General features: G+C 67.8%; 58 protein-coding genes and 1 tRNA gene (1 of these 59 cut by a window edge). 27 read left to right on the forward strand and 32 right to left on the reverse strand.

The annotated features are described in order from the left end of the window. Positions 1-2 precede the first annotated feature (2 nt). From OXQ33_RS10210 to OXQ33_RS10240, 7 genes are read left to right on the forward strand one after another with little or no spacing between them, the layout of a single operon-like run. A complete protein-coding gene (locus OXQ33_RS10210; RefSeq protein WP_267434580.1) occupies positions 3-305 on the forward strand; it encodes a hypothetical protein in 303 nt (100 codons plus the stop codon). 14 nt (positions 306-319) lie between these two features. Further along, positions 320-1,261, forward strand: coding sequence for a bifunctional diaminohydroxyphosphoribosylaminopyrimidine deaminase/5-amino-6-(5-phosphoribosylamino)uracil reductase RibD (ribD, locus tag OXQ33_RS10215; protein ID WP_267434648.1), 942 nt, complete (start codon positions 320-322; stop codon positions 1,259-1,261). A gap of 1 nt (position 1,262) precedes the next feature. Further along, complete coding sequence (locus tag OXQ33_RS10220) at positions 1,263-1,865, forward strand: riboflavin synthase (RefSeq protein ID WP_267434581.1); 603 nt, start codon at positions 1,263-1,265, stop codon at positions 1,863-1,865. Next, complete coding sequence (ribB, locus tag OXQ33_RS10225) at positions 1,855-3,006, forward strand: 3,4-dihydroxy-2-butanone-4-phosphate synthase (RefSeq protein ID WP_267434582.1); 1,152 nt, start codon at positions 1,855-1,857, stop codon at positions 3,004-3,006. The genes OXQ33_RS10220 and ribB overlap by 11 nt, the downstream gene beginning before the upstream one ends. Continuing rightward, on the forward strand, positions 3,006-3,425 hold the full coding sequence (ribH, locus tag OXQ33_RS10230; protein WP_267434583.1) for a 6,7-dimethyl-8-ribityllumazine synthase: 420 nt from the start codon (positions 3,006-3,008) through the stop codon (positions 3,423-3,425). Before ribB ends, ribH begins: the two co-directional genes overlap by 1 nt. Further along, the gene (locus OXQ33_RS10235; protein WP_267434584.1) at positions 3,422-3,970 is read left to right on the forward strand and encodes a GNAT family N-acetyltransferase; all 549 of its coding nucleotides are present in this window, start codon (positions 3,422-3,424) and stop codon (positions 3,968-3,970) included. The genes ribH and OXQ33_RS10235 overlap by 4 nt, the downstream gene beginning before the upstream one ends. Beyond that, positions 3,967-4,392, forward strand: a complete 426-nt coding sequence (locus OXQ33_RS10240; protein ID WP_267434585.1) for a hypothetical protein — start codon at positions 3,967-3,969, stop codon at positions 4,390-4,392. Before OXQ33_RS10235 ends, OXQ33_RS10240 begins: the two co-directional genes overlap by 4 nt. A 236-nt stretch (positions 4,393-4,628) precedes the next feature. Here the strand turns inward: OXQ33_RS10240 and OXQ33_RS10245 are convergent, their stop codons facing one another. Further along, the gene (locus OXQ33_RS10245; protein ID WP_267434586.1) at positions 4,629-5,723 is read right to left on the reverse strand and encodes an alkene reductase; all 1,095 of its coding nucleotides are present in this window, start codon (positions 5,721-5,723) and stop codon (positions 4,629-4,631) included. Between the two features lie 65 nt (positions 5,724-5,788). Here OXQ33_RS10245 and OXQ33_RS10250 point away from each other — a divergent pair, with 65 nt between their 5' ends. The 6 genes from OXQ33_RS10250 (at position 5,789) to OXQ33_RS10275 (ending at position 11,997) form a co-directional block, all read left to right on the forward strand. Beyond that, the gene (locus tag OXQ33_RS10250) at positions 5,789-6,760 is read left to right on the forward strand and encodes a DMT family transporter (protein WP_267434587.1); all 972 of its coding nucleotides are present in this window, start codon (positions 5,789-5,791) and stop codon (positions 6,758-6,760) included. A gap of 5 nt (positions 6,761-6,765) precedes the next feature. Further along, positions 6,766-7,440, forward strand: coding sequence for a COQ9 family protein (locus OXQ33_RS10255; RefSeq protein ID WP_267434588.1), 675 nt, complete (start codon positions 6,766-6,768; stop codon positions 7,438-7,440). Between the two features lie 204 nt (positions 7,441-7,644). Beyond that, entirely contained in the window at positions 7,645-7,890 is a 246-nt protein-coding gene (locus OXQ33_RS10260) for a FeoA family protein (protein WP_267434649.1), read from the forward strand. A 23-nt stretch (positions 7,891-7,913) separates the two neighbouring features. Further along, entirely contained in the window at positions 7,914-9,773 is a 1,860-nt protein-coding gene (locus OXQ33_RS10265) for a ferrous iron transporter B (RefSeq protein WP_267434589.1), read from the forward strand. Positions 9,774-9,792: 19 nt separating this feature from the next. Further along, complete coding sequence (gene ssb / locus OXQ33_RS10270) at positions 9,793-10,365, forward strand: single-stranded DNA-binding protein (RefSeq protein WP_267434590.1); 573 nt, start codon at positions 9,793-9,795, stop codon at positions 10,363-10,365. A gap of 81 nt (positions 10,366-10,446) precedes the next feature. Further along, positions 10,447-11,997, forward strand: coding sequence for a PAS domain-containing protein (locus OXQ33_RS10275; RefSeq protein ID WP_267434591.1), 1,551 nt, complete (start codon positions 10,447-10,449; stop codon positions 11,995-11,997). A gap of 83 nt (positions 11,998-12,080) precedes the next feature. Here OXQ33_RS10275 and OXQ33_RS10280 read toward each other — a convergent pair whose 3' ends face one another. The 3 genes from OXQ33_RS10280 to OXQ33_RS10290 all read right to left on the reverse strand — a co-directional run bounded on the left by OXQ33_RS10280 (position 12,081) and on the right by OXQ33_RS10290 (position 14,300). Further along, positions 12,081-12,482, reverse strand: coding sequence for a response regulator (locus OXQ33_RS10280; protein ID WP_267434592.1), 402 nt, complete (start codon positions 12,480-12,482; stop codon positions 12,081-12,083). 67 nt (positions 12,483-12,549) lie between these two features. Next, positions 12,550-13,143 (reverse strand): methionine biosynthesis protein MetW, encoded by a 594-nt coding sequence (metW, locus tag OXQ33_RS10285; RefSeq protein WP_267434593.1) that lies wholly within the window; start codon positions 13,141-13,143, stop codon positions 12,550-12,552. Beyond that, on the reverse strand, positions 13,140-14,300 hold the full coding sequence (locus OXQ33_RS10290; RefSeq protein WP_267434594.1) for a homoserine O-acetyltransferase: 1,161 nt from the start codon (positions 14,298-14,300) through the stop codon (positions 13,140-13,142). Before OXQ33_RS10290 ends, metW begins: the two co-directional genes overlap by 4 nt. A gap of 64 nt (positions 14,301-14,364) precedes the next feature. Between OXQ33_RS10290 and hisC the strand changes: the two genes are divergently transcribed. Further along, positions 14,365-15,471, forward strand: a complete 1,107-nt coding sequence (gene hisC / locus OXQ33_RS10295; protein WP_267434595.1) for a histidinol-phosphate transaminase — start codon at positions 14,365-14,367, stop codon at positions 15,469-15,471. After that, positions 15,471-16,382, forward strand: a complete 912-nt coding sequence (locus OXQ33_RS10300; RefSeq protein WP_267434596.1) for a prephenate/arogenate dehydrogenase family protein — start codon at positions 15,471-15,473, stop codon at positions 16,380-16,382. The genes hisC and OXQ33_RS10300 overlap by 1 nt, the downstream gene beginning before the upstream one ends. Before the next feature lie 104 nt (positions 16,383-16,486). On the opposite strand, the gene OXQ33_RS10305 is transcribed toward OXQ33_RS10300, so the two are convergent. The 4 genes from OXQ33_RS10305 to ftsE are packed head-to-tail and all read right to left on the reverse strand — an operon-like array spanning position 16,487 to position 19,339. Then, positions 16,487-17,182 carry a lysophospholipid acyltransferase family protein gene (locus tag OXQ33_RS10305; RefSeq protein WP_267434597.1) on the reverse strand — a complete coding sequence of 232 codons (696 nt, stop codon included), beginning with the start codon at positions 17,180-17,182 and terminating at the stop codon, positions 16,487-16,489. After that, positions 17,179-17,715, reverse strand: a complete 537-nt coding sequence (locus tag OXQ33_RS10310) for a YdcF family protein (protein ID WP_267434650.1) — start codon at positions 17,713-17,715, stop codon at positions 17,179-17,181. The genes OXQ33_RS10305 and OXQ33_RS10310 overlap by 4 nt, the downstream gene beginning before the upstream one ends. Beyond that, positions 17,712-18,611, reverse strand: coding sequence for a permease (locus OXQ33_RS10315; protein ID WP_267434598.1), 900 nt, complete (start codon positions 18,609-18,611; stop codon positions 17,712-17,714). Before OXQ33_RS10315 ends, OXQ33_RS10310 begins: the two co-directional genes overlap by 4 nt. After that, positions 18,608-19,339, reverse strand: coding sequence for a cell division ATP-binding protein FtsE (gene ftsE / locus OXQ33_RS10320; protein WP_267434599.1), 732 nt, complete (start codon positions 19,337-19,339; stop codon positions 18,608-18,610). The genes OXQ33_RS10315 and ftsE overlap by 4 nt, the downstream gene beginning before the upstream one ends. Positions 19,340-19,482: 143 nt before the next feature. On the opposite strand from ftsE, the gene OXQ33_RS10325 reads away from it, so the two are divergent. Continuing rightward, positions 19,483-20,214, forward strand: a complete 732-nt coding sequence (locus tag OXQ33_RS10325; protein ID WP_267434600.1) for a zinc-ribbon domain-containing protein — start codon at positions 19,483-19,485, stop codon at positions 20,212-20,214. Positions 20,215-20,300: 86 nt separating this feature from the next. Here OXQ33_RS10325 and OXQ33_RS10330 read toward each other — a convergent pair whose 3' ends face one another. Continuing rightward, positions 20,301-21,656, reverse strand: a complete 1,356-nt coding sequence (locus tag OXQ33_RS10330; protein WP_267434601.1) for an MATE family efflux transporter — start codon at positions 21,654-21,656, stop codon at positions 20,301-20,303. Between the two features lie 151 nt (positions 21,657-21,807). Here OXQ33_RS10330 and OXQ33_RS10335 point away from each other — a divergent pair. Next, a tRNA-Leu gene (locus tag OXQ33_RS10335) sits at positions 21,808-21,894 on the forward strand. A gap of 522 nt (positions 21,895-22,416) precedes the next feature. Here the strand turns inward: OXQ33_RS10335 and OXQ33_RS10340 are convergent. Continuing rightward, positions 22,417-23,007 (reverse strand): PilZ domain-containing protein, encoded by a 591-nt coding sequence (locus OXQ33_RS10340; protein WP_267434602.1) that lies wholly within the window; start codon positions 23,005-23,007, stop codon positions 22,417-22,419. A 186-nt stretch (positions 23,008-23,193) separates the two neighbouring features. On the opposite strand from OXQ33_RS10340, the gene OXQ33_RS10345 reads away from it, so the two are divergent. Then, positions 23,194-25,410, forward strand: a complete 2,217-nt coding sequence (locus tag OXQ33_RS10345; protein ID WP_267434603.1) for a PBP1A family penicillin-binding protein — start codon at positions 23,194-23,196, stop codon at positions 25,408-25,410. Here the strand turns inward: OXQ33_RS10345 and OXQ33_RS10350 are convergent. The 3 genes from OXQ33_RS10350 to OXQ33_RS10360 are packed head-to-tail and all read right to left on the reverse strand — an operon-like array spanning position 25,386 to position 27,069. Beyond that, positions 25,386-26,054 carry a SprT family zinc-dependent metalloprotease gene (locus OXQ33_RS10350; RefSeq protein WP_267434604.1) on the reverse strand — a complete coding sequence of 223 codons (669 nt, stop codon included), beginning with the start codon at positions 26,052-26,054 and terminating at the stop codon, positions 25,386-25,388. The genes OXQ33_RS10345 and OXQ33_RS10350 overlap by 25 nt on opposite strands. After that, entirely contained in the window at positions 26,051-26,479 is a 429-nt protein-coding gene (locus OXQ33_RS10355) for a YcgN family cysteine cluster protein (protein ID WP_267434605.1), read from the reverse strand. The genes OXQ33_RS10350 and OXQ33_RS10355 overlap by 4 nt, the downstream gene beginning before the upstream one ends. Next, on the reverse strand, positions 26,479-27,069 hold the full coding sequence (locus OXQ33_RS10360) for an SCO family protein (protein ID WP_267434606.1): 591 nt from the start codon (positions 27,067-27,069) through the stop codon (positions 26,479-26,481). The genes OXQ33_RS10355 and OXQ33_RS10360 overlap by 1 nt, the downstream gene beginning before the upstream one ends. Positions 27,070-27,138: 69 nt before the next feature. On the opposite strand from OXQ33_RS10360, the gene OXQ33_RS10365 reads away from it, so the two are divergent. Further along, on the forward strand, positions 27,139-27,738 hold the full coding sequence (locus OXQ33_RS10365; protein ID WP_267434607.1) for an ankyrin repeat domain-containing protein: 600 nt from the start codon (positions 27,139-27,141) through the stop codon (positions 27,736-27,738). 175 nt (positions 27,739-27,913) lie between these two features. On the opposite strand, the gene OXQ33_RS10370 is transcribed toward OXQ33_RS10365, so the two are convergent. The 3 genes from OXQ33_RS10370 to rpmI all read right to left on the reverse strand — a co-directional run bounded on the left by OXQ33_RS10370 (position 27,914) and on the right by rpmI (position 29,047). Further along, positions 27,914-28,318 carry a DUF1489 domain-containing protein gene (locus OXQ33_RS10370; protein WP_267434651.1) on the reverse strand — a complete coding sequence of 135 codons (405 nt, stop codon included), beginning with the start codon at positions 28,316-28,318 and terminating at the stop codon, positions 27,914-27,916. A 138-nt stretch (positions 28,319-28,456) separates the two neighbouring features. Then, positions 28,457-28,822: a 50S ribosomal protein L20 gene (rplT, locus tag OXQ33_RS10375; RefSeq protein WP_175311849.1), complete on the reverse strand. Its 366-nt coding sequence runs from the start codon at positions 28,820-28,822 to the stop codon at positions 28,457-28,459. A 21-nt stretch (positions 28,823-28,843) separates the two neighbouring features. Continuing rightward, on the reverse strand, positions 28,844-29,047 hold the full coding sequence (gene rpmI / locus OXQ33_RS10380) for a 50S ribosomal protein L35 (RefSeq protein WP_007406658.1): 204 nt from the start codon (positions 29,045-29,047) through the stop codon (positions 28,844-28,846). A 176-nt stretch (positions 29,048-29,223) separates the two neighbouring features. Here rpmI and OXQ33_RS10385 point away from each other — a divergent pair, with 176 nt between their 5' ends. Then, positions 29,224-31,341 carry an AsmA family protein gene (locus OXQ33_RS10385; protein WP_267434608.1) on the forward strand — a complete coding sequence of 706 codons (2,118 nt, stop codon included), beginning with the start codon at positions 29,224-29,226 and terminating at the stop codon, positions 31,339-31,341. 282 nt (positions 31,342-31,623) lie between these two features. On the opposite strand, the gene OXQ33_RS10390 is transcribed toward OXQ33_RS10385, so the two are convergent. After that, on the reverse strand, positions 31,624-32,031 hold the full coding sequence (locus OXQ33_RS10390) for a hypothetical protein (protein WP_267434609.1): 408 nt from the start codon (positions 32,029-32,031) through the stop codon (positions 31,624-31,626). A gap of 80 nt (positions 32,032-32,111) precedes the next feature. Further along, positions 32,112-32,933, reverse strand: coding sequence for an inositol monophosphatase family protein (locus OXQ33_RS10395; RefSeq protein ID WP_267434610.1), 822 nt, complete (start codon positions 32,931-32,933; stop codon positions 32,112-32,114). A gap of 95 nt (positions 32,934-33,028) precedes the next feature. Between OXQ33_RS10395 and OXQ33_RS10400 the strand changes: the two genes are divergently transcribed. Both OXQ33_RS10400 and OXQ33_RS10405 read left to right on the forward strand, forming a co-directional pair. Beyond that, on the forward strand, positions 33,029-33,562 hold the full coding sequence (locus OXQ33_RS10400; protein WP_267434652.1) for a peroxiredoxin: 534 nt from the start codon (positions 33,029-33,031) through the stop codon (positions 33,560-33,562). A gap of 61 nt (positions 33,563-33,623) precedes the next feature. Then, positions 33,624-34,661 (forward strand): GGDEF domain-containing protein, encoded by a 1,038-nt coding sequence (locus OXQ33_RS10405; protein WP_267434611.1) that lies wholly within the window; start codon positions 33,624-33,626, stop codon positions 34,659-34,661. Positions 34,662-35,019: 358 nt separating this feature from the next. On the opposite strand, the gene OXQ33_RS10410 is transcribed toward OXQ33_RS10405, so the two are convergent. Together OXQ33_RS10410 and OXQ33_RS10415 are read right to left on the reverse strand one after the other, a co-directional pair. Beyond that, entirely contained in the window at positions 35,020-35,640 is a 621-nt protein-coding gene (locus tag OXQ33_RS10410; RefSeq protein WP_267434612.1) for a YbhB/YbcL family Raf kinase inhibitor-like protein, read from the reverse strand. 17 nt (positions 35,641-35,657) lie between these two features. Continuing rightward, the gene (locus OXQ33_RS10415) at positions 35,658-36,686 is read right to left on the reverse strand and encodes a DUF1176 domain-containing protein (RefSeq protein WP_267434613.1); all 1,029 of its coding nucleotides are present in this window, start codon (positions 36,684-36,686) and stop codon (positions 35,658-35,660) included. Between the two features lie 77 nt (positions 36,687-36,763). Here OXQ33_RS10415 and OXQ33_RS10420 point away from each other — a divergent pair, with 77 nt between their 5' ends. Continuing rightward, positions 36,764-37,633, forward strand: coding sequence for a 3-hydroxyacyl-CoA dehydrogenase NAD-binding domain-containing protein (locus tag OXQ33_RS10420; protein WP_267434653.1), 870 nt, complete (start codon positions 36,764-36,766; stop codon positions 37,631-37,633). Between the two features lie 75 nt (positions 37,634-37,708). Here OXQ33_RS10420 and OXQ33_RS10425 read toward each other — a convergent pair whose 3' ends face one another. Together OXQ33_RS10425 and mgtE are read right to left on the reverse strand one after the other, a co-directional pair. Continuing rightward, positions 37,709-38,968: a NupC/NupG family nucleoside CNT transporter gene (locus OXQ33_RS10425; protein WP_267434614.1), complete on the reverse strand. Its 1,260-nt coding sequence runs from the start codon at positions 38,966-38,968 to the stop codon at positions 37,709-37,711. A 251-nt stretch (positions 38,969-39,219) separates the two neighbouring features. Next, positions 39,220-40,632, reverse strand: a complete 1,413-nt coding sequence (mgtE, locus tag OXQ33_RS10430) for a magnesium transporter (RefSeq protein ID WP_267434654.1) — start codon at positions 40,630-40,632, stop codon at positions 39,220-39,222. A gap of 116 nt (positions 40,633-40,748) precedes the next feature. Between mgtE and OXQ33_RS10435 the strand changes: the two genes are divergently transcribed. Continuing rightward, entirely contained in the window at positions 40,749-41,204 is a 456-nt protein-coding gene (locus OXQ33_RS10435) for a peptidylprolyl isomerase (RefSeq protein WP_267434615.1), read from the forward strand. 211 nt (positions 41,205-41,415) lie between these two features. Here the strand turns inward: OXQ33_RS10435 and OXQ33_RS10440 are convergent, their stop codons facing one another. Beyond that, complete coding sequence (locus OXQ33_RS10440) at positions 41,416-42,198, reverse strand: crotonase/enoyl-CoA hydratase family protein (protein WP_267434616.1); 783 nt, start codon at positions 42,196-42,198, stop codon at positions 41,416-41,418. A gap of 48 nt (positions 42,199-42,246) precedes the next feature. Between OXQ33_RS10440 and OXQ33_RS10445 the strand changes: the two genes are divergently transcribed. After that, positions 42,247-42,669, forward strand: coding sequence for a PaaI family thioesterase (locus OXQ33_RS10445; protein ID WP_267434617.1), 423 nt, complete (start codon positions 42,247-42,249; stop codon positions 42,667-42,669). Then, positions 42,666-43,079, forward strand: a complete 414-nt coding sequence (locus OXQ33_RS10450; RefSeq protein WP_267434618.1) for a PaaI family thioesterase — start codon at positions 42,666-42,668, stop codon at positions 43,077-43,079. Before OXQ33_RS10445 ends, OXQ33_RS10450 begins: the two co-directional genes overlap by 4 nt. Here the strand turns inward: OXQ33_RS10450 and OXQ33_RS10455 are convergent. The 7 genes from OXQ33_RS10455 to OXQ33_RS10485 form a co-directional block, all read right to left on the reverse strand. Further along, complete coding sequence (locus OXQ33_RS10455; RefSeq protein ID WP_267434619.1) at positions 43,058-43,807, reverse strand: GDSL-type esterase/lipase family protein; 750 nt, start codon at positions 43,805-43,807, stop codon at positions 43,058-43,060. The genes OXQ33_RS10450 and OXQ33_RS10455 overlap by 22 nt on opposite strands. Next, the gene (locus tag OXQ33_RS10460; protein WP_267434620.1) at positions 43,804-47,250 is read right to left on the reverse strand and encodes a LamG-like jellyroll fold domain-containing protein; all 3,447 of its coding nucleotides are present in this window, start codon (positions 47,248-47,250) and stop codon (positions 43,804-43,806) included. Before OXQ33_RS10460 ends, OXQ33_RS10455 begins: the two co-directional genes overlap by 4 nt. Positions 47,251-47,453: 203 nt before the next feature. Continuing rightward, entirely contained in the window at positions 47,454-48,701 is a 1,248-nt protein-coding gene (locus OXQ33_RS10465; protein WP_267434621.1) for an adenosylmethionine--8-amino-7-oxononanoate transaminase, read from the reverse strand. Next, positions 48,698-49,318 carry a dethiobiotin synthase gene (bioD, locus tag OXQ33_RS10470; protein ID WP_267434622.1) on the reverse strand — a complete coding sequence of 207 codons (621 nt, stop codon included), beginning with the start codon at positions 49,316-49,318 and terminating at the stop codon, positions 48,698-48,700. The genes OXQ33_RS10465 and bioD overlap by 4 nt, the downstream gene beginning before the upstream one ends. Then, a complete protein-coding gene (locus OXQ33_RS10475; RefSeq protein WP_267434623.1) occupies positions 49,315-50,424 on the reverse strand; it encodes an 8-amino-7-oxononanoate synthase in 1,110 nt (369 codons plus the stop codon). Before OXQ33_RS10475 ends, bioD begins: the two co-directional genes overlap by 4 nt. A 188-nt stretch (positions 50,425-50,612) precedes the next feature. Beyond that, positions 50,613-51,341 carry a class I SAM-dependent methyltransferase gene (locus OXQ33_RS10480; RefSeq protein WP_267434624.1) on the reverse strand — a complete coding sequence of 243 codons (729 nt, stop codon included), beginning with the start codon at positions 51,339-51,341 and terminating at the stop codon, positions 50,613-50,615. A 4-nt stretch (positions 51,342-51,345) separates the two neighbouring features. After that, on the reverse strand, positions 51,346-51,729 hold the full coding sequence (locus OXQ33_RS10485; RefSeq protein WP_267434655.1) for a GtrA family protein: 384 nt from the start codon (positions 51,727-51,729) through the stop codon (positions 51,346-51,348). Positions 51,730-51,896: 167 nt separating this feature from the next. Between OXQ33_RS10485 and OXQ33_RS10490 the strand changes: the two genes are divergently transcribed. Beyond that, positions 51,897-53,630 carry an AcrB/AcrD/AcrF family protein gene (locus OXQ33_RS10490; protein ID WP_267434656.1) on the forward strand — a complete coding sequence of 578 codons (1,734 nt, stop codon included), beginning with the start codon at positions 51,897-51,899 and terminating at the stop codon, positions 53,628-53,630. A gap of 138 nt (positions 53,631-53,768) precedes the next feature. Here the strand turns inward: OXQ33_RS10490 and OXQ33_RS10495 are convergent, their stop codons facing one another. Together OXQ33_RS10495 and folD are read right to left on the reverse strand one after the other, a co-directional pair. Further along, positions 53,769-54,392 (reverse strand): MarC family protein, encoded by a 624-nt coding sequence (locus OXQ33_RS10495; RefSeq protein ID WP_267434625.1) that lies wholly within the window; start codon positions 54,390-54,392, stop codon positions 53,769-53,771. 4 nt (positions 54,393-54,396) lie between these two features. Beyond that, positions 54,397-55,036, reverse strand: the 3' portion of a protein-coding gene (folD, locus tag OXQ33_RS10500; protein WP_267434626.1) for a bifunctional methylenetetrahydrofolate dehydrogenase/methenyltetrahydrofolate cyclohydrolase FolD. Its footprint extends 239 nt past the window's final position; only the last 640 of its 879 coding nucleotides appear in the window; its start codon lies off the right edge, out of view; its stop codon occupies positions 54,397-54,399.

A 55,036-nucleotide genomic window follows, 5' to 3' on the forward strand; every position in this document is an offset into this window, starting at 1 on the left:
ACCTGCGTTTCTTCCTGGCGCAGCGCCAGCCCTATGAACTCGTCTTCCTGATGATCGCGATGGGGATCACGGGCTTCTTCATCTACGCCTTCGCGCGCAACGATTATGTGCCGGTGCCGTACAAGCCCGACATCGTCTATGTCGAACAATGGCGCGCCGACCGCACCGATGCGGAGATCAAGGCGCAGCAGAAGATCGACTATGTGAAGAAGAAGGAACGGCTGGCCGAGGAGAAGGCCGCCAGGGACCAGCGGCAGGCCGAGTTCAAGAAGGTCGACGACGCGCTGGACAAGTGGGGCCTCTGACCGATCATCGCTGGATGGGCGTGGCGCTGGCGCTGGCGGATCGCGGCGTCGGGCGGACCGCGCCCAATCCCAATGTCGGCTGCGTACTGGTGCGGGACGGCCGGGTGGTCGGGCGCGGCTGGACGCAAGCAGGCGGCCGCCCCCATGCCGAGGCGATGGCGCTGGCCCAGGCGGGCGAGGCGGCGCGCGGGGCCACCGCCTATGTCACGCTGGAGCCCTGCGCCCATGTCTCGCCGCGCGGGCCCGCCTGTAGCGACCTGCTGATCGCCGCCGGAGTCGCGCGCATCGTCGCCGCGATGGGCGATCCCGATCCGCGCACCAATGGCCGGGGTTTCGCCCGTGCCCGCACCGCCGGGATTGCGGTGACGACGGGCGTGCGCGAGGCGGAGGCGCGGGCGATGATCGCTGGCTTCCTGACCCGTCGGGCCAAGGGGCGTCCCTTCGTGACGCTGAAGCTCGCCACCTCGCTCGATGGAAAGATCGCCCGGCCCGATGGCGAGAGTCGCTGGATCACCGGCCCCGAGGCCCGCGCCCATACCCATCTGGAGCGCAGCCGCCATGAGGCGATCCTGGTCGGGCGCGGTACGCTGGAAGCGGATTCGCCCAGACTCGATGTCCGCCTGCCCGGCCTGGAGGACCGCTCCCCCCGCCGCATCCTGCTCGCGCGCACGGCCGAGCCGGGCTGGGAAACCATTGCCTCGCCCCAGGCCATCGCCGACCTGTCCGGCGTCGACCGGTTGATGGTCGAGGGCGGCGCTCGAACCGCCTCCGCTTTCCTCGCCGCCGATCTGGTCGACCGGTTGCTCCTCTACCGCGCGCCGATCCTGATCGGCGAGGGGCGGGCGGCGATCGGCGACATCGGCTTGACCCGACTGGCCGATGCGCATGGCCGCTGGAGGCTCACCGACGCGCGGATGCTTGGCAGCGACCGGTTGGAGGTCTACGAGCGCGACTGATATGTTTACCGGGATCGTCACCGACATCGGCTCCGTCACCACCGTGGAAAACCGCGGCGACGCGCGAGTCGTCATCGCCACCGCCTATGATACAGGCACCATCGACCTGGGCGCGTCGATCGCCTGTTCGGGCGTCTGCCTGACCGTGGTCGAGAAGGGCCCCGACTGGTTCGCGGTCGATGTCTCCGCCGAGACGATCGGCCGCACCGCCGACCAATGGACGACCGGCCAGCGGCTGAACCTGGAACGCGCGATGAAGCTGGGCGACGAACTGGGCGGGCATATCGTCACCGGCCATGTCGACGGCGTCGGCACCGTCGTCTCAGTCGCGGAGGAGGGCGGATCGCACCGGGTGTTCGTGACCGTTCCGTCCGACCTCGCCCCCTTCATGGCGACCAAGGGATCGGTGACGGTCGACGGCGTCTCGCTGACCGTCAACAGCGTCGAGGATCGCGCCGACGGCACCGTCATCGGCCTGAACATCATCCCCCACACCGCCGCCGTCACCACGCTCGGCGGCATCACCCAGGGCCAGCGCGTCAATATCGAGATCGACGTGCTCGCCCGTTACCTGCAGCGCATGGAGCATTATCGTGGCCGCTGATCCGAATGCGCTTTCCGGTCTGCGGCGCGGTTTCCTCTCCAGCCCCGAAGAGATCATCGACGAGGCGCGCAACGGCCGCATGTTCATCCTGGTCGATGACGAGGATCGCGAGAATGAAGGCGATCTGGTCATCCCGGCGCAAATGGCGACGCCCGAGAAGGTCAACTTCATGGCGCGGCACGGGCGCGGCCTGATCTGCCTGGCCATGACGCGCGAGCGGGTCGATACGCTCGGCCTGCCGTTGATGAGCCCCAAGAACGGGACGCGGCACGAAACCGCCTTCACCATCTCGATCGAGGCGAAAGAAGGCGTGACCACCGGCATTTCCGCCGCCGACCGCGCGCGGACCATCGCGGTGGCGATCGACTCGAGCCACGGCGCGGACGCGCTGGTGACGCCGGGCCATGTCTTCCCGCTGGTGGCGCGCGACGGCGGTGTGCTGGTACGCGCCGGCCATACCGAGGCGGCGGTCGATGTCGCGCGGCTCGCGGGCCTGAACCCCTCGGGCGTGATCTGCGAGATCATGAACGAGGACGGGACGATGGCGCGGATGGACGACCTCGTCTCCTTCGCGCAGCTTCACAATCTGAAGATCGGCACGATCCGCGACCTGATCGCCTATCGCCGCCGCTACGACCATCTGGTCGAGTTGCAGTCCGAGGCGACCTTCGAGAGCGAATGGGGCGGCACCTGGACCGCGCGCGCCTATCGCAACAAGGCGACGGGCACCGAGCAGGTGGCGCTGGTCAAGGGCAGGCTCGACACCGACCGGCCCGTGCTGGTGCGGATGCACGCGCTGTCGCCTTTTGCCGATGTGTTCGGCGAGGCGGGCGCACGCGGCGCGTTGCTCGCAAAGTCGATGAAGATGATCGCCGAGGAAGGCTCGGGCGTCATCGTCGTCATCAACCGCCCGCGCTCCGACGCCTTCACCACCGCCGTCCGCCTGAAGGCCGGTGAGGAGGTGCAGATCGATATGGAGGAACTGCGCGATTACGGCGTCGGCGCGATGATCCTGGCCGAGCTGGGCGTGCAGGACATGGTGCTGCTGACCAACACCCATCACACGCTGATCGGGCTCGACGGCTATGGCCTGTCGATCGTCGGCGAACGTCGCATCGAGAATTTTGAGGGAGACGCCTGATGGCGCATGTGTTGATCGTCGAGGCGCGCTTCTACGAGCATCTGAACAACCTGCTGCTGGCGGGCGCGCGCGCCGCGATCGAGGAAGGGGGCCACAGCCATGAGACGATCACCGTCCCCGGCGCGCTGGAAATCCCCGGCGCGGTCGCGATGGCGGCCGACACCGGACGCTATGACGCCTTCGTCGCGATCGGCGTGGTGATCCGCGGCGAGACCTATCATTTCGAGATCGTCTCGAACGAGAGCGCGCGTGGCCTCATGGCGCTGACCATGGACGGGCTCCCCATCGGCAACGGCATCATCACCACCGAGAACGAGGCGCAGGCGCTGACCCGCGCCAAGCCGGACGAGAAGAACAAGGGCGGCGAGGCGGCCAAGGCGGCGCTCGCCATGCTGGCACTGAAGGGCCGGTTCGGGTGACATCCCCCGTCCTCCAGACCGAGTGGCTGATCCTCCGGGTGCCATCGGCGGAGGATTTCGAGGCCTGGGCGGCCTTTCATGCCGAGGAGGACACGATGCGTTTCCTCGGCGGCGTACAGGCGCGCGGGGCCGCGTGGCGCTATCTCTGCACCATGGTCGGTGCGTGGAGCGTGCGCGGCTTCGCCATGTTCTCGGTGATCGAGCGCGACACCAGCCGCTGGGTCGGGCGGATCGGCCCCTGGCAGCCGGAAGGCTGGCCGGGACGCGAAGTGGCCTGGGGCGTGGCGCGCGAATTCGCCGGACGCGGCTATGCCTATGAAGCGGCGCGCGCGACGATGGACTATGCGGTCGATGTGCTCGGCTGGGACCATGTGATCCACACCATCGACCCGGAGAATCACGGCTCGATCAAGCTGGCGCAGCGGCTGGGCGCGGTGAACGAGGGGCCGACCAGCCTGCCCGCCCCGCTTGAGGGTTTCCGCGTCGACGCCTGGGGCCAGAGCGCCGACCAGTGGCGCGCGCGGCGGGGACGCGCTGCGGAATGACCGACATGCCGCCCACCCGCTTTCGCGTCGTCGAGCGGGGTCGGCGACTGGAGGTGATCGATACCCAGGCGGGCAAGGCCGTCCCCAGCCGTCGCGCGGAGACACCGCGGCCGGTGTTGGATCTGGGCAAGCCCCGATTCCGGCTGCCGGAAAAGCTGCGCTTCGATGGCGGCGGGGCGTGGACGACCAGCGGCTTCTACGATGCGAAAGGCCCGCGTACCCTGACGCTCGATGCGGGAGCGATGCGGACGCTGCGCTATGCGGCGGCCGGGCTGATGGCGGTGGTGATCGTCTGGGTGTTGCTGGCGATGGCCATCCCCATCCTGTGGGGCGTACCGATGCTTCTCTTCAACCCCAAGGCGCGCGAGACGATCCGGAACCGGGTGACGGCGGGACTCGATGGATTGGATAGCCCGAGATGATCGCAATCTCCGTTCGCGAAAAGCGGAGATAGGCGGGCCCATCCCACCGCCCCGTTCGCACGGAGCGAAGTCGAAGCGCACGCCCCACGCTCGCGGACAGGGAGTGCCGTGGCCTTCGACTTCGCTCAGGCTGAACGAACGTGGGGGAAGGGCAAGCCCTCCCCGGACAACACACCACCCCGGCTTTCGCCAGAGTGGTAAGATAGGGGCGGGAGCCGCAGCCCCCGCCCCTCGCCTCACGCCGCGCGGGCCTGCTCGTCGAGCGTCGGGTAATCGATATACCCCTCCGGTCCCTGGCTGTACCAGGTCTTCATGTCGCTCTGGTTGAGCGGCGCATCGGTGCGCAGCCGCTCGGGCAGGTCGGGATTGGCCAGGAAGGTCCGGCCGAACGCGATCCCATCCGCTACACCCGAATCGAGCGCGGCCTGCGCCTTGGCCCGGCTGTCGAAGTCGCTGTTGAGGATCAGCGGGCCCTGGAAGACCTTGCGAATCTGCGGCGACAGCTTGGGCACGTCGGTCGCGCCATAAGTACCGTCCGGCCCGATCTCGCGCAGTTCCAGGAAGGCGATGCCCAGGTCCGACAGCATCTTCGCGGCGGGCACGAAGACCGAGGCCGGATCGCTGTCGTCCACCCCCTGGCTGTCGCCATTGGGCGAGAGGCGCACCGCGACCCGCTCCTTGCCCGCGACCGCGATCACCCGCTCGGTGATCTCGCGGAGCAGGCGGATGCGATTCTCCGGCGAGCCGCCATATTCGTCCTCGCGATGATTGGCCCCGTCACGCAGGAATTCGTCGATCAGATAGCCATTGGCGGCATGGATCTGCACCCCGTCGAACCCGGCAGCGAGCGCGTTGCGCGTCGCCAGTTCATAATCGTCGAGCAGACGCGGGATTTCGGACAGTTCGAGCGGCCGGGCCGTCTCGAAATCCTGCTTGCCCTCGAAAGTGTGCGCCTGACCCTCGGTCCGCGTCGCCGACGAGGACACCGGCTGCATCCCCGTCACCGAGCTGTGCACCTGGCGGCCCATATGCCAGAGCTGGGCGACGATCCGGCCGCCCGCCTTGTGCACCGCGGCGGTCACCGGCTTCCACGCCGCCACCTGCTCGTCAGTCCACAGACCCGGTGCATAGGGCCAGCCCAGCCCCTCGCGGCTGATGCCCGTGGCTTCGGAGATGATCAGGCCCGCACTCGCGCGCTGGGCATAATATTGCGCCATGATCGGCGTCGGCACCGCATCGCGCGTGGCCCGGGCGCGGGTCAGCGGTGCCATCAGGATACGGTTGGGGGCGTGAATCGCGCCCAGGTCGATGGGATCGAACAGCGTTGGCATCAAAATGAAATCCTTCTGCGGCCTTTCTGGCCTGACGCAACGCAGATAGGGCGTTAAGGGGGCCCATGCCCGTGTCCGCCCCCCCAAGAAAAACTGAGCCGACGCAAAGCGATCGTCTGTCGGACCGGGTCGGGCCCAATGCGACGCCCCCGCTGGCCTTCGCCGCGGTCATCCTGGCCAATGTTGCGCTCGCCTTCGGGCCGCTGTTCGTGCGGATGGCGGATGTCGGGCCGGTCGCCTCGGCCTTTTGGCGGATCATGCTGGCCGTGCCGGTCCTGATCCTGGTCGCACTGCTCGGCCCCGCCCGGCCCCGCGCGCCGGGCAAGGGGCAGATGAGCCTGTGGATGCTGTTGCTGGTCGGCGGCATCGCCTTTGCCGGGGATCTGGGCGCCTGGCATATCGGCATCCGCCAGACGACGATGGCCAATGCCACGCTGTTCGGCAATTCGGCGACCTTCATCTTCCCGCTCTACGGCTTTCTGGCGGCGCGCGCCTGGCCGTCGCGCAGCCAAGGCGTGGCACTGCTGCTCGCCGCGCTGGGTGCGGGGCTGTTGATGGGGCGCAGCTATCAGGCCGATCCCCGCCATCTGGTCGGCGACCTGATGTGCGTGCTGGCGGGCGTGCTTTACGCGGCCTATTTCGTGCTGATGGTCCGGGTGCGCCGGGTCATGCCGCCGGTCCCGGCGCTCGCCTGGTCGACCATCGCCAGCGCCTTGCCGCTGCTCGTCTTCGCCCTGATGCTGGGCGAGCGGGTGTGGCCCGGCACATGGGGGCCGCTGATCCTGCTGGCGGTGGGGAGCCAGATCATCGGCCAGGGGTTGATGATCTATGCGCTGGGGCTGCTCAGCCCGCTGGTGATCGGGCTGGCCCTGCTGGTCCAGCCGATCGTGGCGACGGCGGTCGGCTGGATCGTCTATGGCGAGACGCTGGCGCTGCCCGATCTGGTGGGCGTCGCGATGGTCACGGTCGCGCTGGTACTGGTGCGGCGCGGATCGACGAGGACGGTTGCCAAGACCGGCGACAGGGACAACGAGTGATGCATATGACCGAGGCTGCCATGACCGATGTTCAGGACCTGACGCTCGACGAAGTGCGCGCGTTGCTGGCAGAGGGGATCGCGTCCAACGCGGCCTTTGACGGCTGGGGCGATGCGGCGCGCGACATGGCGGCGGATGCGGCGGGCGTCGACCGCGACATCGCGCGACTCGCCTTCAAGGACGGCCCCGTCGCGATGATCGACGCCTGGTTCGCCCGGATCGACCGGGCGATGGTTGAGGCGGTGCCCGCCGAACAGGCCGCCGCGATGAAGATCCGCCAGCGGATCACCGCGCTGGTCGAGGCGCGGCTGGCCGCCGTCGCGCCCAATCGCGAGGCGCTGCGCCGCGCGCTCACCATCCTGGCGATGCCGCAGAACGCCGCGAGCGGAGCGCGACTCGGTTGGCGGACGGTCGATACGATCTGGGCGCAGGCGGGCGATACCGCGACCGATTATAATCATTACACCAAGCGGGCGACGCTGTTCGCGGTCTATGCCGCCACCATCGCCACCTTCCTGAACGACGACAGCGAGGATCACGCCGACACCCGCGCCTTCCTGGCGCGGCGGATCGAGGGGATCATGCGGTTCGAGAAGTGGAAGGCGGGCATGGTCAAGCGCGGCGAGAACAGGCCGAGCCTGTCGCGGTTTATCGGGCGGTTGCGCTATCCGGCGGTGTGAGGGGATTCCCTTGGCCTTCGACTTCGCTCAGGCTGAACGGAGCGGGGAATGGCTGAACGGGGCGAGATGCCCGGTCTATATACCAACCTCCGTTCAGGCTGAGCGAAGTCGAAGCCCACGCCCCCGCCGCCCCGAACCCAACACCCATTTCACCAACAGGTAATTGATAATCACTCGCACCGGCGTTATGTACGCCCCATGGCGATGTTGAGCAGTCTCGAAACCCTTCCCCGCCGGCAACCGGCGACCGTGGCCGCGATCGACTGGGCGCAACTGGCCGTGCCGGAGGCGCGTCGTCTGCGCGAACTGGGTTTCGACGAAGGCGTGGGGGTCGAGGTGCTGCACCGCGCGACGCTGGGCGGTGGCCCGATCGCCTGCCGGATCGGTCGCATGACGGTGGCGCTGCGTCGCCGGGTCGCGGCCTCGATCCGCGTCGCGACGGCCGTCTGAGGCCTTGAGGTCCATCTGATCTGATGAACGCCGCACCGCTGGTCGCGCTCGTCGGCAATCCCAATGCCGGCAAAAGCGCCCTGTTCAACGCGCTGACCGGCGCGCGGCAGAAGGTCGGCAATTATCCCGGCGTCACCGTCGAGCGTCATTCGGGCCGCCTGGTCTTGGAGGATGGCCGCCCGGTCGAACTGGTCGACCTGCCCGGTGCCTATAGCCTGGACCCCGGCAGCCTGGACGAGCAGGTCACGCGCAATGTCGTGATGGGCTCGCAGGCTGGCGAGCGTCGCCCCGACGCGCTGGTCGTGGTGGTCGATGCCGCCAATCTCGACAATCACCTGCGCTTCGCCCTGCAACTCATCGCGCTGGGCCTGCCGGTTGTGGTCGCGCTCAACATGGTCGATCTGGCCGAGCGCGACGGGCTGACGCTCGACGCCGATATCCTGGCGCGCGAGCTGGGGGTGAAGGTCATTCCCACCGTGGCGGTGCGCCGTCGCGGGCTGGACACGCTGAAGGCCGAGATCGACCGGCTGGTGTCCGAAGAGCGCGCTCATCCGGTCGCCGCCGCCGACAAGATCGACGATATCGTCACCCTGCAACGCCGCGCGCGCAGCCTCGCCGCGACCGCGACCGTGGCGGAGACGCCGACCCGGCGCTGGACGCACATGCTCGATTCGGTCGCGCTGCATCCCATCGCCGGGCCGATCCTGCTGATCGCCTTGCTGTTCGTGATGTTCCAGGCGGTCTTCGCCTGGTCCGAAGCGCCGATCGGCTGGATCGAACAGGGGTTTCTCTGGCTGGAGGCGCAAGTCGGCGCCTTCCTGCCGGACGGTTGGTTCCGCAGCTTGATCACCGACGGCCTGATCGCCGGTGTCGGCGCGGTCATCGTCTTCCTGCCGCAAATCTTGATCCTGTTCCTGTTCATCCTGGTGCTGGAGGCGACCGGATACATGGTCCGCGCCGCGTTCCTGATGGACCGGCTGATGGCACAGGTCGGGCTGTCGGGGCGGGCGTTCATCCCGCTCCTGTCATCCTTCGCCTGCGCGGTGCCCGGCATCATGGCGACGCGCACCATCGATGACGAGAAGGACCGGCTGACCACCATATTGATCGCGCCGCTGATGACCTGTTCGGCGCGGTTGCCCGTCTACACCATCATCATCGGGGCGTTCATTCCGGAGAAGCAGGTGCTGCCGTTCGTCGGTTTGCAGGGGCTGGTGCTGCTCGGCCTGTACCTGATGGGCATTGTCGGTGCGTTCGTCGCCGCGCTGCTGCTCCGGCGGACCGTCACCAAGGGTGCGTCCTCGGGCTTCATGATGGAGATGCCCAAATATCAGTGGCCGCATATCCGCGACGTGCTGCTGGGCCTGTGGAGCCGCGCGCTGATCTTCCTGAAGCGGGCGGGCACCACCATCGCGCTGACCACCGTCATCCTGTGGGCGCTGCTGTCCTTCCCCAAGCCGCCCGAGGGGTCGGGGATCTCGCCGGTCGACTATTCGATCGCCGGGCGGATCGCGAGCGGGATCGAGGTCGTGGTCAGGCCGATCGGCTTCAACCGCGACATTGCCCTCGCTCTCGTCCCCGCCATGGCGGCGCGCGAGGTGGCGGTGGCGGCGATCGGCACCGTCTATGCCATCGACGATACCGAGCATGAGGGCGGGCAGAAGGCGATGACCGACAAGCTGAAGCGCAACTGGTCGCTGCCCACCGCGCTCGCCTTCCTGATGTGGTTCGTCTTCGCGCCGCAGTGCATCTCCACCATCGCGGTCACCCGGCGCGAAACCAACGGGTGGAAATGGCCCGCCTTCATGGTGGCGTACTTGTTCATCACCGCCTATGTGATGGCAGGCATCACATATTGGCTGGCCGTTTTCGCCGGCCTCTAGAACATTACGGGACTGATACATGGCGGGCAGCGTCAACAAGGTGATTCTCGTCGGCAATCTGGGACGCGATCCCGAGAGCCGCTCCTTCCAGAATGGCGGCAAGGTGGTCGAACTGCGCATCGCCACGTCGGAATCGTGGAAGGACCGCAACAGCGGCGAGCGCAAGGAAAAGACCGAGTGGCACACGGTCAAGATCTTCAACGAAGGTCTGGCCAATGTCGCCGAGCGTTTTCTGCGCAAGGGCTCGAAGGTCTATATCGAAGGCGCGCTGACCACTCGCAAATGGCAGGACCAGCAGGGTAACGACCGTTACTCGACTGAGGTGACGCTTCAGGGCTTCAACTCGGTGCTGACCATGCTCGACGGCCCCGGCGGCGGTCAGGGCGGCGGCGGGAGCCGTGGCGGTGGCGATTTCGGTGGCGGCGACGATTTCGGCGGCGGCGACTTCGGTGGCGGGTCGAGCGGCTATGGCGGCGGCAATCGTGGCGGCGGCTCTACCAATCAGAGCGGCGGCGGGAACGGCGGCAACCGTGGCGGGTTCGGACAGGGCGGCGGCTTCGCCGACGATCTGGACGACGACGTGCCCTTCTGATCGGGCACATCCCATCAGGTTACGGGCATGCAGGATACGGGGTTTCGACAGGATGGGGTCTCGGATGATGGCGATGGGGGGATGGACGTGCTCGACCCCCTGACCATTTCCGAGGAGCAGCGCGCGGCGGTGATCCGCGCCTATGACCTGTCGGGCTATCGCGACAGCGGTTGTCTGGACGATCTGGCGGCCTTCGCGGCCGAGCTGTGCGGCACCTCGGTCGCGCTGATCAGCCTGGTCGAGGAAGAGACCCAGCAATTCCTGGCGGCGATCGGCTTCGAGGAGCGCCAGACGCCGCGCCAAACTTCCTTCTGTGCACGCGCCATGGTCGCGGGCGATCCGGTGATGGTCGTCCCCGACGCCAGCGCCGACCCGCGCTTCGCCGACTTCCCGTTTGTCGCAGGGCCGCCCCATATCCGCTTCTATGCGGGCGCGCGCCTCCTGTCGCACGAGGGCGTTCCGCTCGGCGCGATCTGCGTCATTTCGCCCGAGCCGCGTCCGCAGGGGCTGACCGATTTCCAGTATCGGGGCATGGAAATCCTGGCGACCGCCGTGATGGGCCGGTTGCAGGACCGCCGCGCCCAGTTGGAGCATATGCGGACGGTCGAGGCGTCCGAGGCGCGCGTCGCGGACAGCGAGCAGCGCTTCCGCACGCTGGCCGACACCATGCCGCAAATGGTCTGGTCGACCCAGCCCGACGGCTTCCACGATTACTACAATGCCCGCTGGTACGAATTCACGGGCATGCCCGACGGATCGACCGATGGCGAGGGGTGGAACGGCATGTTCCATCCCGACGATCAGGACCGGGCCTGGGCGCGCTGGCGCCACAGCCTGGCGACCGGTGATCCCTATCAGATCGAATATCGACTGCGGCACCATGACGGCACCTATCGCTGGGTACTGGGCCGCGCCTTGCCGATCCGCGATGCCGAGGGGCGGATCACCCGCTGGTTCGGCACCTGCACCGACATCCATGAGCAGAAGCTGGCGCTGGAAGAGCGCGAGATCGTCAGCCAGGAACTGAGCCACCGGATCAAGAACATCTTCGCGGTGATCTCCGGCCTGATCGCTTTCGCCGCGCGCAGCCATCCGGGTTTCTCGGGGATCGCCAGCGATTTGCGCGACCGGATCACCGCGCTGGGCCGCGCGCACGACTTCGTCCGCCCGCACAGCCCGCAATCGCAGCCCAAGGCGCGGCAGGATTCGCTGCACGGGCTGCTCGGCGATCTGTTTGAGCCCTATCGCGGCGATACCGATGCCCGCATCCGGCTGGACGGCGAAGATGTGCTGGTGGACGATCGATCGGCCACGCCGCTGGCGCTGCTGTTCCACGAACTGGCCACCAACGCCTCCAAATATGGCGCGCTGTCGGTGATGACCGGGCATGTCGATCTGACCGTGGCCCGGCAGCAGGACGTGGTGACCCTATGCTGGCAGGAGCATGGCGGCCCCGCGCTGGAGGCTCCGCCGCAACGCAGCGGGTTCGGATCGCAACTGGTCGAACTGTCGGCGGTGCGGCAATTGGGCGGTAGCGTCCGGCGCGACTGGCATGCCCAAGGGCTGATCGTGACGATCGAGGTTCCGCTCGCCGCGTTCAGCCGTCCGGCGGGTGTCGGTCCCTGCCGGTGATCCGCTGATGCAGAGCGGTCGCTCCTTCATCATTCCTGCCATGGCGAGGAGCCCCGGCCTGACGCCGGGGCGATAGCGATCGATCAGTTTCCGACCGTCAGCTTCAACGGCATCAATTCCTCGGGAACGTTATCGGTGCCCGCTCCCGTCGCCATCGCCGCCGCCGCCAGGATGGCGCGTTCGCTGAACGGCTTGCGGATATAGCCGAGCGCCTCGATGTCGGTCGCGATCTGGGCCGGGTTGGCGGTGACGAAGACGATCTTCACGCCATAGTCATGAACCAGCCGCCGCGCGATATCGGGGCCCGTCGCGCCATCGCGCAGGTTCACATCGACAAAGGCGAAGGAGCAACCCGGCGCGGTTTCGTAAGCGGTGCGGCTATCTGCCGCTATGCCAGCTACTTGATAGCCCGCATCGGTCAGAATGCGCTCAAGATCGAGGGCCACGAATATTTCGTCTTCCACGATCAGGGCGGTTTGGCTCATGTCAAATTCCCGTCACTTTTCCGGTCAACCGTCTTGATCCAGATAAAGTTCCATATCTGTTGTCGTTTCACCGACGTAATAGAAAAACCGCATGCTCGGCACGAAAATTCGCCGCCGCCGCGCTGGTCGGGCGGCCGCGCGACAGGAACCAGCTTCCCTCGACCGTGATTCGCCGTTGCCGGACGAAGGCGCGGAAGTCGTCGATCGTCACATGATGGATGTTGGGCGTGTCATACCATTGTTCGGGCAGCAGCTTGGTCACCGGCATCCGCCCGCCCCACAGCAGCGACATCCGCACCCGCCAATGCGCGAAATTGGGAAAGGAGACGAAGGCGCGCTGGCCGATGCGCAGCAGATGGTCGAGCACCTGGTCGGGCGCGCGCGCGGTCTGCAAGGTCTGGCTGAGGATCGCATAGTCGAACCCCTTGTCGGGATAGCCCGCCAGGTCGACATCGGCATCGCCCTGCACCACCGCCAGCCCGCGCGCGACGGCGGAGGCCACATTGGCCGGATCGATCTCCAGCCCCCGTGCATCGACGCCCGCCCGGTCGCGAAGCGCCGCCATCAACTGGCCGTCGCCGCATCCGATATCGAGCACGCGCGCGCCCGGCGCGACATGGTCGGCGATGATTGCCAGATCGGGGCGCAGCGCGTCGCTCATGGCTCGGCCCGCAGGAAACCGTCGATCACCCGGTTCATCTCGGGCGCCTCCAGCAGAAAGGCGTCATGGCCGTAAGGGCTGGACAGCTCGACGAAGCTCGCCGCCGCCCCCGCCGCGTTGAGCGCCTGCACCACGGCGCGCGACTCGGACGTGGGATAGAGCCAGTCGGTGTCGAAGCTGACCAGGCAGAAGCGCGTACGCGTCCCCCGGAAGGCATTGGCGAGCAGCCCGCCATGCTCCTCGGCCAGGTCGAAATAATCGAGCGCGCGGGTGATGTAGAGATAGGAGTTCGCATCGAACCGGTCGACGAAGCTTAATCCCTGATGGCGCAGATAGCTCTCCACCTGGAAATCGGCGTCGAAGCCGAAGCTCTTGGCCCCGTCGGGCCGGTCGGGTCGTGCCTGAAGCCGCCGCCCGAATTTCTCGGTCAGGCCCGCTTCCGACAGATAGGTGATATGCGCCGCCATCCGCGCGACCGCCAGGCCCGCCGCCGGAGGATCGTTCGCCTCATAATAGGCCCCGCCGCGCCATTTCGGATCGGCCATGATCGCCTGTCGTCCGACCTCATGGAACGCGATATTCTGCGCCGAATGCCGCGCGGTCGAGGCGACCATGACGCAGGCGCGTACCCGCTCGGGGAAGGTCGCGGCCCAATTGATCCCCTGCATCCCGCCCATCGACCCGCCGACCACCGCCTTCAACTGGCCGACGCCCAGATGGTCGAGCAACATGGCCTGCGCGCGCACCATGTCGCGGATGGTGATGACCGGGAAGCGCATCCCCCAGGGCTCATTGGTCGAAGGGTCGATGGTGGCGGGGCCGGACGATCCCATGCAACTGCCGATAACGTTGGAGCAGATGATGAAATGCCGCGCCGGGTCGATTGGCTTGCCCTCGCCCACCAGGCGCGTCCACCAGCCGGGCTTGCCGGTGCGCGGATGGGGCGAGGCGACATGCTGGTCGCCGGTCAGCGCGTGGCAGATCAGGATGGCGTTGGAGCCGTCGGCGTTCAGCGCGCCATAGGTCTCGTACCCGATCTCGACCGGAGACAGCAGGCCGCCGCCGTCGAGCCGGAGCGGCCCGGGCAGCACGACATGCCGGGACAGACCGAAACGCTGGTCGTCGCTGGGGTGAGAAGCGGAAACGGAAGCGGCCATGGAGCGATATCCGCTAGGCCGCGATGCTTGGCAACGCAAGGGCATGGCCGCTATGGCGGGTCGCATGACCGAGCTTACCGCCCCCGAACCGATCTCCTGGGTCAAGGCCATCGCGCCCTATGTCCCCGGCCGCGCGACGACCGATGACGGGCGCAAGGTCGCCAAGCTGTCGTCCAACGAGAACCCGCTGGGGACGAGCGAAAAGGCACGCGCCGCCTTCGCCGCCGCCGCCGCCAGGCTGGAACGCTACCCCGATGCGGGCGCGACCGAACTGCGCCAGGCCATCGGCGAGGTGCATGGGCTCGACCCGGCGCGGATCATCTATGGCACCGGCTCGGACGAAATCCTCCATCTGGCGGCGGGCGCGTTTGCGGGGCCGGGGGACGAGATCATCCATGTCCGCTATGGCTTTGCGGTCTATGAGATAGCCACCCGCCGCGTCGGTGCGGAACCGGTGGTGGTCGCCGATCACGACTATGCCACCGATGTCGACGCGATCCTGGCGGCAGTGACGGACAAGACCAAGGTCGTCTTCGTCGCCAACCCCAACAATCCCACCGGCACCTATGCGGGCGCGGGCGAGATCGCGCGGCTCCATGCCGGGTTGCCGCCCCATGTCCTGCTGGTCCTGGACCAGGCCTATGCCGAATATCTGGACGCGGGCGAAGATGATGGCGGCTTGGCGCTCGCCGAGCGGGCGTCGAACGTGCTGGTGTCGCGCACCTTCTCCAAGATCCATGGCCTCGCCGCCGAGCGCATCGGCTGGGGCTATGCCGCAGCACCCATCATCGACGCGCTGCACCGCATCCGCGCGCCGTTCAACGTGACCATCGCCGGGCAGAACGCCGCGATTCAAGCGATCCGCGACCGCGCCTTTGTCGAGGCGTCGCGGGCGCACAATGCGAAGTGGCTCGGCTGGTTCGAGGAGCAGATCGCATCGCTGGGCAATGCCGGGCTGCGCTGCGTTCCGTCCAAGGCCAATTTCTCGCTGGTACTGTTCGAGGGCGAACTGACCGCCGAGCGCGCCTATCATGGGCTGATGGACGCCGGGTACATCGTCCGCTGGTTGCCCAGCCAGGGGCTGGGCCACGGCCTGCGCATCACCATCGGCACCGAGGACGAGGTGAAGGGCGTGGTCGCCGCGCTCCGTGCGATGGTGGCGGCCGACTGATGCTGCCCTTCGCGCGGATCACCATCATCGGGCTCGGCCTGATCGGCTCCTCGGTGGCGCGGGCGACGCGCAAGGCGATGCCGACCGCGCGGATCACCGCTTACGACGCCGACCCGGCGGTGCGCGAGACGGTGCGCGCGCTCGACCTGGCCGACGATGTCGCGGACACGGCGGGTGCGAGCGTGATCGACGCCGACTTCGTGGTCCTGTGCGTGCCGGTCGGCGCGATGGGCGCGGTCGCCGCCGAGTTCGCCGACGACCTGCCCGAGGAGGCGATCGTCTCCGACGTGGGGAGCTGCAAGGCCGCCGTCCTCGCCGCGCTGACCGAGGCCCTGCCCGGCGCGACGATCATCCCGGCCCACCCGGTCGCGGGCACCGAACGCAGCGGGCCGGAGGCGGGCTTCGCCACATTGTTCCAGAAGCGCTGGTGCATCGTCACCCCGCCGGAGGGCGCGGACGCACTGGCCGTCGAGCGGGTCGCGGAGTTCTGGCGACGACTGGGCGCGGATGTCGAATTAATGGCCCCCGACCATCACGACCGGGTGCTCGCCGTCACCAGCCATTTGCCGCATCTGATCGCCTATACCATCGTCGGCACCGCCAGCGATCTGGAGGAAGTGACCCAGTCCGAGGTCATCAAATATTCCGCCGGGGGTTTCCGCGACTTCACCCGCATCGCCGCGTCCGACCCGACCATGTGGCGCGACGTGTTCCTGACCAATCGCGAGGCGGTGCTGGAGATGCTCCAGCGCTTTTCCGAGGATTTGAGCCAACTGCAACGCGCGATCCGCTGGGGCAAGGGCGACGAGCTGTTCGACCTGTTCAGCCGCACCCGCGCCATCCGCCGCTCGATCATCGACCAAGGCCAGGACGACGCGCGCGAGGATTTCGGGCGGAACCACGCGGAGTGAAATATTCCTCCCCTGCAAGGGGAGGTGGCAGTCCGTAGGACTGACGGAGGGGTGTCACGGCCAGCGGGGACACCCCTCCACCAGCTTCGCTGGTCCCCCTCCCCTTACAGGGGAGGATTTTGCTCCAGCGCATTCATCGCCGCATGGACCTTCGCCTCCGCCTCCGCACGCGGCAGGCCCGGCGGGATCACCTCGCCGAAGCGCAGCGTCACCACCCCCGGTCGCTTCAGGCCCTTGCGCGGCCAGACCAGCCCCGAATCGGTCGCGACCGGCACCACCGGCAGGTTCAGCATCCGGTAGAGCCCCGCGAAACCGGGTTTCAGCGGCGGCATCTCGCCCGGCTTCACCCGCGTACCTTCGGGGAAGATCATGATCGCCCTGCCCTGGTCGACCGCCACCTTGGCATCGCGCATCATGCCGCGCATCGCCTTGGCCGAGGCGTTGCGGTCGACGACGATCGCGCCGTATTTGCGCACCGCCCAGCCCCAGAGCGGGATATTGGCCAGCTCGCGCTTCAGTACCATGGCGGGCGCGCCCAGGATGCGTTGCAGCTCCATCGTCTCGAACATCGCCTGGTGCTTGGCGGGATAGAGCGCGGGCGTGGTCGGGCGCGTCCCCTCCACCTTCACCCTTATGCCCAGCAGCCAGCGGGTGCACAGGCGATGGAAGCGCGTCCATGTCGTCGCCCAGTGGATCACCGCGTGCCGACCGCCGACCGCGATCAGTGGCGACAGCAGCGCCATCACCGCCGACACCGGATAGAAGATCGCCACGAAGACGATGTTGCGAAACAGGATCACGCCCCCACTCCCGTCCAAAGCGCGATCCGGCGCAGGATCAGCTTGTTATATTCGTTGATCACCGTGCCCAGCCGCGGCTCGGACGGCACCCCGTCGCCCAGCACCAGCACGTCGCGCCCCAGCGCCGCCGTCAATTCCATCCTGGCGCGCGGCAAATGCCAGTCGGAAGTGACGAGCCGGACCGTGCGATAGCGATGCTGGCGCACCCAGTTCGCCGTCTCCTCGGCATTGGAACGGGTGTCGACCGCCTCGCCGCCCAGGTCGATGCAGCAGGAAAACAGCGCGGGCGAAGTGCGATAGGTCCGCGCCAGATCGATCGGCCGCACGCCGGGCGCGACGCCGGTGACCAGCATCCGCTTGGCCTGATGCGCCTTGAGCAGCGCGATGCCGCGATCGATCCGCCCCGGCCCGCCGGTCGGCACCACGATCGCGTCGGTGGTGTTGTGCTCCAGCGGGTGCGGCAGGGTCAGCATGAAGGCCGCGAACCCCAGGCACCAGGCGAGCGCCGCCAATCCGATCAGCCGCAGCATCAGAGCATCCGCCGCATCTGGGCCAGCACCGCCAGCCGCGCCGCGACCACCGCCAGCGCCACGAAGACCAGGGGCAAGGCGACCAGTATCGCCACATCCCCAACGCCGAGCCGCATTCCGCCCAGCAATTCGGACTCCAGCGCCCCGATCTGGCGTGCGACGAGCAGGATGGCGCCGCCCGCGATCGTGCCGCCCACCACCGCGCCGATCCCGGCATCCAGCGCGATCCGCCGCTGGAACAGTCGGGCGACCTGCCGGTCGGTCGCGCCCAGCATGTGAATGACCTCGATCGTCGCGTGATGCGCCTCCAGTCCGGCACGCGCCGCCAGCATGACCACGGCCGTCGTCGCGCCGAGCATCAGCAGGATGATCGCCCCTGCCAGCCAGGCCGCGGTGTCGAGCAATCGCCCGACCGGGCCCAGCCAGGTCGCATGGGCATCGACCCGCGCCGCCGGGCTGGCCCGCGTCACCGCCGCGTCGACGCGCGCGATGGCGGTCCCCGCATCGCTGGTCAGGTCGACATCGATCAGCGCGGGAACCGGCAGTCCGGCGGCCTCCGCATCCTTGCCCAGCCAGGGTTGCAGCATCCGCGCCAGATCGGCCTGCGGCACCGGCGTCGCCCGCGCGACATCGGGCAGGGTGCGCAGCACCGCCAGCACCCGCGCCGCCGCCGCATCGCGCCGCTGCGTCTCGCCCTCGACGATCTGGACGGTCAGCCGTCCCGCCATCTGCCGGTCGAGCGCGCCCGCCGCCCGCGCCGTCCCCAGCCCGGCCGCCCCGGCCAGCAGGGTGAGGAACAGCATGATCGCGATGACCCAGCTCATCACATGCGCGCCGCCGACATCGTCCAGCGCCCGCGCCTCCGCGCCCGTCGCCCGTGGCTTGCCGCCGCGCGTCACAGGCCGCTCCGCACGATCGTCGAGGGGGGCGGCGGTGCCGGGGAGTCGGCTTCGGGCGGTTCGGGATCGACCAGCCGCCCGCCCTCCAGATGCAGATGATGCGCCCCCGGCACCCGGTCGATCAGATGCCAGTCATGCGTCGCCATCACCACCGTCGTCCCCAGCCGGTGAAGCGAGTTGAAGAGGTGGATCAGCCGCTCCGCCATGACCGGGTCGACATTGCCCGTCGGCTCGTCGGCGACCAGCAGTTCGGGCCGCGCGATCACGGCGCGGGCGATCGCCACCCGCTGCTGCTCCCCGCCCGACAGGGTCGCGGGGCGCGCGCCCGCGCGTTCCGACAGGCCGATCCAGGCCAGCATCTCGCGCACCGCGCGCGCGATCTCCGATTCGGCCATGCCCGCCACGCGCAGGGGCAGCGCAATATTGTCCGCCGCCGACAGATGCGGGATCAGGCGGAAATCCTGGAACACCACCCCGATCCGCCGCCGAAAGCCCGGCAGCCGGTCGCGCGGCAGGATCACCGCATCCTCGCCGAACAACCGGATGATTCCCCGACTGGGACGCTGCGACAGATATAAGAGCCGCAACAGCGAGGTCTTGCCCGCGCCGCTGGCCCCGGTGAGGAAGTAGAACTGCCCCAACCGCAACGTGAAACTGACGTCGCACAGGGTTTCCTCGCCCGCGCCATAGCGAAGGCCGACATTCTCGAACTGGACGATGTTCGCCATGCTGGCATGGCCTTGGCATGGCCCGCCCCGCGCTTCAAGCTTGCCACGCATATGGGCGGCGTGCTTACTGGCCTTTCGGGGGGCCTGATCAGGATGGCCTGTCCGTCTGTCGATCCGTCCTGTCCGTTGAAGTGCCCGCCCGCATGATCCTCGAATGTCCCGAGTGCCGCACCCGCTATCTGGTGCCCGACAGCGCGATCGGGCTGGAGGGGCGGACCGTGCGCTGCGCCAATTGCCGGCACAGCTGGTTCCAGTCGCCGCCCGAGCCCGAACTGCCCCCTCCCCCTGTCGCGACGCCCGCACAGGAAGACCTGTTTCCGGAGAGCGTCCCCGAAACGCCGCCGCCGCCCCCTCCATCGGTCGTCGTACCGCCCCCGGCCCCGCCGATCCTGTCGCAGGACGAGGCTGGGTTCGACGCCTTCGCGCATCGCCCGCCCTTCCGCGCGCGGCGCAACCCGGTGCGGCGCTGGACGATTGGCGCGATCGCGGCGGGCCTGTTGATGCTGATCGCGACGGCGGCGATCCTGTGGACCGGCATGCCGGGCATCGGCGGCTGGCTGGGCCTGGGCAGCACGGAGTCGGCGCTGGAACTCCGCTCCAACCCGATCGAACGGCGCGAATTGGAAAACGGCTCGGAACTGTTCGCCATCTCGGGTCAGATCATCAACCCCTCGTCCACGCAGCAGCGGGTGCCGGATCTGCGCGCCGAGTTGAAGGATGCGCAGGGCCGCGTCGTCTTTTCCTGGGCGATCGCACCGCAGCAGCGGACCTTGGGGCCGGGTGCATCGATGGACTTCAACTCGGCCAAACTCGACGTGCCGCCCAGCTCCAAGCGGCTGGACCTGAGCTTTGCGGGCGAGGGCAGCGGGAACTGACGGGCTTCGTTCGGGCGGAACCGAGCGAGGGTTGCTCGGCGCTGTTTCCCCACCCCCGTTCCGCCTGAGCGTAGTCGAAGGCCACGCTAACCCCGCAATCGCCGCGCGATGATCGCGAACCGCGCGCCGTGGAGCAGCGCGGCGATCAGCATGCCCACACCCGACGCGACGGCAAGCCCCTGCGCGCCCCAGCCATGCGCGACCAGCCACCATCCCGCGCCGCCGGTGACGATGAAATAGGCGATGATGCTGTTGATCCCCGCCGCCACCTGATCCCCCAGCGAGCGTAGCGCATAGACCAGCACCACCTGCACCCCGTCGAACAGGATGAACGGGGCCCAGATCAGCAGCATCGCAGCCGCCACGCCATGTGCATCGGCCTGGGCGGGGAACAGGCCGACCAGCGGCCCCGCCCCGACCAGCAGCGCCACGCCGCACGCCCCCATGGCCAGTGCGGCGAGCGTGACCGCCATCAGGGTGCGCGGAATCGCCGCCGACGCCGTGCCTTCCCCCACCGCATTGCCCGCGCGCACCCCCGCCGCCGATCCCAGGCCGAGCGCCAGCGCGAAGGTGACGTTATGGACCGAGAAGACGATCTGGAACGCGTGTGCGGTCGCATCCCCCAGCCGGGTCGACAGCGCGATCAGGATGGCGAACCCGGCCAGTTCCAATCCCGAGGCGATGGCGGGGACGTAGCCGAACCGCGCCAGCTCCACCGCGCCCGCCAGGGTGGGGGCCCAGGCGGCGCGGTCCATCCGCCGCACGCCCCGCAGGGCGCCGCGCGGCAAAGTCATGGCGCTCGCCACCATCGCCACCGCGCCCAGCGCCGAGGCGATCACCGTCGCCAGCGCCGCGCCGACCGCACCGAGCGCCGGAAAGCCCAGCTCGCCGCCCGCCAGTGCCCAGGCCAGCACCGCGTTGATCGGCAGGATCGACAGATTGACCATCGTCACCCGGCGCGGGCGGCTGATCCCCTCCAGAAAGAAGCTCGCCGCGACCAGCACCAATTGGAACGGATAGCCCAGCGCCATCACCGCCACGACCCGCGCCCCCGGCTCGACCAGCGCGGGGGCGACCCCGATCCCGCGCAACAGGCTCGCCCCGCCCAGCCCCAGGATCAGCATCGCCGCGACGCCCAGAATCGATCCGAGCACCAGCCCGTCGCGCAGCGCCTGCCCCGTCGCGGGCAAGTCGCCCGCGCCATCGGCGCGCGAGGCGCGGACCAGCACGCCCGACAGCCAAGCCAGACCGGTGACGATCGCGACATAGGTCAGCGACCGGCTGGCCGAGAGCGCGGCGACCTCATGCTCGCCAACGCGGCCGACCACCACGACATCGGTGACGTGCAGGATGGTCCAGTTCAGGCTGGTCAGCATCACCGGCCAGGCCAGCCCGAGCAGACGGCGCGCCTCGGCACGATCGGGGCGGAGGATGGTCGTCATCCCTCCTCCCTATGCCCGATGCGGGTCCGGCGAAAGTCATCGATTATCGGCGAAGCCATGCGCGCGCACGAAAGCCATTGCGCTGCCCGTATCGCTTTGCTAGGGGCACCCGCCTACCAGCCCTCCGGCTTGCCGGTGGTGACTATCGAGTGCGGTCGTGGCGGAATTGGTAGACGCGCAACGTTGAGGTCGTTGTGGCCGAAAGGCCGTGGAAGTTCGAGTCTTCTCGACCGCACCAGATTTTTCCCGAACATCGTGAAATGGGCCAGCGGCCCGTTATGTCAGGCCCGCAAAAGCCAGGGTCAGACCGCCGTACCGTGGCATTTCCTCCCCTCGCACCTCTCCGAGGGGAGAGGTTGCGCAGACTTGGCCTTTGCGGAAGCAAAGGCTTGGTCGAAGCTGGGTGAGGGATGAGCGCTCGAAGAGCGCGCCTTCGGCTCGCTCGACTGCACGATCTCTATTCCTCCCCTGCAAGGAGTGGCAGGTGGATTGCCTCCCAGGCAATCCAGATCATGCTGGGGGCATGATCGACCTGCCACTGGGGACCATGCGAAGCATGGTGGAGGGGTGTAACCCGCCGTGAATTTGGTCCGAGCTCGCCAATGGGGACACCCCTCCGTCAGGCCTTCGGCCTGCCACCTCCCCTTCCAGGGGAGGAATTAGAGTGAATGTCGATCGGCCCTGACTCTCTCGCCCCCCTGTTCAGAGGAGAGGAAGAAGGCCGAGAGGCGTATGCTTACTCCCTTCGCCTCACCTCACCTCACCGCGCGGCGACGATCGCCGCCAGTGTATCGATTGGCAGGGGCGAGACGAAGCGGAAGCCGAAGCGGCCGTCCTTCACCCAGCAGATCGTACCGAACAGCGCCGTCCCCATCGGGCGGATGACGATATGCCCCGCCAGCCCCGGCTGAACCAGATCGTCGGCGACCAGCTTGGCACCGCCGGCGGAGACATCGATCAACTCGCTGGCGAATTTCCGGTCGCCCAGCCGCACTTCGGCGGCCAGCGTCACTGGGAAGCGCGGCGGGCGGGGGATCGTCCCGTCCTCATTCTCCGATGAGAAGATGTTCTGATAGGGCTGGGGCGCATCGAACTGCACGCCCGCCTTCTTGCCGCGCACCCAGCGGACCGTGCCGGAGACGGGCGGCAGGCCGCGCACCTCGATGCGGATCGCCTCGCCCACCACGGGCACGTCGACGAATCGCGCCATCAGTCCGTTGGCCGAAATATTATGGACCAGGCAGACGCCGGGTACGTCGCCGCACACCTTACCCAGAAGAAGGACGGCCGAATGCCGCTGGCCCGACCGACGTTCAGCCGACGTGCTCTGCTGCTGTTCGATCTGTTCCATGCCCATCCTTTCCGCCAATTACGCCCCCTGACGGAATTCGGCTTCGCTTCTTCTATTAGCGTATCACGGACAAAAAATTAACAGCTTTGCGGGGCCATGCCGATCTTTGGTTCATCACGCCGCAATATCGGGTCGGGCATCCCGCTTGTGGTCATGGTCAAAGCCCTGTAATTCGCGAGCCGTCCCATGCCTCGCGCGTCGTCTTCCCGGTCACCCCGGCCCCGCTCCTCCAAGCCCCGCTCTCCCTGGCGGCGCCGGATCGTCGTAACCCTGCAGATCCTGATCGGCCTGGCCGTGCTGGCGGTCGGCGCGCTGGCCGTCGCGGTCTTCGTCGCCAAGTCGCAATTGCCCAGTTTCGAGGAGCTCAAGTCCTCGCCCAACGGCCAGATGATCCGCGTCCATGCCGCCGACGGCACGGTGATCGTGTCGCTCGGGCCGAGCTATGGCGAGTGGCTGCCCTATGAGCGTATTCCGGAGGTGATGCGCGACGCCACCGTCGCGGTCGAGGATCGCCGGTTCCGCCAGCATCCCGGCGTCGATCCGATCGGCATCGCCCGCTCGGTCGAGGTGCGGCTGGAAAAGGGACGCTGGAAACAGGGCGGCTCGACCATCACCCAGCAGATCACCCGCACGATCTTCCTGAACAACCAGAAGAAGTTCGGACGCAAGATCCGTGAAGGGATCCTGGCGCTGGCGATGGAGCTGAAATTCTCGAAGAACCAGATTCTCGAACTCTATCTGAACAAGGTCTATTATGGCGGCGGCGCCTATGGCATCGATGCCGCGAGCCGCAAATTCTTCGGCCATGGTGCGGATCATCTCAGCCTGTCCGAGGCGGCGGTGATCGCCGGGCTGGTCAAGGCGCCGTCCAACTATTCCCCGACCGCCGATGCCGAGGCCGCCGTGGGCCGTGCGGGCGTGGTCATCAGCCAGATGGAGCGCAACGGCTTCATCACCGCGTCCCAGGCCGCCCAGGCCGATCCGCAGGCCCTGAAGCTTGCGCCCGAACCCAAGCAGAATTCGGTCCGCTATTTCACCGACTGGGCGCTGCCCCAGCTCGACACGCTGATCGACGAGCAGACCGCGCCGCTCGACGTGTGGACGACGCTCGACCTCAATATGCAGCGTGCCGCCGATGCCGCGATCCGCGCCAACGCGCCTGCGGGGACGCAGGGCGCACTGGTCAGCCTGGACCGCGACGGGGCGGTGCGCGCGATGGTGGGGGGCAAGGATTATGTCTCCACCAACTATAACCGCGCGGTGACGGCGGTCCGCCAGCCGGGCTCGGCGTTCAAGCTGTTCGTCTATCTCGCCGCGCTGGAGGCCGGGCACAAGCCCGAGGATCAGGTGGTCGACGAGCCCGTCACCATCGACGGATGGTCCCCGCGCAACGATTCGCGCCGCAATTCGGGCAGCGTCTCGCTCCGTACCGCCTTTGCCTATTCGCTGAACACCGTCGCGGCCAAGCTGGGCCAGGAGGTCGGGTTCCAGACGGTCGCCGACATGGCGCGCCGATTCGGCATCACGACGCCGGTCAACACCCACCCCTCGATGGTGCTGGGCACGTCGGAGGTGCGGGTGATCGACATGACCAGCGCCTTCGCCAGCGTCGCGAACAAGGGGGTGAAGGTCACCCCCTATGGCATCACCAAGGTCATGGCGAACGGCCAGACCATCTACACGCACGAGGTGGATCGCAGCCATGTGCTGGTCGCGCCCTTCGTCGCCGCCGAGATGACCGACCTGCTCCAGACCGCGGTCAACACCGGCACCGGTCGCGCCGCGCAGATCGGTCGCCCGGTCGCGGGCAAGACCGGCACGACGACCAGTCTGAAGGACGGCTGGTTCCTGGGCTTCTCCAGCGGGATCACCACCGGCGTGTGGATGGGCCGCGACAATGCCAAGCCGGTCGCGGGGCTGCACGGGGGAAGCGCCCCCGCCAAGGCCTTCGCCGACTATATGCGCGTCGCCACCGCCAACCGTCCGATCGAACAGTTCGATACCCAGGTGACCCTGCCCGACTGGCAGCTGGAGCCCGATGAAGAGAGCTATTTCGGTCAGCCCGACAATGGCGTGGCCGGGGTCGATGCCGATGGCAATCCCCTGCCCCCTCCGGTCGCCGGAGATACGCAGGAAGGCGACGAGACGATGGAAATCCCCACCCGCCGCGACCCCGGTGCACCCGTCCCGATCCAACAGCCGCAACCGGGCGCACCCGTGCCGTCGCAACCCTCGGGTCAGCCGCCCGCACAAGCCCCCGCCCCGCAACAGCGGCTGGATCAGGCATGGATCGACCGGGTGACCGGGCGCGGCAATGGCGGGGCTGCGCGCGAGGGGCGGGCCAATCCCAACCCGCCGCGCGGTTCAACCCGCGATCGTCAGGACGACCGTCCGAACCAGTGAAGCCCCGCGCCGTGCCGCCGCAACCAGGCGGTGGCCGGCGCCGGATCCTCGCCCAGCAATTCGGCGACCAGCGCGTGGAAAACGGGCGCGTGGTTCATATGGACGCGGTGCGCGACCTCATGCGCGACGGTGGCGCGGCGGACGAAATCGGGCGCCAGGATCAACCGCCAGCTATAGCGGATCGCGCCCGTGGAGGCACAGCTTCCCCAGCGCGCCTTGGGGTCGGCGACGCTGACCTTGGTCACGGTGACACCCGCCGCCCGCGCGACCTCCGCCGTCTCGCGCGCCAGCACCTCCAGCGCCTGTCGCTTCAACCATGCCTCGACCCGGCGGCCCAGCGTCTCGATCGGGCCGGAGGCGCATAGCCGGTTCCCCTCGCGCTGGATGACGCGGGCCCGCCCCTCCCGCCATTCCAGCGTCAGCGTCACGTCGCCGAACGGGATCGTCGCGCCGGGCACGAAGGGACGCGGGTTTGGCAGGCGGGCGCGCTGCTCGGCGATCCAGTCCTTTTTCTCCTCGGCCCAGGCGAGCGCGGATTTCAGCCCCGCCCGGCGCGGCACGATCAGCCGCGCGGTCCCGGTGGCGGGATCGACGCTGAGGCGGATGGTCTTGGCGGTCGGGTGACGGACGACCTCGTCGATCACAATTCGCGGTCCACGATGTGATTCTCGAAATCCCCGGCATCGTCCTCGCTGATCGTCCAGCCGCGCACCGACTGGCCCGCGCGATGCACCGCCTCGCGGTCACCGCAGACCAGATAATGCCATTCGGGCAGCGGTTCGTTCGCCGCGCGCAGGCGATAGGCGCAGGTGGTCGGCAACCAGTCGATCGAGCGGACATTGCCCATGGTCAGCCGCACGCATTCGCTGACATAGGCGCGGCGATGGCGATAGTTGGAGCATTGCCCGCTCCGCCGGTCGAGCAGGCGGCAGGCGACGTTGGTCGCGACCAGCTCGCCCGTCTCCTCATCCTCCAGCTTGTGGATGCAGCATTTGCCGCAACCGTCGCACAAGGCCTCCCATTGCGCGCGGTCGAGGCTCTCGATCGGCTTTTCCCAGAAGCGCTCCATCACCGGACCCATTGGTCCAGCGTGGCGGCGACCGCCTGCGGCCCCTCGTCCGACGGCAGCAAAGCCATCGGCTTGCCGTCCGGGTCCATCAGATAGGCCTGCTTGCTATGGTTCATCAGATAGCCGCCGCCGGGCGACGGATCGCCTTTCTGCGCCACGATGGCATAGGCCTTTTCTACCGCCGCGATCTGCGCCTCGGTACCGGTCAGCCCGACGAAGCGCGGGTGGAAGGTGGTGGCGAAGCGGCCGACCACTTCGCGCGTGTCGCGCGCGGGATCGACGGTGACGAAGATCGGCACGATCCGCGCCGCCTTTTCGGGTGCGCTCTTTTCCAGCAGCTTCAGCCCCGCGCCGATCGCCTGCATGTCGGTGGGGCAGACATCGGGGCAGAAGCTGTAGCCGAAATACATGATGCGATACCGCCCGGCGAAGTCGCGGTCGGTGACGGTGCGGCCATCGGCGGCGGTCAGGCGGAACGGTCCGCCGATCTTCGCCCCCACCAGCGGCGGCTCCGCCTCCGGCTGGGGGGAGCCGCAACCGGCCAGCATCAGGGCCAGCGGCAGCAGGGCGGACGGGAATATTCGGGTCATGACGTCGACAGCCTTGCTGTGATAAATCGCCGGTTGCAAGCCATGCTCCATTGCTCAGGATCACCTTTCATGTCCCTTCGCCCCCTGTTCGCCGCCGCGCTTCTGGGTGTCATCGCCATGCCCGCCACGGCGCAGATGATGCAGTCGGAAAGCTATAAGTTCCTCCAGGCGGTGCGCGAGGCCAAGGGCAATGACGTGACCAACATGCTGGACCGTCCGGGTGCCAGCATCATCAACACCCGCGACGTGACCAGCGGCGAGGGCGCGCTGCACATCGTCATCAAGCGCGGGGACGAGACCTATCTGCGCTTCCTGCTCCAGAAAGGCGCCGATCCGAACCTGCGCGACGGGCGCGGCAACACCCCGTTGCTGCTGGCGGTCGGCGGCGGCCAGTCGGAAATGATCCGCATCCTGACCGCCGCCAAGGCCAATCCCAATATCGGCAATGCCTCGGGCGAGACCCCGCTGATTCGCGCGGTGCAGCGTTATGACATTGGCATGGTCCGCGAACTGCTCGCCGCCGGGGCCGATCCCGACCAGGCCGACAATGTCGCCGGCCTGACCGCGCGCGAATACGCCTCGCAGGACCCCCGCAACACCGCCATCGCCAAGCTGTTCGCTGAAACGCCGAAGAAGACCCGCGCGGCGGTGGCGGGTCCGAAATTCTGAACGTCGTACCGGCCGGATAACGCCCCATGATCCTCCCCTGTAAGGGGAGGTGGCAGGGCGCAGCCCTGACGGAGGGTGTCACCAGTTGCGAGGTTCATGATCCTCGCGATGGGGACACCCCTCCGCCATCCCTTGGATGGTGCCCCTCCCCTTTCAGGGGAGGAATGGGCGCGCCCTATATCAAACCCAGTTCCACCAGTTTCCCGACCAGCACCGGCGGCATCGTCTCGATCCCCGTCGCCGCGCCGCTGAGGTCGGGCGGGGCGTCGCTTGCCTCCAGATAGCGCCATCCCTGATGCGCGCGGCGGGGCAGCGCCTGGACCAGCACCAGTTCGGGGTCGATATGGATGGCGCACCGCCCGCCCTCCGCCTCTCCGAAGGACAGGATCGGCGAGCGCGCGACGAGCTGGTGCTTCAGGATCCAGAACAGCGATCCCTGCCCCGCCACTTCCTCATGCCGCTTGGGCAGATAGCGGGTGGTCAGGAAGACCGGCCCCTCCTGTGCCCGGATCTTCAGCCGTTCCGTCAGATGATCGATACTGGTCGCCCCGAACGCGACCTTGGTCAGATGAAGCGCCATGTCACGGGGCATGTGGGAGCGGGGAGGAGCAAAGGCTAGAGCCGGAGGAACGCTCCATCGAAAACCAAAGGAAAAGGGCGCCGGTGGAACCCACCGACGCCCTTTCCTGATTTCCGGCGCTAGTCCGTCAGTCGCGAATTACGCGGCCTGCGGCAGAGCGGCCTTGGCCTGGGCGACGATCGCCTTGAAGGCTTCGCCCTCGTGCATGGCGATGTCGGCCAGGACCTTCCGGTCCAGTTCGACGCCCGCCAGCTTCAGGCCGTGCATGAACTGCGAATAGGTCAGGCCCTCGGCCCGGACACCCGCGTTGATGCGCTGGATCCACAGACCACGGAAGGTCCGCTTCTTAACCTTACGGTCGCGATATGCATATTGACCGGCCTTTTCGACGGCCTGGCGCGCGATGCGGATGGTGTTCTTGCGACGGCCATAATAGCCCTTCGCCTGTTCCAAAATCCGCTTATGCTTCGCCTTGGTGGTCGTGCCCCGCTTGACGCGTGCCATATCTCTCTATCCTTCCAGAAATCAGTTCAGGCCGTAAGGCGCCCAGGCCTTCACGGTCTTGGTGTCGGCATCGGACAGGACCGAGGTGCCGCGGTTCTGGCGGATATACTTGCCGTTATGGCTGATCAGGCGGTGGCGCTTGCCGGCGACGCCGTGCTTGAGCTTGCCGGTCGCGGTGAGCTTGAAGCGCTTCTTGACGCCGCTCTTGGTCTTGAGCTTGGGCATTTTTTTCCTTTCGCTTTGAGCAAGGCAGAAACGGCCGCGGCAGCCCTGATGGCCGGGCCGTTCGTGACACCTCGCTCGGGAAGCGGGCCGCTTAGACCAAGCCGCGCCGGATTGCAACCGATGAGCGGTGGAGAGCCCCAGGGAACCAGCGCTCCGCTTGCGCGATTGGGGCTGTCATGGATCAGGCGCCTGCGGCCGACACCCCCGCCAGCCCGACCGCCGCCCGCAGCCGCTGGCGGCGATGGGCGTTGCGCGTCCTGATCGGTTTCATCACCGTCATCGCCGCGATCTGGCTGGTGCTGTTCGTCACCAAGGGGCGGTTCCTGCGCCATCCCTTCGAGTCGATCGTTGGAAAGCTGACCCATCGGACGGTCCGCGTCGGCGGCGACTTCCAGCTTTATTTCGCGCCGTGGCGAATCAAGTTCGTCGCCGAGAAGATCGCCATCTCCAACCCCGGCTGGGCCAGCCGCCCGAACCTGTTCACCGCCGACCGGATCGATTCGCGGATCGCGCCGCTGTCGCTGCTGTTCGGAAAACGGCGCTTCACCTGGCTGGAGCTCACGAACGGTGCGGTCGACCTGGAATGGACGCCGGACCACCGGACCAACACATGGACCTTCAGCGAGAAGAAGGGCGGCAAGCCGCTGGAATTCCCGCGAATCGACACGGCCGATGTGACCGGCACCACGGTCCGCTATCGCGATCCCCGGATGCGGGTGACGGCGGACCTCGCGCTGGACGACATCCGGTCGCAGGACGCGCGGATCGGCAAGGCGGTGGGGGTGCGGGGCAAGGGCGTGATCCGCGCCACGCCCTTCACCCTGACCGCCCGGCTTCTGTCGCCCGACGCCACCGCCAATCGCGGCAGGAATGAGCTGATCGCCCGGATGCGAGCGGCGGGCAATGTGGTGGACGTGTCAGGCACTCTGCCCTCGATCGCCGCGATCGAGAACGTCCCGCTGAAAACGCGCGCACGCGGCAAGGACCTGTCGACGCTGCTCGACGTGATCGGCGTCGTCATCCCGCGCACCCGCACCTATGACCTGCGCGCGCAACTGGTGAAGGACGGCGAGGTCTATCGCTTCACCCGGATGACCGGCCATTTCGGGGACAGCGATGTGGCGGGCAAGCTGACCGTCACCAATGGCGAGCGGCTGCATCTCGACTCGGAACTGGCGACCACCAAGCTCGACATCATCGATGCCGCGCCTTTCATCGGCTATAATCCCGACATCGTCGCGAGCAAGGGCGCGCAGGCCGCCGCCGCCGCGACCGGGGTGGGGCCGCAGATGCTGCTGCCCGACGCCGCGCTGCCGATCGCGACGATGCAACGATTCGATGCCGATCTGAAATGGACGATCCGCACGGTGCGGTCGCGCCGGGTGCCCATCTCCAATGTCGACCTGACGCTGGAGCTGGAACGCGGCAAGCTGACCCTCTCGCCGCTCCGCTTCGCGATGGCGCGGGGCGATGTGGCGTCGGACCTAATCTTCGACACGCGGCCCCGGCCCAGCCGGATCGCCTATGACGTCCGCCTGTCGCCGACGCCGCTCGGCCGCCTGCTCGCCGGATGGGGCGTGGCGGAGGCGGGGACGACCGGCACGGTCAAGGGCCGTATCCAGTTGGAGGGGCGCGGCGACACCATCCATGATTCGCTGGCCAGTGCGAATGGCCGCATGGCCTTCGTCCTGCCCGCCGGGTCGCTATGGACCCGCAACGTGCAATTGGCCGAGCTGGATTTGGGCACCTTCGTCCAGAAGATGTTTGAAGAGCGGTTGAAGGAGCCGGTTCGAATCAATTGCGGGCTGATCGCCTTCACCGTGCGCGGCGGGGTGGCGGCGGCGGACCCGATCCTGATCGACACGTCGAAGAACGTCATCATCGGGCGCGGCGGCTTCAGCTTCCGCAACGAGGCGATCGATCTGGCCATCCGCGCCGACGCCAAGAAGTTCAGCCTGTTCTCCGGCCAGTCGCCGGTCGGGCTGACCGGCCATTTCGTCTCGCCCGCCATCCAGCCGATCAGCGGCGACCTGCTCGCCCGCGCCGGGGCCGGGCTGGGGCTGGCGGTGGTGGCGACGCCGCTGGCCGGGGTGCTGGCGTTCGTCGATGTCGGCGATGCCAAGGCGGCAGCGTGCGGCCCGGTCCTGTCGGGCGCGCGGGCGAGTGCGCAGCGAACGACCAAGGGCGACCAGCGCGACGATGTCGGTCGCGGCACGACAGCAAAAGACGAGAAGGGACGCGGCAATCCCGGTGAGGCCAAGGCGCAGCGGAAGAAGTTTCTGGGGATTTTCTGAGGCCAATCGACATTCCCGCTACTCCTTTTTCCCTCTCCCCTGGACAGGGGAGAGGGTTAGCGGAGCTTGCCAGCCTGCTGGCTGGCGAAGCTTGGGTGAGGGGTCGAGCGAGCCGGAGACTCGCGCGCTCTACGAGCGCACACCCCTCACCCAGCTCCGACTAGGCATTTGCTTTCGCAAAGACCAAGTCTGCGCAACCCTCTCCCCTCTGTGAGGGGCGAGGGAAAAGAAGAGCATATCCGAACGTCGATCGGCCCTAGTCCCGAACGCGTCGCGCTTTCGTCATTCGTGCGACCGCCTGTAAGGGCGTCTACGGCGGATCGATGCCGCGTCGGCATGGGGTAGGCGAAGCTCGAAACGCCGAAGCTCTTGAACAGCCTCTCGATCTCCCGCTCGCCCGGCCTTGTTGAGCCAATGCCGGTAACCGCGCAGATCGTTCCGATTGAACGCATTCATCGCCAAATGCTGCGCACCCAAAGCATTGCCCTTACGATAGGCCGAGTAAGCCAGACCGCTCTGGCTGAACCGATCCGCCAACCGACCGGCCTTGGCCAATTCGCTGCCCAACTCCACCATGGCGTTACTGTCGCCTCGAAGGGCGAGATGCCACAAGATCGGCATACGGTGACCGACCCGACGGTTATCGCGAATGCCCCAATACCGTGCCCACAACCGATCCATCTTGCTCATGCGCGCAGGATGCCGTGGCGAATGACGGACCGCAATCGGGGGGCGATGGCCTTCACCGCCCACACCTCGCCACGGCGCGATCAATGATCGTGATGGTGATCCCCGTGCGGGACATTGCGCAGTGCCTCCAACACCTCCTCGGTCCGCGCGGGGTCGCCGATCGCCAGTACATGGCCCGCGCTGTCGGCGGTCAGGGGATCGCCGTTCCAGTCGCACATGCGCCCGCCCGCCCCTTCGACCACCGGCACCAGGGCGGCGAAGTCGTGCAGCTTCAGCCCCGATTCGCAGACGATGTCGATATGCCCGCTCGCCACCAGTCCGTAATTATAGCAGTCGCCGCCATAGACAGGCCCCTGGCGCGGACTGTCGCCGCTGATCGCCCCGACCAGCGCCATGAAGTGCGGCACGTCGTCATCCTCGAACAGATGCGGGCTGGTCGTCGCGATCGTCGCCCCCGCCAGTTCGGGACAGGGGCGGGTGCGGGCGGGCTGGCCGTTGAACAGGGTCGGGCGGCCCATGACGCCCAGCCAGCGCTCGCCCGCGATCGGCTGGTCGATGATGCCCAGCACCGGCCAGCCATTGTCGACCAGCGCGATCAGCGTGCCGAAGATCGGGCGACCCACGGTGAAGCTGCGCGTCCCGTCGATCGGATCGAGCACCCATTGCCGGCCGGTCACGCCCGCCTTGACGCCATATTCCTCGCCATGAATCCCGTCGCCGGAGCGCTCCGCCTCCAGGATGCGGCGCATGGCGGCCTCCGCCTCCCGGTCGGCGAGCGTGACGGGCGACCGATCCTCCTTGATCTCCAGCCCCATCTCGCGACGAAAATAAGGCCGGATGGCGGCACCAGCGGTGTCGGCCAGCTTCAATGCCAGGTCGATATCGGCAGAGTGTACGGACATGGGGCATGGGATAGGCCAGCTTGGATGTATCAGCAATGGACGCCAATCCCGCGACGCGATACGTTTGACGCATAGGTAATATGAGAGGTGGAGTGATGCGCGTACTGCTGGGCGTTCTTCTGGCAATGGCCGCGGTTCCGGCTGCGGCGGCGCTTCGCCCGGGGGCCACCGCCCCCGACTTCACCACGCGCGGCGCGGTGGCGGGCAAGGTCTTCACGCTGAACCTGAAGGATCAGCTGCGCCATGGCCCGGTCGTCCTCTATTTCTTCCCCGCCGCCTTCACCAGCGGATGCAGCGCGGAGGCGCGCGCCTTCGCCGAGAAGATCGACGCCTTCCGCGCCGCCGGTGCGCGCGTGATCGGCATGTCCGCCGACCCGGTCGACAAGCTCGCCGCCTTTTCCAAGGCGGAATGCGCGGGCAAGTTCCCGGTGGCCAGCGCGGGTCCGGCGATCGTCAAGGGCTATGACGTGGCGCTGGGCCGTCAGATCGAGGGTCGCGACATCACCTCGCGCACCAGCTACGTCATCGGTCGCAACGGCAAGATCGCCTTCGTCCATGACGATATGAACCCGGCCGAGCATGTCGCCACCACGCTGGCGGCGGTGCGCGACTTGGACACCCGTCGCTGAGCAGGGGGGACGGGGGCGTCCGATGCCGGGGGTGGATTATGCGGAACGGGGCGGGCGTAACGTGACGCACGCGACCGATGACCTGTATCGGCGAATCGGCCGGTTTCTGGACGATCATCGTCTGTCCCCCGATCCGGCGCATTATGCGTTCGTCCACGCGATCATGACCGACCCGGACGGCAGTCTGGCACGGGCAGTGGCGGCGTTGATCGACGGCGGCGTCCGGCTGCACCGCGACGATATCTCCCGGCTGGGGGGTCCGCAGAACGCGTCCCAACCCGCCGCGCCATCGCCGTCGCACAAGCCCCGCAGCCGCTCGCAGCTGATCGTCCCCCCCGCCGAGGCGCAGACCGACGCGCTGGCCGAACAGACCCAGGATCAGGTGGAGACCTTCGCCGCGATCATCCGCGGCATCCAGGCGGACACCTCCGCCTTCGGCGTTGATCTGGCGCGCAATGCCGAAGAGCTCCAGCGCGGCGACGCGATCGGGCTGAGCACGCTCGCCACGCTGACCGGTGAAATGCTGAAGCGGATCGACGCCACCGAGGCCCGGTTGCAGGAAGCGACGGCCGAGGCCGAGACGCTGCGCGAAAAGCTGAGCGAGGCGCGGGCGCTGGCGCGGCGCGACCCGCTGACCGGGCTGGCCAACCGGCTGGCCTTCAACGAAGCGCTCGTCCAGTGCTTCCAGGGCACTCCGTCCTGCCACCTCGCCCTGTGCGACGTCGATCGTTTCAAGCGGATCAACGATGAGCATGGGCATGGGGTGGGCGACCGGGTCCTGCTGGCGATCGGCAATATCTTGGCGAAGGAATGCCATGGCCATCTGGTCAGCCGTCATGGCGGCGAGGAATTCGCCATCCTGATTTCCGGCCTGTCGGACCAGGAGGCGTTCGCACTGGTCGAACGCGCCCGCGACACGCTGCGCGAGCGGCAGTTGCGGGTGCGCGAGACGGGGGAGGCGCTGGGGCCGATCACCTTCTCGGCGGGGATCACCGCCTTCCACCCCGACGATACGCAGGAAACGCTTTTCGCCCGCGCCGACGCGCTTCTCTACCGCGCGAAGAACGAAGGCCGCGACCGCGCGTTCGGCGACGCCTGATTTGCGCCACGACATGGCGCAGAATCCGCAGGGTCGTTGGCGAAAATTCCCAATTTCTGGACTATCAAAATAAAAACGCCTGATTTCCGTCACTTATCGAAATGGCACGCTCCCTGCAAAGCTGTTGGCATCGGTCGCCAAATGGTTGGACGACCGGACCATCAAGGGAGTTTCACCATGTTCACCTCGTTCCAGGCTCGCCAGATCCTCGTTTCCTTCGTCGGCGCGGTCGTCTTCGCCGGTCTCGCCATCACCAGCGCCGCGCCGATCTTTCCGATCGCCTGATCGGTGACGGCGCCTTCACCATGGCGCGGTCGGGTCCATCACCGCTGATGCCCGACCGCCGCCCCTCCGACGATCAGGCGGAAGCCACCGCGCCGACCGGGCCCACCGGCGCTTCCTCTTCCCGCGAATAGGTGCCGGTCAGTACCCCGGCGGCCAGCACATGCCCCGCCATCGCCTCGACCAGCGCACCACGCCCCGGTGTCGCGCCACCGATATCGACCAGGCTATCCAGCGCGAAAAGCTGAAACACGTAACGATGCTCGCCGTGCCCGCGCGGCGGATCGGGGGGCAGCCAGCCTTCGCTCAAATAGGAATTGCGCCCGACATCGCCGCCTTCAGGCGTTCCCGCACCATCCGCCGCGATCGCGCCTTCGGGCAGGTCCCCGGCCTGCGGCGGCAGCTTCCACAGGATCGCATGGACCAGCGGCTGCGGCGTGGGCGCGTCGGCATCCTCGACCAGCAGCGCCAGCATCGCGGTCCCGCTCGGCGGATCGCCCCACATCAAGGGCGGGGACACCCCTTCCCCATCGGCGGTGAAGCGTTCGGGCAGACGGGCCATGTCGGCAAAGGCGGGGCTGCTGAGCGACAGCGCGGCGGGCGGGGCCAGTTCGGGCCGGACCACCGCGATCGATTCGACCCCGGCGCGCCAGCCGCTCATCGCCTTGCCCAGCCAAGCGGGCAGATGTTCGAGCATGATCCTCTCTCCCTTGCCTATCGCGCCGCCATGGCGACGGGGCGCGTGCGCCAGACATGCAGCGTGTCGATCGCGCCGCGACATTCGGTCATGCTCGCCGCCTCCAGCAGCCGGAAGCGCGTGCCGTCCCAGCCGAACGACTGCCGGTCGCCGCAATCGCCCAGCCCCCGGCCCTTGCCCCAGCTCGACAGGCGTCCGGTCGGCGACCATTCGCTGTTGACCAACGTCACCGCACCGCCGGGCTTGGCCTCCTCGGCGAAGGGAAAGGCGAAGTCGAACCGCGCCGGGGCCAGCCGCCCGTCGCGCCAGATCAGCGGCTTGACCAGATAATTATACGCCCCCGCGCCGCAGGACATCAGCACCAGTGTCGAGCGCCGGTCCAGCCGATAGGATTCGGCGCTGACCGGGCTGCCCAGGCTGTTGCGGCAATCGAGCCGCCGCCGCATGTCGGCGATCGCCGCACTGGGGATGGACGGCGCCGCGCCCGGTGGCGGCGTCACGATCCGCACGATGGGCAGGACGGGGGGCTTGCCGCGATACCGCGCCGTCCCCTTCGCGACCAAGGCGCTGGTCGTCCCGGCGCGCTTCTGGCGCTCGTCCATATAGCGGAAGGCCGCCGACGCGCCGGCCAGCGACACGGGCTTGGCGTCGGGGGTCAGGATCGCCGCGCGCCGACCATGGACCATGGCGGCGACCAGCGCGGTCGCGGGGGCCCTGCGCAGCCATCCCTCCGCTTGCTGCGGCAGGGGGACGGTCGCCACCGCCCGCCCATCGATCCGGACCCTGGCGGATTGCGCCTTGCCGGTCATGTCCGCGACCTTGACCGCGACCGTCCCGTCGGCGGCGCGTTGGACGAGCAGCCCGGCATCCTGCAATGTGCCGTCCTCCGACGACAGCGAGGCCGCCTCGCACCCGCCGCCATTATCGCAGGTCACGATCCAGTCGCGGAACAGCTTCAGCTTGGACGGAACCGGCGTATCGGGGTCCGCCGCCGTGGCGGGCATCGCGAAGCCGATGAGGATCAAGAATGCGGCGATGCGAATCATGCTGGACCAACCCCTTTGCTGGCGGTGACGTTCCGAAACGGATAGGGCGACTGTCAAAGAATAAGGAGAGTATCGTGATGAAGTCGGTAGGTGTGATCGGCGCCGGGCAGATGGGCGCGGGCATCGCGCAAGTGTCGGCGGCGGCGGGCTATTCGGTCAAGCTGGCCGATGTGTCCGCCGAACGGGCCGAGGCGGGCAAGGCGGGAATCGCCAAGGCGCTCGACCGGCTGGTGACCAAGGAAAAGACGACACGCTCCGAGGCGGATGCGCTGCTGTCGCGGATCGAGCCGGTGGGCAGCCTCTCCGCCATCGCAAGCTGCGAACTGGTGATTGAGGCCGCGACCGAGCGGGAAGCGATCAAGCGCGCGATCTTCGAGGAGGTCGGCAAGGATCTGTCCGACACCGCGATCCTGGCGACCAACACGTCGTCCATCCCGATCACCCGGCTGGCCCAGGCCGCGCCCGATGCGGGGCGCTTCGTCGGCGTGCATTTCTTCAACCCCGTGCCGGTCATGGGGCTGATCGAGCTGGTCCGCGGCCTCGCCACCTCGGACGAGACGGTCGCCACGGTCGAAGCCTTCGCGCAAACACTGGGCAAGCGTGTGGTCCACGCCAACGACGCACCGGGCTTCATCGTCAACCGGGTACTGATGCCGATGATCAACGAGGCGATCTTCGCGCTGGGCGAAGGCGTGGCGACCATCCCCGATATCGATGCGGCATGCCAGCTGGGGCTGAACCATCCGATGGGGCCGCTGACGCTGGCCGATTTCATCGGGCTGGACACCTGTCTGGAGATCACTCGCGTGCTGTTCGAGGGCACCGGCGACCCGAAGTTCCGCCCCGCCCCGCTGCTGATCAAATATGTCGAGGCGGGCTGGTATGGCCGCAAGACGAAGCGCGGCTTCTACGATTATTCGGGCGCGGAGCCGGTGCCCACGCGGTAACCCCAATCCTCCCCAAGCTGTGCTTGGGGAGGGGGACCGCCGCGAAGCGGTGGTGGAGGGGCAAGCCCCCGCCCGTCAGCCGATCAGCAACCCCGCCAGCGCCGCCGACATCAGATTGGCCAGGCTCCCCGCGATCAGCGCCCGGATGCCCAGCCGCGCGATGGTCGGCCGCTGGTTGGGCGCGAGGCTGCCCGTCACCGCCATCTGGATGGCGATCGACGAGAAATTGGCGAAGCCGCACAGCGCGAAGGTGACGACCGCGACGGTGCGCGGCGACAGTTGCGCGGCCTGCTTCCCCAGATCGATATAGGCGACGAACTCGTTGAGCACGATCTTCTCGCCGAACAGGCCGCCCGCGATCCCCGCCTCGTTCCACGGCACGTTGAGCAACGCCATGATCGGCTGGAACACATAACCCAGCAGTGCCTGGAAGCTCAGGCCCGGAATCCCGATCATATTGCCCAGTCCGCCCAGCAGCCCGTTGGCCAGCGCGACCAGGGCGACGAAGGCCAGCACCATCGCGCCCACCGCGACCGCCAGCTTCACCCCGGTCTGCGCTCCCTGCGCCGCCGCCATGATGATGTTGGCGGGCTTTTCCTCGTCATGGGTGGCTTCCGCGAGCGAGATCTTCTCGTCCTCGATCACGTCGCCCAGCGGCAATTGTCCGGCGGGCGGCTCGATCCGGTCGGGCATGATGATCTTGGCCATCAGGATGCCGCCGGGCGCCGCCATGAAGCTGGCCGCCAGCAGATATTCGATCGAGATGCCCATCGAGGCATAGGCCGCCAGGATCGTGCCCGCCACGCCCGCCATGCCGCTGGTCATCACGGTGAAGAGCTGCGCCGGGGTCAGGCTCGCCAGATAGGGGCGGATGACGAGCGGCGATTCGGACTGGCCGACAAAGACGTTGGCGGCGGCGCAGAGCGACTCCACCTTCGACACGCCGATCACCTTCTCGATCGCACCGCCCAGCCAGCGCACGACAAGCTGCATGATCCCCAGATAATAGAGGATCGAGACGAGCGCGGCGAAGAAGATGATGACCGGCAGCGCCTGGATCGCGAAATTGCGGCCCAAGGGATCGGAGGCAAGCGCCCCGAACAGGAATTTGGTCCCCTCATTGGCATAGCCGAGAAGGCCCGCGACCCCGCTCGACAGCCATTGCAGCACCTTCTTGCCCCAGGGCACGTAGAGGACAAGGACCGCGATCCCCGCCTGGAGCGCAAAGGCCGCGCCGACGACGCGCGGGCGGATGGCGCGCCGGTCGGTCGACAGGGCGACCGCGATCGCCAGAATGACAAGGATACCCGCGATACCGATGGCAAAACGATTCATGCGCGCTGCTTAACTGGGCCGCTTGGGGCGGGTGATGGATGTACGCGGCCCCCCGGCTGCGCAAGCGACCACCATACCCATGGTACGGGGCGACCGCCATAGTTTTGATCGCGAGGTAAAAATCCTCCCCGGCACGGGGAGGGGGACCATCCGCAGGATGGTGGAGGGGGATCGCCCCACAGGACGGCCCTCGCGGCACGCCCCCTCCACCACCGCTTCGCGGCGGTCCCCCTCCCCGTGCCGGGGAGGATTTACCCCGTCAGCCCCGCCGCCGTGGCCAGGCCCAGAAACGCCAGGAACCCGATCGAGTCGGTCGTCATCGTCACGAACACCGACGATGCCACCGCCGGGTCGGCATCGAACCGGTCGAGCGTCACCGGCACCAGCACGCCCGCCAGCCCCGCGACCAGGATGTTGGTCATCATCGCCGCCGCGATCACCATGCCCAGCGCGGGGTTGGCGAAGACCAGGCTCACGCCCACCCCGATCACCGCCGCGACCGTCACCCCGTTCATCATCGCCACGCGGATTTCGCGCATGATCGCGCGCGCGGTGTTGGAACGGGTCAGCTGGTTGGTCGCGAGCGCGCGCACCGTCACCGCCAGCGTCTGCGTTCCCGCATTGCCGCCGACACCCGCGACGATCGGCATGAGGGTCGCCAGCGCCACCATCCGCGCGATCGTCCCCTCGAACGCCGCGATCACCGAGGAGGCGACCATCGCCGTCACCAAGTTCGCGATCAGCCAGCGGACGCGGCTCTTATAGCTGTCGAGGATCGGCTCGTTGATGTCGCCCTCGCCCGCACCCGACAGGCGCAGCACGTCCTCGCCCGCCTCCTGCTGGATGATGTGGACGATGTCGTCGACGGTGATCATGCCGACCAGCCGCCCGCTGCCATCGACCACGGCGGCGGAGATCAGCGCATATTTCTGGAAGCGCAGCGCGACCTCTTCCTGGTCCATGTCGACCGGGATCAGCGTCTGTTCGCGCTTCATCACGTCGCCGATCGCAATCCCGCCCGGCGCGCGGAGGATCCAGGACAACTGGCACGTCCCGATCGGCCGGTGGCCGGGGTCGACGACGAAGATTTCCCAGAAATCGGTGGTCAGCTCGTCATCGTCGCGCAGGAACTGGATCGTCTCGGCCACCGTCCAATGTTCGGGCACCGCGATCAGCTCGCGCTGCATCAGGCGGCCGGCGGACTCCTCCGGGAAAGACAGCGCCTCCTCGATCGCGGCGCGGTCGTCGGGGTCGAGCGCGCGCAGCACGGCGCGCTGCTCGTCCTCGTCCATGTCCTCGATGATCGCCACCGCGTCGTCGGTGTCGAGTTCGGAGGCGATGTCGGCGACTTCATGCGGTTCGAGCGCCTGGATCAGCTGCTCGCGCACATAGTCGTTCATCTCGGCGAAGACGTCGCCATTCAGCAGGTCGGCGACCGCCCGCGCAAGATGGACGCGCTCCTCGTCGCCGACCAGCTCGAACAGATCGGCGATATCGGCGGGGTGGAGCGGCTCGACCAGCGCGCGCGCGCCCTCGTCGTCGCCCGCGTAGAGCGCGGCGAGGACCGCCGTCACATATTCGGGCTTCAGCCGGTCGTCCTCGTCCAACTGGGTCTCGGGCGGCTGGGTCTCGGTTTCGAGGTCGGGGAGTTCGGTGTCGCTGATCTCGGCCTCCCTCGATCGATCATGAACGCTGTGTCACGCCTCTAAACTGCGACGGCGGCATTTGCCAGCGGGCACGGGAATGCCTACCTGCGGGGCATCAACCAAGGAAGACCCTTATGGCCGAGACTTTTTCCAAGCTGACCCTGACGCTCGACAGCGGCGATGTCGTGATCACGCTGCGCCCCGACCTGGCGCCCGAGCATGTCGCGCGCATCGGCGGGCTTGCCAATGAAGGCTTTTACGACGGCGTCGTGTTCCACCGCGTGATCCCCGGCTTCATGGCGCAGGGCGGCGACCCCACGGGCACCGGCATGTCGGGTTCGGACAAGCCGAACTTGAAGCAGGAATTCAACGCCGAGCCGCATGTGCGCGGCACCTGCTCGATGGCGCGGACCAACGATCCGAACTCGGCCAATTCGCAATTCTTCATCTGCTTCGACGATGCGCGCTTCCTGGACCGTCAGTACACGGTGTGGGGCCAGGTCGAGAGCGGCATGGAGCATGTCGACGCGCTCCCCAAGGGCGAGCCGCCGCGTGAGCCGGGCAAGATTCTGAAGGCACGCGCGGAGTAATCTTCGCGAGGGCCGAGAAAGGGGGAGTCTCGAAAGAGGCTCCCTTTTTTTGTCGAAGCACGCCGCCCGCCAAGAAGCACGCCCCTCCCGTAAACGGGAGGAGATGGGGGAGGGGAAAGCCCCAAGCGATGCTCTCTGCTAGACCTCATTCCCTCCCCAACCCCTCCCGCCTGCGGGAGGGGCTATCGTGGTGGGAGAGGTCAGGAACTCCTCAGGCGTCGCGGAACACCGGCCGCCGCCGTTCCATGTTCGCCTGCACCGCCTCGCGGAAGTTCGCACCTCTCATCAGCGCCATCTGCTCGGTGCTTTCCATCGCCAGCATCGCCTCGGGCGCACTCCCCATCGCGCCGAACAACCGCTTCGCACTCCGCACCGCATCGGCGCTCCGTTCGGCGATCCGGCGCGCCAGGGCCAGCGCCTCCCCGCGCGGATCATCGACCAGTCGCGTCACGACCCCTGCCGCCAGCGCCTCCGCCGCGTCGAACTCGCGCGCGGTATAGACCCATTCGCGCAAGCAATCCTCGCGCACCCCGCACCACAGGGCGAAGCCGCCCATGTCCGGCACGATCCCCCAATGCACCTCGCGAATCGCGAAGCGGGTCGAGGGATGGGCGAGCCGGATATCCGCCCCCGCCATGATCTGCGTGCCGCCGCCAAAGGCCACGCCGTGCACCGCCGCGATCACCGGCATAGGCAGCGTCCGCCACCCCCATGCCACCTGCTGCACCATATTGGCGGCCCCGTGCGTCCGCGCCGACAGGTCCAGCCCCGCCAATTCGCCCCCCGCCATCGCCGCCATGTCCAGGCCAGAGCAGAAGCCGTCCCCCTCACCCGACAGCACCACCGCGCGGACATCCGTTCGTGCCGCCAGCGTCTCGATCGCCTCGGCCAGCGCGCCGAACATCGCTCCGTCGATCGCGTTCAGCTTTTCGCCGCGCGACAGGCGGACATCGGCGACGCCCTTGTCGACCTCGATCGTCACCCGGTCCCGCATCTCGCTCTCCTTTTGCGCTGGCTTTGCACTCGTGTAGACCATCGGCCCATGGGGTTCGATATGGAACGCTTCGTCGCGATGGGCGGCCTGGGCGGCGGGCATGGACGGCATCTGGGCATCGCCTATCACGCGCATGGACCGGATTGGGCGGAGCTGGCGCTGCCCTATGACGCGCGGCTGATCGGCGATCCGGCGAGCGGGGTGGTCGCCTCCGGCCCGATCGTCGCGATGATGGACATGGCGACCAGCGTCGCCGTCTGGCTGAAGCGCGGGCGTTTCGAGGCGCATGTGACACTGGACCTGCGCGTCGACTACCTCCGCCCCGCCGTGCCGGAACGCACCGTCATCGGGCGCGGCGAATGCTATCGGATCACACGCAGCGTCGCCTTCGTTCGCGGCATCGCGCATGACGGCGATCCGGACGATCCCGTCGCGCACGTCGCGGGCACGTTCATGGGGATGAAGCCATGAACGCCCCCCGCACCGCCATCGGCCAGGCGATGGTCCTGCCGCCCTATGCCGAATGGCTCGGCTGTTCGATCGAATGGGTGGAGGGCGCTCCGCAACTGGTCATGCCGTTCGGCGACCATGTGATGGGCTGGCCGGGGCTGCTCCAGGGCGGCGCGATCGCCGGGCTGTTGGAGGTGGCGGGGATCGCCGCGCTGACCCACCGGCTTTCGAGCGAAGGGGCGGCGCGGATCAAGCCGGTGACAGTCACGACCGATTATCTGCGCACCGGGCGCGACCACCCGACCCGCGCGGTCGGCACCATCCTGCGCCTGGGCCAGCGGGTCGCCAATGTTGAGGCGACCGCCTGGCAGGAGGATCGCGACCGGCCGATCGCGACCGCCCGGCTGAACTATCGCATCCTGCGCGGCTGAGCGCCCTTGAGCGCCTGTTTGATCGCCGCCTCGGCGACCGGCGCCATCGCGGCATAGCCCGCCTCGTTCGGGTGGACCCCATCGGTGCCATAAGCGGGGTTCAGCGCATCGCCGACATGTAAGGCAGACCAGTAATCGGCATAGGTCGCCCCGACCCGGCCCGCATAATCCTTCAGCCAGACATTCATCGCGGCGATGCGCGGGGCGGGCTTCACGCCCGGCTTCCATTCGAAATGGTCGGCGGGCGGGATGGAGGCCAGGATCACCCGGATGCCGTGCGCCTGGGCCAGCTCGACCATCGACATGATGTTGCCCTGTACCTGCGCATCGGTCGTCGGGCCGGTATTGCCCGCGATATCGTTGGTGCCCGCCATGATCTGAACCACCGTCGGATGCAGATCGATCACGTCCTGGCGGAAGCGGAGCAGCATCTGCGAGGTCGTCTGCCCGCTGATCCCACGTCCGACCCGTTCGGTGGCGAAGAATTGCGGCACCTTGCTGGCCCAGTTCTCGGTGATCGAATCGCCCATGAAGACGACGCGCAGGCTGTTGGGCACCGGGATCAGCCTGGCGTTATCGGCGCGATAGCGCGCGAGATAGCCGAAGTCGTTGTGCAACCGCTCCTCCCATTCACGCGCCCAGCGCTGGCCGTCCGTCTCCTGCTGCTGCGCGATGGCAGGCGCGGCGAGGGTCAGCGCCAGCAAGGCGACCAGCGTGACGCGGCTCACGGGCGCAGCTCGGCCTGCGTCGCGGTGACGTTCCAGCCGCGAAGTGCGACCGCGGGCTTGTCCGCCTTGGCGGTGGGATAGCGAATCTCGATCACGCGGCTCTCTCCGGGCAACAGGGTGACGTAATTGTCGCTGAAATAGGCGGGCAGCACCTGGCTGCCGTCCGCATTCATCACGGTCAGCTTGGTTTCGATGGCGGGGACCGAGCCGCTATTGGTCAGGGTGACGTTGGCGGTCGTCTCCTCACCCTGCCCTTGAAGGCTGGTGGTCGCGGTGACGGTCGCCGCGCCCATCGTCGTCAGCGCGCGATAGCCCGCATCGTCCTGCGCCTGCCAATAGCTGTTGGTCGACAGGACCTGCCCGCCCGCGTCGGTGGCCTCCAGCCGAACCAGCACCGGCCCGCGCTTCATCGCCGGGGCGAGGTCGAGGTTGAGGGCGGGCGTCACCCCCTCGGCATTGGCGACCAGCTTCGCCTCCTGCTCGCCCTCGGCACGGCCATCGAGCCCGACGATCTGCGCGCGCACCTGCACGCCCTTCAGCGCATCGCGGGTGTTGTTGACCAGCACCACCCGGTAATCGGGCAGGTTCATCTGGACATGGACCGGCTCGGCCGCCTTCTTGACGCCGTAGAAGGCGGCATGGGTGTCATAGTCGGCGGAGAAGATCTGCCATGCCGAGGACGGCCAGGCGGGCTGCGTCATCCACAGCATCCGTCCCGAATTCTCGGTCCAGAGGCCCGCATTCATCCCCTCGAAGATGGCGCGATAGGATTCATACTCCATCATCTGCGCCTTGCGCTCGAAATCCTCGAGGCCCGTGGCGGGGCCGAAGCGGCGTTCGAGCGCGTCGGTAAAGCTCTTCACCGCGCCGTTCCCGGTCTGGTGCCAGTCATGATAGGCCCAGACATCGCCGATCGGCCAGCGATCCGCCTCCGCCGGGATGGCGCGCTTCCACGCCTCCAGCGTCGGCAGCGAGGGGGTCCCCACCTCGACCGAGAAACCCTTGGCCAGATCGGTGAAGTAATCGACCGGCGGCCGCCAGTTGTAAGGCCCCGAGCCTTGCAGGTTCACCGCGTTGGACGACGGCATGTAGAGCCGCGTCCCGTCCTCGGCGCGCAGGATCGTGTCGAGCCCGGTGTTGAGGATCGGCTGCGGCACGCCCTCGTTCCGGCCGAACCAGGCGACGATCGAGGGATGGTTGCGGAACCGGCGCACCACGTCGGTGGCGTTGGCGAGGAAGAGTTGCGGGTCCTCGGCCTCCATATTATAATCCTGGGTCGACTCCCAGAAGTCGGACAGGACCATCAGGCCGTACTCGTCGGCCAGGTCGAAGAAGCTCTCCTCGCTATTCTGGCCCACCCAGTTGCGGATGATGTTCAGATGCGCGTCGCGGTGCAGGCGGAAGAAGGGCTCCAGATGCGCGCGGTCGACGCGCTTCATGAAATCGTCCATGCCGATATTGCCGCCGCGCGCCGCGATCCGCACGCCGTTGACCCGCAGCACGAGATAGGGGGCGAGGCGCGGATCGTCGGCGACCTTGGCGACCGCCGCCGACTGGTCGCCGCCGGGCATGAAGCTCATCGCCCAGCCATTCGCCGTCTTGCGGATGCCCGCATGGCTGGTGTCGACCACCCGCTGCCCCCCGCGCACCCGGTTGAGGTCGAGCGTCACCCGCTCCAGATCGCCGTCCGAATCGAACAGCGACAGGTCGTACGTCACCTGCCGCATCCCGAAGCGGAGCGACTTGCTGTCCGACAGCGCGCCATCGACCGCTGCCGTGATCGCCAGATTGTGCAGCGCCGGGTCACCATAGCCGTTGGGCCACCACAGGCGCGGGTTCTTGACCGAAAGCTGCGGAAACTCGGAGGGCGACAGGACGACGCGGATCGTCTGGCCAGGGGCGACCGTCACCGGCTTGTCCACGACCACGTCATCGAACACCGCACGGATCGTCGTCGTCACCGGCACCTGGCCGTTATTGGTGACGGGCACCGCGATCTCGACATCGGCAACCGAATTGTCGGGCTTGGGCAGGGTCGTGACGACCTGCGGGTCGCCGATCACCGCCGGACCGGTCGCGGCCAGGGTCACGCCCTGCCACAGCCCGGTGTTGCGGTCGCGGACGGAAGGTATCCAGTCCCAGCCCTCGGTCGCGACGAAGGTCGGGCCATCGAGCATCTGGACCCCGCCATTCTCGCCCACGCCCGCCGTCATCGACTCCTCATGCGCGATGCCGGGATGCGGCGGGGGCGAGACACGCACCGCGATGGCATTGCGCCCGGCGGCCAGCGTCACCGGGAAGCGGCCTCGGATGAATGCCCCCTTCATCGTCCCCGCCATCCGGCCATTGACCCAGACCTCGGCCGAATAGTTCACCCCGTTGAAGGTCAGCCACATCTGCCGCCCCGCCGCCTCGGCGGGCGTGTCGAACTCGGTGCGATACCAGTAATCCTGCCGCGCCAGCGTCTCGGGGATGGCCAGGTTGTTCAGCCCGACCGCCGGATCGGGATAGACGCCGCGATCCACCAGCGTGGTCAACACCGTGCCCGGCACGGTCGCGGCATACCATTTGCTCGCGTCGAAATTGCCCTGCGACAGGTCCGCGCCACCGGGGCCGACCTTGGCCGCCTCGATCAGCCGCCAGCCATTCACCACCCATTGGCCGGTGGCGGTGGCGACGAGCGCGGGGTCCTTTGACTCGGGCTTGGCCGTGCCGCTGGTCGGGATCGGGGCCTTGGACTGGGGCAGGGTCCAAGCGTCCTGCGGCACCGTCTGGCCCTGCATCTGGCGGGTCTGATAGGGCCAACTGGGGCTGCCGGTCTGAAGCGCGATCCGGGTCGGGTCGGGTGTGCGCCGGGCGGCGACGCGGATGGTCAGCGGATCGACCACCTCGCGCACCATGCGGAAATCGATGACCTTACCCGCGAAGACCGGCTGGTAACTGCGCGGCGCCAGCGTCGCGACGCCGGTGACCGGTTCCAGCGACAGGCCGCGCTGCACCACCTGTCGCCCGTTCACGAATAGCCGGACGACCTTTCCGTCATAGCTCGCGGCGATATAGGTCCATTTGTTGCGGTCGGCGTCGCCGCCGCCCTGCACCACCCCCGCCTCGGTCACGAGCGCGGGCTGGCCGTCGACGAGTGCGAGATAGCGGCGCGGGCCGGTGCGGGGATCGCCGAAACCGCCGATCAGCATCGTCGTGTCCTTGCCCGCGACGCTGCGCGGCTGGACCCAGGCGGACAGCGTCCAGTTGGGCGCGGCGACCGGTGCCCGCACGATGGCGCGCGTGTAGGAATCGCCCCCCGGCGGCAGATCGGCGTTGATCGGGCCCAAGGGCGTCGCGGGAGGCGTCGCGGGAGCCGTCTGTGCGGAGGCGGCGAGGCTCCAGACCAGCGCCGTCATCGATGCCAGAGCCCCTATCGCTCTTGCCGCCGCCACGCTCATGCCCGCTCCCTTTTTGATCGCCGCCGGATAAAGCAAATGAAAAGCCCTAAAGTCAAAGGCCGCTGGCCATATTCCTCCCCTGCAAGGGGAGGGGGACCATGCGCAGCATAGTGGAGGGGTGTCCCGCTCTCGATACGGTGACACCTCTCCGTCGCACTACGCGCGCCACCTCCCTTTTTGGGGGAGGAATGGCGTGGATCACTTTAACGCCCGAAGCGATCGATCGCCGCATGGATGCCGGTCCAGACTTTACCGAGCTGTTCCGGCATGATGGAGTAGGGCGGCATGACGTAGATGGTGTTGCCCATCGGCCGGACGAGCAGATCGGCCTCGCGGAAATGCGCGAGCAGCCGGGGGGCGAGGTCGGAGAGATAATCCTGCCCCGCACCCAATTCGAAGGCGGCGATGGTGCCGAGCGTCCGGGGATTGTGCACCGACGCCTTGCCCGCCACCGCTGCCAGATGCTTCGCCTGCGCCGCCGCCAGCGCATCGATCCGCGCCAATACCGGCTCCTCGCGCCAGATCGCCAGATTGGCCGCCGCCGCCGCACAGGCGATGGGGTTGGCGGTGTAGCTGGACGAGTGGAAGAACTGCTTCGACCGATCGCTCTCCGACCAATGCGCCTGGAAGATCGCCTCGGTCGCCAGCGTCACCGCCAAGGGCACCGCGCCGCCGGTCAGCCCCTTGGACAGGCAGAGGATATCGGGCACCACCCCCGCCTGGTCGAAGGCGAACAACGTGCCGGTGCGCCCCCAGCCGGTCATCACCTCGTCGGCGATGAACAACACGCCGTGCGCCGCGCATATCTCGCGCATCGCGGCCAGCGTCTCGGGGCTGTAGAACAGCATTCCGCCTGCCCCCAGCACCAGGGGCTCGACGATGAACGCCGCCGCACCCGCCCGGCACTCCGCCTCCAGCGCGTCGAGCGTGGCCTGCACGTCCGACGGATAGGGAATGGTGCCGACATCGAACAGCAGCGGCGCATAGGCGCGGTTATAGACCCCGCGCGCACCCACCGACATCGCGCCGATCGTATCACCATGATAGCTGTGTTCGAGCACGAGGATGCGGTGGCGGGGCTCGCCCCGGTTGAGCCAGTAACCCAGCGCCATCTTCAGCGCGACCTCGACCGATGTCGAGCCGGAGTCGGAAAAGAACACCCGCGTCAGCGCGGGCGGCGTGATCCGCACCAGCTCGGCGGCGACCTCTTCGGCCGGGTCATGGGTCCAACCCGCAAAGATGATCTGGTCGAGCTTGGCCGCCTGTTCCGCGATGGCGGCGCTGATGCGCGGATGGTTGTGGCCGTGCGTCGTGACCCACCAGCTGGAGATCGCATCGATCACCTGGCGCCCGTCGACCGTGGTCAGCACCGCGCCGGAGGCACTGGCGACGCGCGGGATCGGCTCGCCCAGGCCATGCTGGGTGAAGGGATGCCAAACGGGCGAGGTCATCGGAAATCCCGGACGTCGAAGTTCGCCGCGAACGCCTCCGCCAATGTGTCCCGGTTGAGATTCGCCAGGCGCGGCAGGCGGCCGAGCCGCTTCACCCTGCCGATCGCGGCGATGGTCGCCTCGCTATCCTCTACGCCCTCGCCGACGAACGCCACGCCCAGTATCGGCACCCCGCGCGATCGCAACGCCTCGATCGACAACAGGCTGTGGTTGATCGTGCCCAGCGCGGTCCGCGCGACCAGCACCACCGGCCGTCCCCAATGGGCGAACAGGTCGGCGAACAGCATTTGCCGCGTAACGGGCACCAGCACGCCCCCCGCCCCCTCGGCGACCAGCGGCCCCTCGACCTGCGGCAGCGACAACCGGTCCAACGCGATCTCCACGCCGTCGATCTCGGCCGCGCGGTGCGGCGAGCAGGGGGTCTTGAGCCGATAGGCCGAAGGCAGGACCGGGCGCCCGGTGAGCGCCGCCACCGTCTCGGCATCGCCGTGCCCTTCTTCATCGGTGCCCGCCTGGACCGGCTTCCAGTAATGTGCCCCCAAGGCGCCGGTCAGCGCGGCGGCGAAGACGGTCTTGCCGATCTCGGTATCGGTGCCGGTGACGATGACGGCGTTCATGCCAGAACCTCGCTGAATGCCTGGTCGAGGGCGAGGATGTCCGCCGCCTCGACGTTCAAGGTGATCGACAGCCGCAGCCGCGCCGCGCCCACCGGCACGGTCGGCGGGCGGATGCCGCGAATATCGAAACCGCGCGCCTGCAACGCCTCGGCGGCGCGCATCGTGCGGCCATTGTCGTGCAGGATCAGCGGCATCACGGGTGTGCCCTGCGCCAGCGCGCCATGTTTCACCAGATGCTCGCCCGCCAGCGCGATCCGGTCGTGAAGCATCTGGCGGCGTTCCGGCTCATCGGCGAGGATGCGCAACGCCTCCCGCACCCCGCGCGCCATCAGTGGCGAGGGGGCGGTGGAGAAGATGAGGCCCCGCCCGCGATTGACCAGATAGTCGCGCACGATGGCGGGCCCGGCGACCAGCGCGCCCTCGCACCCCAGCGCCTTGCCGCAGGTGTGAAGGCTCACCACCCGCTCGCCCGGCATGGACATCCCCTGCCCGCGCGTCCCGAAGACCCCGGTGGCATGCGCTTCGTCGACGATCAGCATCGCATCATGGCGTTCGGCCACCGCATGGAGATCGGCGAGCGGCGCGATGTCACCATCCATGCTGTAGAGGCTTTCCACCGCGATCCAGGGCGTGCCCTTGCCACCCTGCGCGCGCCAGTCGCGGATCGCCTGTTCAAAGGCGTTCGCATCATTATGCGCCGCCGCGACCGAGGTGGCGCGCGACAGCGTCATCCCCTCGTGCATGCTGGCATGGACCAGCGCGTCATGGACGATCAGATCGCCCCGTTGCGGCAGCGTCGCCAGAAGCGCGACATTGGCGGTATAGCCGGAGGAGAAATAGAGGCTGGCCTCCGCCCCGAAGAAACCGGCGGCTTCGGCCTCCAGCGCCTCATGCTCGGGGTGGTTGCCGCGCAGCAGCCGCGAGCCGCCCGAACCGACGGGCACGCCCTCCCGCACCGCCTGCGTGATCGCGGCGGCAAGGCGCGGGTGGCTTGCCAGGCCCAGATAATCGTTGGAAGCGAAGTCCTTGCCCCGCTGCGGGGCCAGCACCCGCAAGCGGTCCCGCGCGGCCAGTCGGGCCAGATCGGCGCGATGAAAGTCCAGCATGGGGGCTTCCCTAGTTAGCCCGGCGGAGGAGCGGAACCGGAAATTGCGAGGGATTCCCTTGGCCTTCGACTTCGCTCAGGCTGAACGGGGTTTTGTATCCAGCCCAGCACCCCACCGGCCGTTCAGCCTGAGCGAAGTCGAAGGCCACGCCCCGACGCCAACCTCAAAGCCACGCCCCAAAACCAGCCTCAGACAGGCTCCGCCAGGGTCACGATGGAAACCCCCGGCGTCATCGGTGCACGGCCCACCAGATGCCGCTCCAACCGGAAGATCGCCTCGAACGCCTTGTTCAGCGGCGCAGGCGGGGGCGAGTCGTCGCTGTCGTCGCGGCCGGTCAGCCGTCCGGCGATGCGTGCGGCGGCGGCCAGCGGGAAGAGCAGCGAGTTGAAATAGGTCAGCTTGCGCGGTTTCAGCCCCGCCTTCTCGATGGCGGAGACGAGCGTCGCCTTGGAATAACGGCGATGGTGATGGTTCACCACATCATGCGCCGACCACATCCATTGATGCGCAGGGACCGCGATCAGGATCTTGCCGCCGGGCTTCAGGCAGGACTTCATCGCGGCCAGCGCGGCGACATCGTCCTCGATATGCTCGACCACGTCGAGCACCGCGATCAGGTCGTACGCGCCGCGTTCGATCCCCGGCAGGTCGGGGAGCGGCGCGGCCTGGACCGGCTTGCCGAGGCGCTGCGAGGCGATCTCACGCGCGGCGGGGTCGATCTCGATCGCGTCGACCGTGCCGAAGCTCGCCAGCATCGGCAGGTTGTGCCCGGTGCCGCAGCCGATCTCGAGGATGCGCGCATCCCCCGGCAGCTTGCCATAGCGGGTCAGGTAATCGGCCAGGATGTCGCGGCGGGCGCGATACCACCAATGGGTGGAATCATGCGCGGCCATGCGGTCGTAAACGATACGGTCCATGAACTTATCCGAAGACCCATTGGCGGTTGAGCGCGAAGGTCGCGATCGGCGTGATCGTGACCACCGGGATCAGCGCGACCCAGGGTTGTTGATGCAGGAGCCCGGTCGCGATCCAGGTGAAGAGCGCGTTCAGCGCAAGGCCGAAGCCCTGCACCACCAGGAATTTCAGATGTTGCTTGCCGCTGGAGTCGCGGGTGCCGTGCCCACGAAAGCTCCACGCGCTATGCAGGAAGAAGCCGAAGATCACCGCGACCAGGAATGCGGGCGGCACCGCCAGCACGGCCTTGTCGTGCGGCAACACCCAATAGGTCAGCGGCAGATAGACCGCCGAATAGACGACCGTCGACAGGCCGCCCGCGATGCCGAACCGGATCAACTGGCCCAGCATGCCGCTGTCCCGCCATCGTTCGATCTGGTGCTGAAGAGTCGCCACGCCGCCGCCTTTGCCCCCGACCTTGCCCTTTGCGTCGCCCGCGATAGAGCGGGCCCATGGTCCTGCGCCTTAAGCTGCGGGCGGGTATGAGGGAAGCGTCTTTGGAACGTCTGAAGGGCGAGATGGATCGGCACTGGCGACGCTGGGTGCTGATCGCCTGGGTCGCGGTCGCCGCCTGGTACATGTACGACCGCTGGGGCCAGATCCGCTGGTGGTCGCTGGGCGACACCGACGACAATATGCGGCTGATGCAGGTGCGCGCCTGGATGGCGGGCCAGAGTTGGTACGATCTGCGCCAGTATCGACTGAACCCGCCGGTTGGGTTCGACATCCATTGGAGCCGCATCGTCGACCTGCCGATCGCCGGGCTGATCCTCTTCTTCCGCCTGTTCACCACGCCTGCCTGGGCGGAGCGGCTCGCCTGCGGCCTGGCCCCGATCCTCCCTTTGTTGATCACCATGCTGGCGATCGCGGCGACGATCCGGCGGTTGATCGAACCCTATCTCTGGCCGCTGGGCATCGTCCTGCTGCTGTGCGCCAGCGCGACGCAGCTGATGTACATGCCGATGCGCATCGACCATCACGGGTGGCAGCTCGCCATGCTGACCGTCACCGTCGCTGGCTTATGCGATCCGCAAGGACGGCGCGGCGGCGCGATGGTGGGTCTGGCCAGCGCGGTGTCGCTGGCCATCGGGCTGGAGATGCTGCCCTATGCCGCGATGGCGGGGGCGATCCTGGCCTTGCGCTGGGTCTGGGACCGGGCGGAGGCGCCGCGGCTGGCCATCTATGCCCTGACCCTGGGCGGCGGGAGCGCGGCGGGGTTCGCGGCCTTTGCCTCCAACGCCAATTACGCGATGCGCTGCGACGCGCTGACCCCGGTCTGGCTGTCGGTGACGGTGGCGGCGGGCGCGCTGTTGTTCCTGCTCGCCCGGATCAATCCCGAGTCGCGCGGGGCCCGGCTGGGTCTGGCGGTGGTCGCCGGAGCGGTGATCGCGGGGGGTTTCGCCAGCCTGTTCCCGCAATGCCTGACCCGTCCCGAACAGGTCAGCCCGGAGTTGCAGCGCAACTGGCTGAACAATGTCCGCGAGGCCAAGCCGATCTACAAGCATCCGCTCCGCGTCGCGCTGCCCATGGCGATCATGCCGGTCATCGGGCTGATCGGTGCCGCGCTGGCGGCGTGGCGGCGGCGGACGATCGGGTGGAGCGCGGTGGCGCTGTTCACCGCCTTCGCCTGCGCCATGCTGTTGTGGCAGGCGCGCGCGGCCCCGGCGGCGCAGATGCTGGCGGTGCCCGGCGTCGCGGCGCTGGTGTGGATGCTCCTGCCGCTCATCAACCGGCTACGCTCGCCGCTGTTGCGCGTGCCGTTGATGGTCGCCGTGATCCTGGTGCCGACCGGCGTGCTCGCCGCGCTGGTCCTGAAGAAGCTGCCCGCGACGCAGCCCACCCCCTATGCCGCGCGGGTCAATCGCGCGACGGGGCAATGCGTGCGCACCTCGGTGCTGACACGGGTCAACGCCTATCCGAAGGCGACGATCTTCACCTTTATCGACCTGGGCCCGCGCCTGATCGTCACCACCCATCACGATGCGATCGCGGGGCCCTATCACCGCAATGGCGATGCGATCCTGGACGTGCAGCACGCCTTTCAGGGCGGCGAGGCACAGGCGCGCGCGATCATGAAGCGGCATGGCGCGACCCTGTTGCTGATCTGCCCCGACATGGCCGAGTCGACCAATTACCGGGCACGGGCGCCGGGGGGCTTTTACGACCGGATGGCGCATGGCTGGGTACCGGAGTGGCTGACCCCGCTGCCGCTGCCCAAGGGGTCGCCGCTGAGGCTGTACCGGATCGATTGAGAAAAATATCCTCCCCGGCACGGGGAGATGGCAGGGCGTGAGCCCTGACGGAGGGGGGCCTGCCACACGGGACGTCCCTGGCGGCGCACCCCCTCCACCACCGCTTCGCGGCGGTCCCCCTCCCCGTGCCGGGGAGGATCAGCGCAAGGACGCGGTCACCCCGTCGATCACGAACTGCACGGCCAGCGCCGCCAGCAGCACGCCCAGCACGCGGGTGATCACCGCTTCGATCTTCGCGCCCAAGAGCCGCATCAGCGGCCCCGCCGCCAGCAGTGCGACCAGCGTCAGGATCAGGATCGTCACCATCGCGCCCAGCACGACGATCGACGCCTCCAGCCCCGAATTGCGGCTCATCAGCAGCATGACGGTCGCGATCGAGCCGGGCCCCGCGATCATCGGCATCGCCATGGGGAAGATCGAGACGTCCTCCGCCTCGTGCGGATCGTCGGCGACCTTGGCGGCGCGGTCCTCGCGACGCTGGGTGCGCTTTTCGAACACCATCTCCAGCGCGATCAGGAACAGCATGATCCCGCCCGCGATGCGGAAGGCCGCCATCTCGATGCCGAGACCATGGAGCAGCGCCTCGCCGAACAGCGCGAAGACGAACAGGATGACCGAGGCGACCATGACCGCGCGGATCGCCATCGCCCGGCGGTGCTGCGGCGTCGCCCCCGCCGACAGCCCGGCATAAATGGGCGCGCAGCCCGGCGGGTCGATCACCACGAAGAAGGTGATCAGCGAGGAGATATAGAGTTCGAGCACCGCCTTACAGCGCCGTCTGGTCGATCGCGACGCCCTCGCGCCGTCCCGCCGAGACCAGCGTATTGCGCAGCAGGACCGCGATCGTCATCGGCCCGACCCCGCCCGGCACCGGGGTGATCGCACCGGCCCGTTCGGCCGCCGCATCATATTCCACGTCGCCGACCAGCCCCGTCTCGGTGCGGTTGATGCCGACATCGATGACGCTGGCGCCCGGCTTGATCCACTCGCCCTTGACCAGCCCGGGCACGCCGACCGCCGCCACGACGATATCGGCACGCCCGACCACTTCGGCCAGGTTGCGGGTGCGGCTGTGCGCCACCGTCACGGTGCAACTTTCGCCGAGCAGCAGTTGCGCCATCGGCTTGCCGACGATGTTGGAGCGGCCCACCACCACCGCATCCATGCCCGACAGGCTGGGATGGATGCTCTTGAGCAGCATCAGGCAGCCGAGCGGGGTGCAGGGCACGAAACCCTCGACACCCGTCGCCAGCCGACCGGCATTGACCGGGTGGAAGCCGTCGACATCCTTGTCGGGATCGATCGCCTGGATCACCGCCTGCGCGTCGATCTGACCCGGCAGGGGAAGCTGGACGAGGATGCCGTCGACGGTCGGATCGGCGTTCAACTGCGCGACCAGCGCCAGC

This window comes from Sphingomonas sp. GM_Shp_1 (assembly GCF_026540895.1).
In the GTDB taxonomy this organism is placed as follows: domain Bacteria; phylum Pseudomonadota; class Alphaproteobacteria; order Sphingomonadales; family Sphingomonadaceae; genus Sphingomonas.

Coding starts and splice junctions, on each gene's coding strand:
- OXQ33_RS10420 (WP_267434653.1), top strand. CDS start 36,764: ATGAAGTCGGTAGGTGTGATCGGCGCCGGGCAGATGGGCGCGGGCATC.
- OXQ33_RS10355 (WP_267434605.1), bottom strand. CDS start 26,479: ATGGAGCGCTTCTGGGAAAAGCCGATCGAGAGCCTCGACCGCGCGCAA.
- OXQ33_RS10480 (WP_267434624.1), bottom strand. CDS start 51,341: ATGGACCGTATCGTTTACGACCGCATGGCCGCGCATGATTCCACCCAT.
- OXQ33_RS10220 (WP_267434581.1), top strand. CDS start 1,263: ATGTTTACCGGGATCGTCACCGACATCGGCTCCGTCACCACCGTGGAA.
- OXQ33_RS10340 (WP_267434602.1), bottom strand. CDS start 23,007: ATGGAACAGATCGAACAGCAGCAGAGCACGTCGGCTGAACGTCGGTCG.
- OXQ33_RS10415 (WP_267434613.1), bottom strand. CDS start 36,686: ATGATTCGCATCGCCGCATTCTTGATCCTCATCGGCTTCGCGATGCCC.
- rpmI (WP_007406658.1), bottom strand. CDS start 29,047: ATGCCCAAGCTCAAGACCAAGAGCGGCGTCAAGAAGCGCTTCAAGCTC.
- metW (WP_267434593.1), bottom strand. CDS start 13,143: ATGAGCGACGCGCTGCGCCCCGATCTGGCAATCATCGCCGACCATGTC.
- OXQ33_RS10410 (WP_267434612.1), bottom strand. CDS start 35,640: ATGCTCGAACATCTGCCCGCTTGGCTGGGCAAGGCGATGAGCGGCTGG.
- OXQ33_RS10325 (WP_267434600.1), top strand. CDS start 19,483: ATGATCCTCGAATGTCCCGAGTGCCGCACCCGCTATCTGGTGCCCGAC.
- OXQ33_RS10255 (WP_267434588.1), top strand. CDS start 6,766: ATGACCGAGGCTGCCATGACCGATGTTCAGGACCTGACGCTCGACGAA.
- OXQ33_RS10475 (WP_267434623.1), bottom strand. CDS start 50,424: ATGCTGGACTTTCATCGCGCCGATCTGGCCCGACTGGCCGCGCGGGAC.
- OXQ33_RS10450 (WP_267434618.1), top strand. CDS start 42,666: ATGAACGCCCCCCGCACCGCCATCGGCCAGGCGATGGTCCTGCCGCCC.
- OXQ33_RS10400 (WP_267434652.1), top strand. CDS start 33,029: ATGCGCGTACTGCTGGGCGTTCTTCTGGCAATGGCCGCGGTTCCGGCT.
- OXQ33_RS10370 (WP_267434651.1), bottom strand. CDS start 28,318: ATGGCGCTTCATCTGACCAAGGTCGCGTTCGGGGCGACCAGTATCGAT.
- OXQ33_RS10435 (WP_267434615.1), top strand. CDS start 40,749: ATGGCCGAGACTTTTTCCAAGCTGACCCTGACGCTCGACAGCGGCGAT.
- OXQ33_RS10485 (WP_267434655.1), bottom strand. CDS start 51,729: ATGCTGGGCCAGTTGATCCGGTTCGGCATCGCGGGCGGCCTGTCGACG.
- OXQ33_RS10425 (WP_267434614.1), bottom strand. CDS start 38,968: ATGAATCGTTTTGCCATCGGTATCGCGGGTATCCTTGTCATTCTGGCG.
- rplT (WP_175311849.1), bottom strand. CDS start 28,822: ATGGCACGCGTCAAGCGGGGCACGACCACCAAGGCGAAGCATAAGCGG.
- OXQ33_RS10265 (WP_267434589.1), top strand. CDS start 7,914: ATGAACGCCGCACCGCTGGTCGCGCTCGTCGGCAATCCCAATGCCGGC.
- OXQ33_RS10260 (WP_267434649.1), top strand. CDS start 7,645: ATGTTGAGCAGTCTCGAAACCCTTCCCCGCCGGCAACCGGCGACCGTG.
- OXQ33_RS10245 (WP_267434586.1), bottom strand. CDS start 5,723: ATGCCAACGCTGTTCGATCCCATCGACCTGGGCGCGATTCACGCCCCC.
- OXQ33_RS10345 (WP_267434603.1), top strand. CDS start 23,194: ATGCCTCGCGCGTCGTCTTCCCGGTCACCCCGGCCCCGCTCCTCCAAG.
- OXQ33_RS10280 (WP_267434592.1), bottom strand. CDS start 12,482: ATGAGCCAAACCGCCCTGATCGTGGAAGACGAAATATTCGTGGCCCTC.
- hisC (WP_267434595.1), top strand. CDS start 14,365: ATGACCGAGCTTACCGCCCCCGAACCGATCTCCTGGGTCAAGGCCATC.
- OXQ33_RS10240 (WP_267434585.1), top strand. CDS start 3,967: ATGACCGACATGCCGCCCACCCGCTTTCGCGTCGTCGAGCGGGGTCGG.
- ribD (WP_267434648.1), top strand. CDS start 320: ATGGGCGTGGCGCTGGCGCTGGCGGATCGCGGCGTCGGGCGGACCGCG.
- OXQ33_RS10440 (WP_267434616.1), bottom strand. CDS start 42,198: ATGCGGGACCGGGTGACGATCGAGGTCGACAAGGGCGTCGCCGATGTC.
- OXQ33_RS10290 (WP_267434594.1), bottom strand. CDS start 14,300: ATGGCCGCTTCCGTTTCCGCTTCTCACCCCAGCGACGACCAGCGTTTC.
- ribH (WP_267434583.1), top strand. CDS start 3,006: ATGGCGCATGTGTTGATCGTCGAGGCGCGCTTCTACGAGCATCTGAAC.
- ssb (WP_267434590.1), top strand. CDS start 9,793: ATGGCGGGCAGCGTCAACAAGGTGATTCTCGTCGGCAATCTGGGACGC.
- OXQ33_RS10250 (WP_267434587.1), top strand. CDS start 5,789: ATGCCCGTGTCCGCCCCCCCAAGAAAAACTGAGCCGACGCAAAGCGAT.
- OXQ33_RS10275 (WP_267434591.1), top strand. CDS start 10,447: ATGGACGTGCTCGACCCCCTGACCATTTCCGAGGAGCAGCGCGCGGCG.
- ftsE (WP_267434599.1), bottom strand. CDS start 19,339: ATGGCGAACATCGTCCAGTTCGAGAATGTCGGCCTTCGCTATGGCGCG.
- OXQ33_RS10390 (WP_267434609.1), bottom strand. CDS start 32,031: ATGAGCAAGATGGATCGGTTGTGGGCACGGTATTGGGGCATTCGCGAT.
- bioD (WP_267434622.1), bottom strand. CDS start 49,318: ATGAACGCCGTCATCGTCACCGGCACCGATACCGAGATCGGCAAGACC.
- OXQ33_RS10365 (WP_267434607.1), top strand. CDS start 27,139: ATGTCCCTTCGCCCCCTGTTCGCCGCCGCGCTTCTGGGTGTCATCGCC.
- OXQ33_RS10460 (WP_267434620.1), bottom strand. CDS start 47,250: ATGAGCGTGGCGGCGGCAAGAGCGATAGGGGCTCTGGCATCGATGACG.
- OXQ33_RS10395 (WP_267434610.1), bottom strand. CDS start 32,933: ATGTCCGTACACTCTGCCGATATCGACCTGGCATTGAAGCTGGCCGAC.
- OXQ33_RS10445 (WP_267434617.1), top strand. CDS start 42,247: ATGGGGTTCGATATGGAACGCTTCGTCGCGATGGGCGGCCTGGGCGGC.
- OXQ33_RS10385 (WP_267434608.1), top strand. CDS start 29,224: ATGGATCAGGCGCCTGCGGCCGACACCCCCGCCAGCCCGACCGCCGCC.
- OXQ33_RS10330 (WP_267434601.1), bottom strand. CDS start 21,656: ATGACGACCATCCTCCGCCCCGATCGTGCCGAGGCGCGCCGTCTGCTC.
- OXQ33_RS10300 (WP_267434596.1), top strand. CDS start 15,471: ATGCTGCCCTTCGCGCGGATCACCATCATCGGGCTCGGCCTGATCGGC.
- OXQ33_RS10360 (WP_267434606.1), bottom strand. CDS start 27,069: ATGACCCGAATATTCCCGTCCGCCCTGCTGCCGCTGGCCCTGATGCTG.
- OXQ33_RS10490 (WP_267434656.1), top strand. CDS start 51,897: ATGGATCGGCACTGGCGACGCTGGGTGCTGATCGCCTGGGTCGCGGTC.
- OXQ33_RS10465 (WP_267434621.1), bottom strand. CDS start 48,701: ATGACCTCGCCCGTTTGGCATCCCTTCACCCAGCATGGCCTGGGCGAG.